The organism is Pseudonocardia cypriaca, from assembly GCF_006717045.1.
GTDB classification, from domain to species: Bacteria; Actinomycetota; Actinomycetes; order Mycobacteriales; family Pseudonocardiaceae; genus Pseudonocardia; species Pseudonocardia cypriaca.
In genome coordinates this window covers 738,430-796,100 of the sequence record NZ_VFPH01000001.1, presented here as the reverse complement: position 1 = coordinate 796,100, position 57,671 = coordinate 738,430, and the positions used below count along the sequence as shown (strand labels likewise).

Annotated in this window: 48 protein-coding genes and 2 pseudogenes (2 of these 50 only partly in view); 15 read left to right on the top strand and 35 right to left on the bottom strand. The window is 70.3% G+C overall.

The genetic code is table 11. The annotated features are described in order from the left end of the window. Positions 1 to 324, bottom strand: partial view of a serine hydrolase domain-containing protein gene (locus tag FB388_RS03760; protein ID WP_170225463.1) — the 5' end (the start) only. Its footprint begins 837 nt before the window's first position; 324 of the gene's 1,161 nt are visible here — the first part of the coding sequence; its start codon is at positions 322 to 324; its stop codon lies off the left edge, out of view. A gap of 129 nt (positions 325 to 453) precedes the next feature. On the opposite strand from FB388_RS03760, the gene FB388_RS03755 reads away from it, so the two are divergent. The 4 genes from FB388_RS03755 to FB388_RS03740 all read left to right on the top strand — a co-directional run bounded on the left by FB388_RS03755 (position 454) and on the right by FB388_RS03740 (position 3,265). Further along, positions 454 to 1,401, top strand: coding sequence for an aminoglycoside phosphotransferase family protein (locus FB388_RS03755; RefSeq protein ID WP_246121573.1), 948 nt, complete (start codon positions 454 to 456; stop codon positions 1,399 to 1,401). Between the two features lie 92 nt (positions 1,402 to 1,493). Next, entirely contained in the window at positions 1,494 to 1,856 is a 363-nt protein-coding gene (locus FB388_RS03750; protein WP_142096907.1) for a hypothetical protein, read from the top strand. A 211-nt stretch (positions 1,857 to 2,067) separates the two neighbouring features. After that, on the top strand, positions 2,068 to 2,778 hold the full coding sequence (locus FB388_RS03745; RefSeq protein ID WP_142096905.1) for an HD domain-containing protein: 711 nt from the start codon (positions 2,068 to 2,070) through the stop codon (positions 2,776 to 2,778). A gap of 43 nt (positions 2,779 to 2,821) precedes the next feature. Next, on the top strand, positions 2,822 to 3,265 hold the full coding sequence (locus FB388_RS03740) for a hypothetical protein (RefSeq protein WP_142096902.1): 444 nt from the start codon (positions 2,822 to 2,824) through the stop codon (positions 3,263 to 3,265). A gap of 261 nt (positions 3,266 to 3,526) precedes the next feature. On the opposite strand, the gene FB388_RS03735 is transcribed toward FB388_RS03740, so the two are convergent. From FB388_RS03735 to FB388_RS03705, 7 genes are all read right to left on the bottom strand, one after another. Beyond that, complete coding sequence (locus tag FB388_RS03735) at positions 3,527 to 4,333, bottom strand: DNA-formamidopyrimidine glycosylase family protein (RefSeq protein WP_142096901.1); 807 nt, start codon at positions 4,331 to 4,333, stop codon at positions 3,527 to 3,529. Positions 4,334 to 4,367: 34 nt separating this feature from the next. Then, entirely contained in the window at positions 4,368 to 4,877 is a 510-nt protein-coding gene (locus FB388_RS03730; protein ID WP_142102526.1) for a bifunctional nuclease family protein, read from the bottom strand. A gap of 72 nt (positions 4,878 to 4,949) precedes the next feature. Further along, a complete protein-coding gene (locus tag FB388_RS03725) occupies positions 4,950 to 5,900 on the bottom strand; it encodes a hypothetical protein (protein ID WP_142096898.1) in 951 nt (316 codons plus the stop codon). Positions 5,901 to 5,913: 13 nt separating this feature from the next. Beyond that, on the bottom strand, positions 5,914 to 9,288 hold the full coding sequence (locus tag FB388_RS03720) for an AAA family ATPase (protein ID WP_170225461.1): 3,375 nt from the start codon (positions 9,286 to 9,288) through the stop codon (positions 5,914 to 5,916). Next, positions 9,288 to 10,445, bottom strand: coding sequence for a metallophosphoesterase family protein (locus tag FB388_RS03715; RefSeq protein WP_142096895.1), 1,158 nt, complete (start codon positions 10,443 to 10,445; stop codon positions 9,288 to 9,290). Before FB388_RS03715 ends, FB388_RS03720 begins: the two co-directional genes overlap by 1 nt. Positions 10,446 to 10,534: 89 nt before the next feature. Then, complete coding sequence (locus FB388_RS03710) at positions 10,535 to 12,025, bottom strand: multicopper oxidase family protein (protein WP_246121571.1); 1,491 nt, start codon at positions 12,023 to 12,025, stop codon at positions 10,535 to 10,537. Positions 12,026 to 12,029: 4 nt separating this feature from the next. Beyond that, on the bottom strand, positions 12,030 to 12,500 hold the full coding sequence (locus FB388_RS03705) for a hypothetical protein (RefSeq protein WP_142096893.1): 471 nt from the start codon (positions 12,498 to 12,500) through the stop codon (positions 12,030 to 12,032). Positions 12,501 to 12,658: 158 nt separating this feature from the next. Between FB388_RS03705 and FB388_RS03700 the strand changes: the two genes are divergently transcribed. Then, positions 12,659 to 13,036 carry a VOC family protein gene (locus tag FB388_RS03700; protein ID WP_142096890.1) on the top strand — a complete coding sequence of 126 codons (378 nt, stop codon included), beginning with the start codon at positions 12,659 to 12,661 and terminating at the stop codon, positions 13,034 to 13,036. Positions 13,037 to 13,052: 16 nt separating this feature from the next. Here FB388_RS03700 and FB388_RS03695 read toward each other — a convergent pair whose 3' ends face one another. The 3 genes from FB388_RS03695 to FB388_RS03685 form a co-directional block, all read right to left on the bottom strand. Continuing rightward, entirely contained in the window at positions 13,053 to 14,765 is a 1,713-nt protein-coding gene (locus FB388_RS03695; protein WP_246121569.1) for an ATP-binding protein, read from the bottom strand. Positions 14,766 to 14,945: 180 nt separating this feature from the next. Next, positions 14,946 to 16,130 carry an MFS transporter gene (locus FB388_RS03690; protein ID WP_246121567.1) on the bottom strand — a complete coding sequence of 395 codons (1,185 nt, stop codon included), beginning with the start codon at positions 16,128 to 16,130 and terminating at the stop codon, positions 14,946 to 14,948. A 125-nt stretch (positions 16,131 to 16,255) separates the two neighbouring features. After that, a complete protein-coding gene (locus tag FB388_RS03685) occupies positions 16,256 to 16,594 on the bottom strand; it encodes a winged helix-turn-helix transcriptional regulator (RefSeq protein ID WP_246121565.1) in 339 nt (112 codons plus the stop codon). A gap of 135 nt (positions 16,595 to 16,729) precedes the next feature. Between FB388_RS03685 and FB388_RS03680 the strand changes: the two genes are divergently transcribed. After that, positions 16,730 to 17,347, top strand: coding sequence for a carboxymuconolactone decarboxylase family protein (locus FB388_RS03680; RefSeq protein ID WP_142096881.1), 618 nt, complete (start codon positions 16,730 to 16,732; stop codon positions 17,345 to 17,347). Positions 17,348 to 17,453: 106 nt separating this feature from the next. On the opposite strand, the pseudogene FB388_RS40175 reads toward FB388_RS03680, so the two are convergent. Beyond that, positions 17,454 to 17,672 (bottom strand): annotated as a pseudogene (locus FB388_RS40175) (transposase); the annotation flags it as partial. Positions 17,673 to 17,831: 159 nt separating this feature from the next. Then, a pseudogene (locus tag FB388_RS41030) lies at positions 17,832 to 18,392 on the bottom strand (TetR/AcrR family transcriptional regulator); the annotation flags it as partial. 138 nt (positions 18,393 to 18,530) lie between these two features. On the opposite strand from FB388_RS41030, the gene FB388_RS03670 reads away from it, so the two are divergent. Then, entirely contained in the window at positions 18,531 to 20,147 is a 1,617-nt protein-coding gene (locus FB388_RS03670; protein ID WP_142096876.1) for an MDR family MFS transporter, read from the top strand. A gap of 62 nt (positions 20,148 to 20,209) precedes the next feature. Here FB388_RS03670 and FB388_RS03665 read toward each other — a convergent pair whose 3' ends face one another. Next, entirely contained in the window at positions 20,210 to 21,478 is a 1,269-nt protein-coding gene (locus FB388_RS03665) for a YeeE/YedE family protein (RefSeq protein ID WP_142096873.1), read from the bottom strand. Positions 21,479 to 21,669: 191 nt separating this feature from the next. On the opposite strand from FB388_RS03665, the gene FB388_RS03660 reads away from it, so the two are divergent. Beyond that, positions 21,670 to 22,389 carry a YwaF family protein gene (locus FB388_RS03660; RefSeq protein WP_142096870.1) on the top strand — a complete coding sequence of 240 codons (720 nt, stop codon included), beginning with the start codon at positions 21,670 to 21,672 and terminating at the stop codon, positions 22,387 to 22,389. Here the strand turns inward: FB388_RS03660 and FB388_RS03655 are convergent. Further along, positions 22,373 to 22,972, bottom strand: a complete 600-nt coding sequence (locus FB388_RS03655) for a TetR/AcrR family transcriptional regulator (protein WP_142096869.1) — start codon at positions 22,970 to 22,972, stop codon at positions 22,373 to 22,375. The genes FB388_RS03660 and FB388_RS03655 overlap by 17 nt on opposite strands. A gap of 89 nt (positions 22,973 to 23,061) precedes the next feature. Between FB388_RS03655 and FB388_RS03650 the strand changes: the two genes are divergently transcribed. Beyond that, on the top strand, positions 23,062 to 23,832 hold the full coding sequence (locus tag FB388_RS03650) for an SDR family NAD(P)-dependent oxidoreductase (RefSeq protein ID WP_142096866.1): 771 nt from the start codon (positions 23,062 to 23,064) through the stop codon (positions 23,830 to 23,832). 156 nt (positions 23,833 to 23,988) lie between these two features. Here the strand turns inward: FB388_RS03650 and FB388_RS03645 are convergent, their stop codons facing one another. Further along, the gene (locus tag FB388_RS03645) at positions 23,989 to 24,324 is read right to left on the bottom strand and encodes a hypothetical protein (RefSeq protein ID WP_142096863.1); all 336 of its coding nucleotides are present in this window, start codon (positions 24,322 to 24,324) and stop codon (positions 23,989 to 23,991) included. 187 nt (positions 24,325 to 24,511) lie between these two features. On the opposite strand from FB388_RS03645, the gene FB388_RS03640 reads away from it, so the two are divergent. Next, entirely contained in the window at positions 24,512 to 25,528 is a 1,017-nt protein-coding gene (locus tag FB388_RS03640; RefSeq protein ID WP_142096860.1) for an ABC transporter substrate-binding protein, read from the top strand. Here FB388_RS03640 and FB388_RS03635 read toward each other — a convergent pair. Together FB388_RS03635 and FB388_RS03630 are read right to left on the bottom strand one after the other, a co-directional pair. Next, on the bottom strand, positions 25,521 to 28,370 hold the full coding sequence (locus FB388_RS03635; protein WP_142096857.1) for an AAA domain-containing protein: 2,850 nt from the start codon (positions 28,368 to 28,370) through the stop codon (positions 25,521 to 25,523). The two genes, FB388_RS03640 and FB388_RS03635, sit on opposite strands and share 8 nt — an antisense overlap. 187 nt (positions 28,371 to 28,557) lie before the next feature. Beyond that, entirely contained in the window at positions 28,558 to 28,875 is a 318-nt protein-coding gene (locus tag FB388_RS03630; RefSeq protein ID WP_142096855.1) for a DUF2695 domain-containing protein, read from the bottom strand. Positions 28,876 to 29,008: 133 nt separating this feature from the next. Here FB388_RS03630 and FB388_RS03625 point away from each other — a divergent pair, with 133 nt between their 5' ends. The 4 genes from FB388_RS03625 to FB388_RS03610 all read left to right on the top strand — a co-directional run bounded on the left by FB388_RS03625 (position 29,009) and on the right by FB388_RS03610 (position 33,943). Next, complete coding sequence (locus FB388_RS03625) at positions 29,009 to 30,751, top strand: hypothetical protein (RefSeq protein ID WP_142096853.1); 1,743 nt, start codon at positions 29,009 to 29,011, stop codon at positions 30,749 to 30,751. A 198-nt stretch (positions 30,752 to 30,949) separates the two neighbouring features. Continuing rightward, entirely contained in the window at positions 30,950 to 32,002 is a 1,053-nt protein-coding gene (locus FB388_RS03620; protein ID WP_170225460.1) for a DctP family TRAP transporter solute-binding subunit, read from the top strand. A gap of 19 nt (positions 32,003 to 32,021) precedes the next feature. Next, positions 32,022 to 32,657, top strand: a complete 636-nt coding sequence (locus tag FB388_RS03615) for a TRAP transporter small permease (RefSeq protein ID WP_142096846.1) — start codon at positions 32,022 to 32,024, stop codon at positions 32,655 to 32,657. Next, the gene (locus FB388_RS03610; protein ID WP_142096843.1) at positions 32,654 to 33,943 is read left to right on the top strand and encodes a TRAP transporter large permease; all 1,290 of its coding nucleotides are present in this window, start codon (positions 32,654 to 32,656) and stop codon (positions 33,941 to 33,943) included. Before FB388_RS03615 ends, FB388_RS03610 begins: the two co-directional genes overlap by 4 nt. Positions 33,944 to 33,975: 32 nt before the next feature. Here the strand turns inward: FB388_RS03610 and FB388_RS41125 are convergent, their stop codons facing one another. The 4 genes from FB388_RS41125 to FB388_RS03595 form a co-directional block, all read right to left on the bottom strand. Beyond that, positions 33,976 to 34,131: a DUF1905 domain-containing protein gene (locus FB388_RS41125; protein WP_425468550.1), complete on the bottom strand. Its 156-nt coding sequence runs from the start codon at positions 34,129 to 34,131 to the stop codon at positions 33,976 to 33,978. 145 nt (positions 34,132 to 34,276) lie between these two features. Next, entirely contained in the window at positions 34,277 to 34,696 is a 420-nt protein-coding gene (locus FB388_RS39790) for an HNH endonuclease (protein ID WP_211361748.1), read from the bottom strand. 73 nt (positions 34,697 to 34,769) lie between these two features. After that, positions 34,770 to 35,204, bottom strand: a complete 435-nt coding sequence (locus FB388_RS39785) for a hypothetical protein (RefSeq protein ID WP_211361747.1) — start codon at positions 35,202 to 35,204, stop codon at positions 34,770 to 34,772. Further along, positions 35,201 to 37,408 carry a DEAD/DEAH box helicase gene (locus FB388_RS03595; protein ID WP_246121560.1) on the bottom strand — a complete coding sequence of 736 codons (2,208 nt, stop codon included), beginning with the start codon at positions 37,406 to 37,408 and terminating at the stop codon, positions 35,201 to 35,203. Before FB388_RS03595 ends, FB388_RS39785 begins: the two co-directional genes overlap by 4 nt. Before the next feature lie 117 nt (positions 37,409 to 37,525). Here FB388_RS03595 and FB388_RS03590 point away from each other — a divergent pair, with 117 nt between their 5' ends. Beyond that, the gene (locus FB388_RS03590) at positions 37,526 to 38,311 is read left to right on the top strand and encodes a DUF4352 domain-containing protein (RefSeq protein WP_142096835.1); all 786 of its coding nucleotides are present in this window, start codon (positions 37,526 to 37,528) and stop codon (positions 38,309 to 38,311) included. Positions 38,312 to 38,574: 263 nt separating this feature from the next. Here the strand turns inward: FB388_RS03590 and FB388_RS03585 are convergent, their stop codons facing one another. The 13 genes from FB388_RS03585 to FB388_RS03525 all read right to left on the bottom strand — a co-directional run. Then, complete coding sequence (locus FB388_RS03585) at positions 38,575 to 39,057, bottom strand: flavoprotein (RefSeq protein ID WP_142096832.1); 483 nt, start codon at positions 39,055 to 39,057, stop codon at positions 38,575 to 38,577. After that, entirely contained in the window at positions 39,057 to 40,190 is a 1,134-nt protein-coding gene (locus tag FB388_RS03580) for a helix-turn-helix domain-containing protein (RefSeq protein WP_142096829.1), read from the bottom strand. The genes FB388_RS03585 and FB388_RS03580 overlap by 1 nt, the downstream gene beginning before the upstream one ends. A 557-nt stretch (positions 40,191 to 40,747) precedes the next feature. After that, entirely contained in the window at positions 40,748 to 43,225 is a 2,478-nt protein-coding gene (gene brxL / locus FB388_RS39200; protein WP_170225459.1) for a BREX system Lon protease-like protein BrxL, read from the bottom strand. Further along, positions 43,218 to 43,610 carry a HepT-like ribonuclease domain-containing protein gene (locus FB388_RS03570; RefSeq protein WP_142096826.1) on the bottom strand — a complete coding sequence of 131 codons (393 nt, stop codon included), beginning with the start codon at positions 43,608 to 43,610 and terminating at the stop codon, positions 43,218 to 43,220. Before FB388_RS03570 ends, brxL begins: the two co-directional genes overlap by 8 nt. Then, on the bottom strand, positions 43,600 to 43,968 hold the full coding sequence (locus FB388_RS03565; protein ID WP_246121558.1) for a nucleotidyltransferase family protein: 369 nt from the start codon (positions 43,966 to 43,968) through the stop codon (positions 43,600 to 43,602). The genes FB388_RS03570 and FB388_RS03565 overlap by 11 nt, the downstream gene beginning before the upstream one ends. Beyond that, a complete protein-coding gene (gene pglZ / locus FB388_RS03560) occupies positions 43,965 to 46,280 on the bottom strand; it encodes a BREX-1 system phosphatase PglZ type B (RefSeq protein WP_142096821.1) in 2,316 nt (771 codons plus the stop codon). Before pglZ ends, FB388_RS03565 begins: the two co-directional genes overlap by 4 nt. Further along, entirely contained in the window at positions 46,277 to 49,474 is a 3,198-nt protein-coding gene (locus FB388_RS39195; protein WP_170225458.1) for a DNA methyltransferase, read from the bottom strand. Before FB388_RS39195 ends, pglZ begins: the two co-directional genes overlap by 4 nt. Then, positions 49,474 to 52,941: a BREX system P-loop protein BrxC gene (brxC, locus tag FB388_RS03550; RefSeq protein WP_142096818.1), complete on the bottom strand. Its 3,468-nt coding sequence runs from the start codon at positions 52,939 to 52,941 to the stop codon at positions 49,474 to 49,476. Before brxC ends, FB388_RS39195 begins: the two co-directional genes overlap by 1 nt. After that, positions 52,938 to 53,498, bottom strand: coding sequence for a DUF1788 domain-containing protein (locus FB388_RS03545; protein ID WP_142096815.1), 561 nt, complete (start codon positions 53,496 to 53,498; stop codon positions 52,938 to 52,940). The genes brxC and FB388_RS03545 overlap by 4 nt, the downstream gene beginning before the upstream one ends. After that, a complete protein-coding gene (locus tag FB388_RS03540) occupies positions 53,495 to 54,298 on the bottom strand; it encodes a hypothetical protein (RefSeq protein WP_142096813.1) in 804 nt (267 codons plus the stop codon). The genes FB388_RS03545 and FB388_RS03540 overlap by 4 nt, the downstream gene beginning before the upstream one ends. A 1,255-nt stretch (positions 54,299 to 55,553) precedes the next feature. Next, complete coding sequence (locus FB388_RS39780; protein WP_211361745.1) at positions 55,554 to 55,775, bottom strand: DUF4365 domain-containing protein; 222 nt, start codon at positions 55,773 to 55,775, stop codon at positions 55,554 to 55,556. 698 nt (positions 55,776 to 56,473) lie between these two features. Continuing rightward, complete coding sequence (locus FB388_RS03530; protein ID WP_142096810.1) at positions 56,474 to 56,947, bottom strand: hypothetical protein; 474 nt, start codon at positions 56,945 to 56,947, stop codon at positions 56,474 to 56,476. Between the two features lie 174 nt (positions 56,948 to 57,121). Then, positions 57,122 to 57,671, bottom strand: partial view of a hypothetical protein gene (locus tag FB388_RS03525; protein ID WP_142096807.1) — the 3' portion only. 236 nt of this gene lie beyond the right edge of the window; only the last 550 of its 786 coding nucleotides appear in the window; the start codon falls outside the window, past its right edge — the gene reads right to left on this strand; it ends in the stop codon at positions 57,122 to 57,124.

Sequence of the window (57,671 nt, the reverse complement as noted above, 5' to 3'; positions counted from 1 at the left end):
GTCGTCCAAGGAGAGCGCGCCCTCGCCCACCAGCTGCAGCACCACGGTGGCCACGAAGGGTTTGGTGTCGCTGCCGATCCGGAAGTACCCATCGGGGTCCACCTCCTCGTTGCTCGTGGTGTCGGTGACGCCGCTGGTCACGACGATGTGCTCGCCGCCCTCGGTGACCAGGCGGGCGTGGACGCCGGTGACACCGAGGTCGCGGATGGCATCGGCGCCCCGTTGGAGTGCGGCCTGATCTGGGCCGTCGCCGGCCTCCACGCCCACGCCGCAGGCGGCCACGGTGACGACCATCGCAGCTGCCGTCCAGCGCAAGATCTGCATGGTCATCAGGTTGGGGCGGCGACGCCCGTCGGACGATACGGCGCGCCCCCGGGCCGCAGTGGGGCCTGCCCGACCTCGTGTTCTGCAATGCGCTGGCCGGGCCCCAGGAGATGCTCGGATGATGGCTCGGTGATCAGCAGGGATGGCGCACCCGGCGCGGCCGCGCGCCGATCGATGCACACCGACCAGCTGGCCGTCTCGCCCGAGACGGTCCGCGCGCTGGTCCACGAGCAGTTCCCCGAGTGGGCGCTGCTGCCGATCACGGCGGTGAACTCCGAGGGCACGGTCAACGCGATCTTCCGGATCGGTGACCGGCTCGTGGCGCGGTTCCCGCTCCGGCCCGGCGACGTCGACGAGACGCGGCGGACGCTCGTCGCCGAAGCGGACGCCGCGCGCGAGCTGGGCCGCCACACCCGGTTCCCGGTGCCCGCGCCGGTGGCGCTGGGCCGGCCGGGGCAGGGCTACCCGCTCCCGTGGTCGGTGCAGACCTGGCTGCCCGGGGCGACCGCCACCGCCGAGGACGGCGGCGCGTCGGCCGGGTTCGCCCACGATCTGGCCGAGCTCATCGCCGACGTCCGCGGCATCGACACCCGGGGCCGGACGTTCCCGGGGCACGGCCGGGGTGGCGACCTGCGCTCCCAGGACGCGTGGATGGAGACCTGTTTCCGGCACAGCGCGCACCTGCTCGACGTCCCCCGGCTGCGCCGGCTCTGGGGCCGCCTCCGCGAGCTGCCACGCGCCGCCCCGGACGTCATGAACCACGGGGACCTCGTCCCCGGGAACGTGCTGGTGTCCGGCGGGCGACTGGCCGGCGTGCTCGACGTCGGCGGCCTGACGCCTGCCGACCCGGCCCTCGACCTCGTCGGCGCCTGGCACCTGCTCGACGCGGGCGTCCGCCCGCTGCTCCGCACCCAACTCGGGTGCGACGACCTCGAGTGGGAGCGCGGCAAGGCGTGGGCGTTCGCGCAGGCGATGGGGCTCGTCTGGTACTACCTCGACAGCAACCCGAGCATGAGCGAACTGGGCCGGCGCACGCTCGACCGCCTCCTCGAGGACGAGGCGACCGTTCGCGGGTGAGGAGCGCAGCCGGTCCCGAGTATGAACCCGCTGTCGCTGTCCCCCGTGTCTCCGGTGTCACAACAGTTCCTCGGGGGAGGACAGCAATGATCATGAACAGGTTCCGGAGGCTCGCCGCGGTCTCGGTCGCCACGGGTGCGCTGATGATGGCGGGAGCCACCAGCGCCCAGGCCGTCGAGACGTGGGAGGGCTGCCCGGCAGGCGCCGTGTGCATCTACCCGGAGGGCGCCGGGTTCAACGAGGGCCGCCCGTCCCACGCCTTCTTCAGCTACGGCGCCCACAACCTGGAGAACCAGTTCGGGATCCACATCGTCTCGAACAACCAGGTGGACGGCGCGAAGGCGCGCACCTGCACCGGCTTCAACGGCACCGGTGACTGCCAGGGCTTCATGGGCCCGCAGACGTTCGTGAACAAGGACCTGACGCCGATCAACTCGATCGTCCTCGTTCCCTAGGAGGTCGGACGAGCGGTTCTGTCGCCCGACGTCGTAGCGGGCGTGATCTTCCAACGATGACACCTTCAGTGCCACTGAAGCTTGCCTGGTAGGGTTCAGTCGCGCTGAAGGTTGGAGAATCCTTCTCGTCCGGCGCGCGGTGGCAGGCCGCCATTCCGGGATTCGGCGCGCTGCTCCCACCACGGAAGATCGCAATTCGAAGGAAGCTGATGTGACCGACACATACCAGGAACTGCCGTTTCCCCGGACCGAGCTGACGGGCAACGCCATCCGCTTCGCTCGGGACATCGAGGAACCGGCGATCTTCAACCACAGCATGCGGACCTATCTCTACGGTCGCTTCCTCGGCGAGCAGCAGGGTCTGCGACCCGATCACGACTACGACGACGAGCTGCTGTTCCTGGGCAGCGTGTTGCACGATGCCGGGCTCAGTGGCCAGGGCAACGGCGATCAGTCCTTCGATCTCGACGGCGCCGACCTGGCTGCCGGCTTCCTCACCGACCAGGGGCTCTCACCCGACCGGGTCGAGATCGTCTGGGACGCGGTAGCGCTGCACCTCCACCACGACATCGCCGTGCGCAAGCGGCCCGAGATCGCTCTGGTCAGCGCCGGTGCCGGATACGACCTCAGCCCCGCCGGGTCCGCTCCCCTCCCGGCCGGCTACGCCAACCAGGTCCATGCAGCGCTGCCGCGCCTGCACACCACGGCGGTGCTCTACGACACGATCGTCGGTCAGGCACTCGACAAGCCGCACAAGGCTCCGCCGTACACCATGACGGGCGAGCTCGTCCGCCAGAGAACCCAGGCAACCTGGCCCACCTGGGAACAGCTGATGACCTCACCTCCCAGCTGGCACGACTACGACGGCTACCGACCGTCAACCGGACTTCCGTCGCACTCGACCACACGCGAAGAACACTGACGGCGGGCATCAGCCGACGTAGACGTCGACCGGGGAAGGCGCAGTGGACGCGCGCGAAATAGTGGTGCTGGGAACACTGGCAGTGGCGATGTTCAACGTCGGGGTCATCTGGCTGACGCAGCGCGTGGTCTATCCCGTGTGGGCACTGGTCGGCGAGCGCGAATGGCGCGCCTATCACGAAGCCCACAAGCGGCGACTTCTCGAGACGGCCTTCGTGCCACACGGCTTGGGTATCGTGGGCTCAGCGCTGCTCGTCGGATGGCCGCCCGACGGGGTAGCGGCATCGATGGTGTGGCTGGCCTTGGCCATTCCAGTCACCATGGCGGCCGCGACCGCGGCGTACTGGGCGCCGCTGCAGTTCCGCCTGTCCGTCCGGTCGGACCGTCTGCTGCTGCAGCGACTGCTCGTCACGCACTGGATCCGGGTCGCACTGATCAGTGCGCACGGCGCAGTGATGTGGTGGATAGCCGCGGTCGCCTTCGCATGACACGCGACTCTCCTACATCGCATGGCCCCCGCTCTGCGCCCCTCGCGAGCCGTTGGGTGGTCACGGCACGGTGATGTCCAGCAGCACGCCCACGCTGATCTGCCGGTCGGCGTCCTGCCCGCTCAGAGGTACGTCGCGGTCGAAGTCGAAGAACAGCGACCGATCGGCCTCGGGCACATCGCTGAGGGTGAGGGTTCCCGGGACCGGCTCCAGCCTGCGCGGCTCGACCAGGCGATAGGTGCAGGTCGCGAACCGACGGCCTCACACCTGTTCCGCGGAACACCACCACGTCGTCCGGCCGCCGACCTGCCCCCGCTCCATCGGCGCGCCGCAGCGCGGGCAGCCGGCGCCGGCCTTGCGGAACGGGATCACCTGCCCGGTGTGAGCGCCACCGTTCGCGATCGCCGCCTCGACGGTGCGGCGCATCGTCGCGTGCAGCCGGTCGAGGACGTCGTCGCCCAACTGGCCGACCGGCGTGCGCGGCGGGATACGGGCCTGCCACAGCACCTCGTCGGCGAGCAGGTTGCCCACACCGGCCAGCACGCCCTGGTCCTGTAGGCGTGCCTTCACCGGCGACTTGCCACGCCCGACGCGCTCCCGGAACTCGGCCTGCGAGATCGTCAGGGCGTCCGGGCCGAGGGCGTCGACGTCGGGTTCGAGGCGCACCCGGCCGAGCCTGCGCTTGTCGAGCAGCCGCAGCCGCCCGCCGTCGGCGAAGGTGATCGAGAACCGCTCCCACTCGGGCCGGATCGCGTCCGGTTCGGGGCGGAAGGGCTCGCCGCCGACGCGCTCGCCGTCGTCGCTCTCGACGACGATCCAGCCGCCCATCCCGAGGTGGACGCCGAGCCGGGGCCCGGGCTCGCCGTCCGCCCCGGTCGTGTCGCACCACATCGTCTTGCCCCGCCGGTGTGCGGCGACGAGCCGTCCCCCGGCGAGGGCACCTGCGATGTCCCCCGGCCGGTGCGGCCGGCACACCCACTCGTCGCCGTCGTCGACGGCGCTGATCTTCCGGTCGAGCGCGGCCTCGATCGCCTGGCGTGCGCGTTCCACTTCGGGTAGCTCGGGCACGCTCCCCAGTTTGAACGTCCAGGGGCGGCGGGCGTCAGCCGGAGCCGCCGAAGTCCTCGGGCGATGCGTCGTCCAGGAACCGCCGGAAGCGTTCCAGCTCCTCGTGCTCCGACGGCGTCTCGCCGGACGCCTCCTCGTCGTCGCCGGGGCCCACCATGCCGACCTCCGCCACCGCGGCCTCGTCGAGCACGGCGTCCTCGGCCTCGATCCGGGCGCCGACGTGCAGCGCCATCGCCACCGCGTCGCTCACCCGGGCCGACACGCGGGTCTCCCCGTCGAACACGAGCTCGGCGTGGAAGACGCTGTCGCGCAGCATCGTGATGCGCACCAGCTGCAGCCGCCTGCTGAACGCGCGCACGACGTCGAGGATCAGCTGGTGGGTCTGGGGGCGTGGCAGCTCGACGTGCCTGCGGGCGAGCTCGATGGCCGTGGCCTCCGGCACGCCCACCCACACCGGCAGCACCCGCCGCCTGCCACCGGTCTCCTGCAGCAGCAGTACCGGTTGCACCGCCATCGGGTCCCTGCCGAGCGCGACCACCCGCATCTCCTGCACAGCGACCCCCTTCCGGGCTCCGGACTCCACGGTTCCCCGCCCGGCACGCCGCGTCAACCGGAGTCAGGCGGCCGCGGCCCTCCGGAGTGCACGGTAGAGGAGGTTCGGTTCGCCCAACCTGCGGCGCAGCTCCCGTTCCAACCCGGCGATCGGATACAGGTTCTGCGGCGCGCGGGAGTCCTTGTACTCGGTGGAGGCGAACCTCGGCAGGGTCACCTGGCTCCGCGCCGCGTGCGCCACGGCCTCGGCAGCGGAGAGGTCCGCGCTGCACTCCACGCGCACGACTCCCGCCCACGGCGCCCCCGGCCGGCAGGGCAGCCGCAGGTACCAGGTGTGGCGCTCCCACGAGCTGCCGAGCCGGAACACCGGGGTGCGCTGCCCCGTCCGGAGCGCGGCTACCACCCCACCCAGCTGCGGCGGCAGGTAGTCGCTGCGGTGGGTCTTGACGAAACCGATCACCCGCGGCAGGTGCTGCCGCCCGCGCAGCGGACCGTCGACGACGAGCAGGTCGTCGGCCACCCCGTGACCACTGCGGGCGGCGGCGGCCGCGGCGAGCTCCGTGTCGGCCAGCTCCCGCTGCACGGCGAGGCTGAGCAGCTGCGCGGGCGCGACGTCCGGATGGGGCGCGGTGCGGGTGGCCTTGTAGGTCCCGGCCACGGTGCGCACGTCGTCGGCGGACTCGGCGGTGGTGAACAGGCCGCGCCGGACCTCGGAGGTGAGCAGGTGCGCGCCACCGTCCCGGCAGCAGCAGACCACGCCTGCCGCGTACGAGGCGCACAGCGCGGGGGACGCGTCATGGCCTCCGTCCTCCACCCATAGCTGCGCGTCGACGCGGCGCACACCGTCCACGAACAACACGGCGTCCGGCGGGACGGCCGATGGGTCCGGGTCGATCGGCTGCCACTCCGCGCACGGCAGCTCGACGTCGAGCGCGACCTGCGCGGCCGACTCGCCGAGCTCGGTGTCCAGGCTGGTGCCGTAGGAGGGGTCCCAGGGGTCGACGGCGAACCTCACAGCACCTCCGAAGTCACAGCGACTCCCTGACGACGCTCGACGTGCGCTGGTCACGGCTCACCACGAACCGCACCGGCACGCGTTCGGCCAGCGCGGGTACGTGGGTGACCACGCCGACCATCCGGTCGCCGCGGGTGGCGAGGTTCTCCAGGGTGCTCGCGACGACGTCGAGGTTGGCCTCGTCCAGCGTGCCGAAGCCCTCGTCCAGGAAGATCGACTCCAGGCGGGCGGCGCCCTGCGCGGCCAGCCCCGTCATCTGCGCCGACAACGCCAGCGCGAGCGCGAGGCTCGCCTGGAACGTCTCGCCGCCGGACAGGGTCTTGACGGGGCGGCGCGCGTCGGCGTCGGCGTGGTCGATGACGAGGAACTCGCCGCCCTCGTGGGTGAGCGCGAACTGGCCGCCCGACAGCTCCAAGAGGCTCTCCGACGCGTCGGCCACCAGCGCGTCCAGCGCGGAGGCGACGAGCCAGCGCGGGAAGCCGTCGGAGCGCAGGAGGTTGCCGAGGAGCTTGGCGACCTGCTGGGCCGACTCGGCCTCGTCGCGGTCGGCGCGGATCCGCTCCGCCGTGGCCCGCCGCTCCGCCACCCGTTCCTGGGCCGAACGTGCCCGGGCGAGCGCCGCGGCGACGGCGGCCGGTGCCGTACCGCCGAGCGGGGCGGCGGCGGACACCTGGTGGGCGGCCAGGTCGTCGGCGATCCGGCGCTCGACGCGGTCGCGGGCCTCCCGGGCGTCATGTGCGGCCGTCGCCGCCTCGGCCAGGCGCCCGGCGCGCGCCTCGGCCTCCCGGTGCGCCCAGCCGGTGAGCTCCTGCCAGGCGGCGAGCAGCTCGTCGCCGCCCACGGCCGGCGCGCCGAGCGGGACGAGGGGGTCGCGCGCCGCGCGGAGCGCGTTCCACGCGGCCGTGACCTCGCGGGCGACGTCGGTGGAGGTGTGTTCCGCGGAACGCAGGGCGGCGCGGGCCGCGCGCAGCCGCGCGTCGGCCTCGCGGACGGCGGCCTCGAGCGCGTCGAGCCGTTCCAGGACCGCGGCCGCGTCCTGGTCGGACGGCGCGTCGCGCAGCGCGGCCTGCAGCTGGGCGGTCCGCCGTTCCGCGATGTCGAGGGCGCTGCGGGCCTCCTGCTCGGCCCGCGCGGCGGCGGTCTCGTCGCGGTGCCGCTCGGCGGCGGCCCGCTCGGCGGCCCGCCAGGCCCGCTCGGTGGTGTCCCGCTGCTGCTCGGCGTCGGCGACGGCCGCGCGGGCAGCGGGCAGGGCGCTCTCGCGGGCGGCGCTCTCGGCGCGAGCCCAGTCGACGAGCGCGGTCCAGCCGGCGAGCACGTCGGTGTCTGCCGGGGCGGGCGCGCCGAACGGCACGAGCGGGTCGCGGGCGGCCCGCAGTCCGGCTGCGGCCGCCTGGACCTCGGCCCGCAGGTCCTCGACGGCCGCCGCGGCGGCGTCCCGGGCCCGCCGCGCGCTCCGGACGTCCTCGGCCGCCTCCTCTGCCTCGCGGCCGAGCCGGTCGAGGTCGGCCAGCACCGCATGCAGATCGCCGACACCGGGAATCGATGCACCGGCTTCGACCGGGAACAGCCCGCCGTCGTCCGACGCCGGAGCGCCACCGGGCAGCACGTCTGCGAGCGTCGACCGCAACCGCGCCACCTCGGCGTCGAGCCGCTCCACCTCGCCCCGGACGCGCTCCCGCACGGAGACCGTCGCGGCCTCGTCCCGCCGCGCCTCGTCGAGGGCGTGGGAGGCCGCGGCCACCGCTTGCTCGGCGGCGGCGAGATCGTCGCTCGGTGCGGCGGGCGGCGGCAGGGTGGCCACGGCCTGCGCGCACACCGGGCACGAGTCGCCGACGGTGAGCGCGGGTCGCAGCGTGGCCGCGAGGTCGGCGCGCAGGGCGAGCCGGTGCCGCTCCTGGGCGTGGTCGAGCCGGTGCCGGGCCTCTGCGAGGGCGACGACCGCCGCCTGCGCGGCCTGCTCCGCCGCGTGGGCCTGCATCGCCGCGGTGGCGCGGTCGGCCTCGATGCGGTCGAGCTCGCGCCGGTCGCGCAGCGCCTGCTCCAGGGGCCCCCTGGCCGGGGCGGCGGCGAGCGCGGCGCGCGCCGCGGCGTCGGTGGTCTCCGCGAGCTGCAGCGCCGAGGTGGCATCGACGAGAGCAGCGTCGGCGGCGGCGCGGCGCTGCTGCAGGGCGTCCAGCCCGGTGGGCACGGCGAGCGCGCGCAGGGCGTCGCGCTCCGCGATGAGCCTGCGCACCGCGTCCTGCCGCTCGACCAGCAGCGCGGCCGCGGCATCGCGGGCCGTCCGGGCCTCCTCCATGCCCGCGCGGGCGTCGGCGGCGTCGTTCGCGGCGGTGGTGTAGGCCGCTGCGGCCTTCTCGTGCCGCTCGCGCGCCCCGGGCAGCTCGGCGGTGAGCGTGGCCAGCTCGGCGTGGTCCCGGCGCGCCTGTTCGAGGGGCCCGCGGGCGGGCGCTGCGGCGAGCCGCTCGCGGGCCGCGGTGTCGGTGGCCTCGGCCTCGCCGGCCCGCTCGGCGGCCAGCGCTCGCTGCTCGGCGGCGGTTCGGTGCCGGGCGTCCAGGTCGGCCAGGCCGTCGGGCACGGCGAGCGCGGCCAGCCGCTCCCGCTCGGCGCGCAGCTGACCGGCCCCTGCCTCGGTGACGTCGAGCGCCGCCGACGCCGCGGCGAGCTCCGGCACGGCCGCGTCGACCCGCTCGGCCAGGTCTGCGAGCTCGGCCACCCGCCCGGCGGCTGCCTGCTCGGCCTCCTCGGTGGCGTCGGCGTAGCCGGAGAGCTCTCCCGCGAGCACCTCGGCGCGCTGGCGCTGGGCCGCCGCCTCGCTGTTGGCCTCGCGCGCGATCACGTCGTAGACGCCGAGCCCGAGGATGCGCACCAGCTTCTCCTGGCGCTTGCGCGGCTCGGTGTGCAGGAACTCGGCGAACTCGCCCTGCGGCAGCACCACGCACGTGCAGAAGTCGCCGAACGGCAGCCCGAGCAGCTCCTCGACGGCCTTCGTGACCGGACCTGCGCCGTCGGCGAGCGGCTCGCTCTCCTCGTCTGGGCCACCGGTGCCGGACGGGTCGCGCAGCTTCTCCAGCCGCGCGCCGCGCACCGAGACGCCACCGCTCGCCGCCCGCCGCAGCTCGCGCGCCGCCACGTAGCGGGCGCCGCCCACGTCGAACACGAGGCGGACGGTGCCGCGGTTGACCGTCGGCGCGAGGGCGAGCGCCACCGTGCGGCTGTTGTCCCAGCGCGGCACCGACCCGTACAGCGCGAACGTGATCGCGTCGATCACCGTGGACTTGCCGGCACCCGTGGGGCCGACGAAGGCGAAGTAGTCGGCGCCGGTGAAGTCGACGGTGGTGGGCTCGCGGAACGAGCCGAAGCCCGCCATCTCCAGCAGGACCGGACGCATCAGCTCGCTCCCGTCACCCGGTCGTGCAGCCGCGCGAACAGCTGCTCGACGCGGGGGTCGGCCACGTTGCGGGTTCCGAGGTACTCCCGGAACAGCTCCGACGGCGAGCGCTCCGGACCGGAGGACGGCCGGGACGCGGCGACGGGCGCGGTGAACTCCGGGTCGATCCGCACCTCCAGGGCGTTCGGCAGCAACGCCACCACCTCCTCGCGCAGCCCGGCGCGGGCGGGCTCGCGCACCCAGACGCGGAGGAAGTCGTCGCCCGCCTTCTCCGCGAGCGCCGCCAGCTCGGCGACGGTGCCGCGAACCGTGCGCAGCCTGCGTCCCGATGTGATCGGGATGTCGGTGACCTGGGCGGGAGTACCGGGCGAGGCTTCGACCAGGCAGACGACGGACGTGTTGTCCTGCTCGCCGAAGTCGATGGCCAGCGGCGCGCCGCAGTAGTGCACGGGGCACGGGGCGTCGATGCGCTGGCGGCGGTGCAGGTGCCCGAGCGCGACGTAGTGCGACTCGATCGGGAAGATCGTGGCCGGCACGGCGTACTCGAAGATCGACTGCGCGGCCCGCTCGCCGCCGCCGAACACGCCGTTCAGCACGGTGAGGTGGGCCATCACGAGGTTGACCGAGTCGTCGCGGAAGCCGGCGGTGAGCGTGCCGAGGATGTCGCGCAGCTGCTGGTCGTATGCCCCGGTGTTCTCCGCGGGCGTGTTGGCCACGAGCTCGGCGGCGCGCACGGCGTAGCGCTGCGACAGGAACGGCAGCACCGCGACGGTGGCCCGCTCCCCCGTGGACTTGGCGGTGAACTCCACGACGCCGCCCCGCGTGGCCGTGCGCGGCGTGCCGACCAGCGTGATGCCGGCGGCACCGGCGAGAGGCCGGTAGGCGTCGATGGCGGCGGGGTGGTCGTGGTTGCCGGCGATCGCGATGACCTCGGTGCGGTCGCGGGCGAGCCCCATCAGCGTGCGGACCACCAGGTGCTGGGCCTGCGCCGACGGCGCCGCGGTGTCGTAGAGGTCGCCAGCCACGAGAACAGCGTCGACCTCGTGCTCCCGGGCGATGCCGACGATCTCGCGGAGCACCTGCTCCTGCTCGTCGAGCCGGGAGCGGCCCTTGAGCGTCTTGCCGACGTGCCAGTCGGACGTGTGCAGCAGTCGCATCGGGCGGATCGTAAGGGTGATGCCCGGCGCGTCCGGGGACGCGCGCCGGTGCGTCGGCCGAACACACGTTCGCGTGCGCCGAGAGGCCCTCACTCCGGCGTGTTGGGACCGCCGATCCGGTACGGCGTCGTCACGCCCTCGTACATCAGGTGCGCAACCAGCCCCTCGACCGCGTGGGGGAGGTTGTGGCAGTGGTCGGTCCACACGCCGGGGTTGTCGGCCACGAAGGCGATCTCGTAGGTCTCGCCGTCGCCGACCTCGAGGGAGTCGACCCACCACGGGCTGCCGGTGGCCGGCACGCCGTCGCGCGACAGCACCACGGCGTGGTGGCCGTGCAGGTGCATGGGATGGCCCTCACCGCTGCGGTTCTCCAGCCGCATCCGCACGACGTCGCCCTCGGCCACCATGTACATCGGGACGTCGGGGTACATGTGGCCGTTGATCGTCCACCACATGCCGGGGTAGCCGTCGAGGAAGCCGGGGCTGCGGCCGATCACGTAGTCGAACGACCGGGTGGCCGCGGCCGGGTCGAAGCCCAGCGGGGCGGGCGCGCCGTAGGTGAGCAGGTCCAGCGCGGACGCCGGGCGCGGCGCTGCCGGCGGCGCCTGCTCGCCGACCACCACGGACGCGCCACCCAAGTCGATCCGGGCCGGCGCCACGACCTCAAGGTCGACCCGGGCGCCGCCGGTCACCACGACGGCCTCGTCGCGCACCTCGCCCGGCTCGTGCACATCGGTGCCGTCCACCGCGAGCACCCGGAACGGCTTGCCCGGCACCCACGCCGACATCGGCCCGTTGTCGGTGTTCACGACGCGCACGCGCACCCGCTCGCCCGGCGCGGCGGTCACGCGGGTCTCCCCGCTGCGCCCGTTCACGGTGCGCGTGCCGCCGTACAGGTGGACGAGGGCGAGCGCGTCGGTGGCGCCGACCCCACCGGGCGGGGTCACCACGAGCGCACCCAGGAGCCCCCGCAGCACCTGGACGTGCGAGACCTGGTGGGAGTGGTACCAGAAGGTGCCCGCCTGGTCCGCCCGGAACCGGTAGGTGAACGAACCGCCGACCGGCACGGCGTCCTGCGTGACGCCCGCTACGCCGTCGGCGGCGTTCGGCACGTCGAGGCCGTGCCAGTGCAGGGTCACGCCGGCCGGCACCGACTCGTTGACCAGCCGGACCTCCACGAGCTGGCCGAGCTCGGCGCGGATCTCCGGGCCGGGCGACGTGCCGTTCAGCGTGTAGCCCTCCACCTCCTCGCCGGACGCGAGCCGGAACGGCTCCTCGCGCGCGACCAGCTCCACCCGCACGTCGGCGGGCTCGGGAGACGGCTCGGTCAGCGAGTCGACGCTCCGGCCCCCGGTCGCCGCAGGCCCGGCGTGCCCCTCGTGCCCGCCGCCCCGCCCGTCGTCGCCGATCCCCATCTCGGTCACCGAGTAGGTACCGGGCAGCAGGCTGGCCTGCCACAGGTAGGCAAGCGGCGCGAGCACGACGAGAGCGGCGACGCAGGCCGTGACCAGGCGGCGCCGCTCCCGCCGCGACGGCGTCACGACGAGGCCGGACGCGGGGGTCTCGGGTGGGGCGAGCAACGGGTTACGCGACGCCGGCGGTACCGCGCGCGGGGGTGCGCTCCAGCCCGCCGAGCGACGCCTCGGACTTGCGGGCGGCGATCACGGCGAACGAGAACAGCACGAGCGCGACGGCCCCGTGCAGCAACCCGAGCACGGGCGCGCCGTGTCCGAAGATCCCCAGCAGCACCTGGACCACGACCGTCAGCAGCACGAGCCCGGCCCACATCACGCCGCCCGGGATCCTCGCGAAGAACGAGGAGACCAGCAGGAGCAGCGCGATCAGCGGCACGATCATCTGGCCGTTGATGCCGTGGATCATGAACCCGGCGATCCCGGTGAACTCGGTCGTCTCGCTCTCCATCGCGGCGGCGTCGAGCACACCGCCTTCCATGACCCATTTGCCGAGGCCCGCGACGGCGAACGCGATCGCCGCCGCCTGGATCACGACCTCGAGCGCGATCAGGTAGGCGAGGACGCGGTACACAGACTTCATTGGCCGTCCCTTCGGCCGCAGGGATGTTGCAGGCAACTCGCGGATGGTCCAGGCCGCGTTAGCGGCTCTGAGCAGCGGTGATCCGATCGTGTCGGGGAAGCGGGCGACCGGGTGAGCGGGACTGGTCAAGCCCGCGCGGCAGGAGTAGAAGCGACGCCATGCGCAGCGTCGTGCACTTCGAGATCCCCGCCGATGACGTAGCACGGGCGAAGGAGTTCTACAGCTCGATCTTCGACTGGCAGCTGCAGGACATGCCGGAGATGGACTACACGATCGTCCGGACCACCGACGTCGACGAGGCCACCCAGATGCCCACGTCGCCGGGGGCGATCAACGGCGGCCTCATGCGCCGGTCCGGCGAGACCCCGACGCCGGTGATCACCATCGACGTCGAGTCGATCGACCGGTCGCTCGAGCAGGTCGAGGCGGCGGGCGGGAAGGTCGTGCGCCCGCGCACCGAGATCCCCGGGATGGGCGCGTTCGCCTACTTCACCGACCCCGAGGGCAACACGCTCGGCCTGTGGGAGAACGCCTGACACCGGTGCCGGGGCACTAGAAGGGCGCGTCGTCGTCCTCGTCCGCCGGGGCCGCGGGGAGCCGGGCGAACGGGTCACGCGGTGCCGCGCCGTTGGTGTGGCCGTTCGTGCTGGGTGGCGGCCCGGCCGACTCCGAAAGCCGGGTCGCCCACGCGGGGAACGGGAACTCGACCGCGAGCGGCACCGGGATCTCCGGCTGCGAGACGAACATCGTGCCGGGCTTGGCGAGCGTGGCCCGCTGCCGCTGCGACGGGGGCAGGAAGCCGTACTCCGGCCGCCCCGCCTCCGCGGGGTCGAGCCGCCCGACGACCTTCACCGACGAGTTGGACACGATCCGCCGCTCGACCTCGCTCGCCGTCTGCTGCGCGCCGATGAGGATGATGCCCAGCGAGCGGCCGCGTTCGGCGATGTCGAGCAGCACCTCCTTGATCGGGCTGGAGCCCTCGCGCGGTGCGTACTTGTTCAGCTCGTCGATCATGGTGAAGAGCAGCCCGCCCGGCCCGGCCGCCTCCTTCTTGCGGGTCTCCGCCGCGAGCACCACACCCACGACGAACCGCTGTGCGCGCTCGGGGAGGTTGTGCAGGTCGACGACCGTGACCTGGTGGGCGTCGGTGCTGACCCGGCGCCCCGGTGAGTCGGTGAGGTCGCCGCGCACGATCGAGCGCAGCGGGCGCAGGCTCGAGCGCAGCCGCCGCAGGAACGCGTTGATCGTGCCGGTGCCGGTGACCGGACCGGCCCAGTCGCGGCGCTCGTCCTCGTCGGTGAGCCGGTCGGAGACGAACTCGACCAGGTCGTCGTAGGTGCGCAGCACCTGCCCGCCGAGCACGATCGCGCCGTCCGCGACCGGGGTGGCCTCGCGCCGCAGCTTGGCCGCGACCTGGTGGATCACCATCGTGTACTGGTTGCGCTCGTCCTCGGCGTCGGCGAAGACGTAGGGCAGCAGCTCCTCGGCGCAGAACTCGGCGAGCGTCCACCAGAACGCGCTCACCCCGCTGGTGCGACCCGACACGAACGGGCGCCCGGACAGGTCGTCCGGGATGGGCGGCGCGAAGAAGCCGGCCGACGAGAACGGCCCGGCGGGCAGCCCGACCGTCGCGTACGCGGACATCAGGTCCTCGTCCAGCCTGGTGTTGGCGTGGTCGAGGAAGAGCAGGTCCTCGCCCTTCACGCTGAACACCAGCGCCTTCGCGTTCACCGACCGGCGCCCGAGCACCCCGCTGCGGAAGATCGAGTAGAGCAGGAAGAGCGCGAAGCTGGTCTTCGTCGCGACGCCGGAGATGCCGCTGATCGAGACGTGGCCCCCGCGGGTCCCGTCGAGGAACTCCAGGTTGACGTAGATCGGGTCGCCGTCACGGCCGAGCCCGACCGGCACCTTGAGGTCCATCTGGTCGAAGTACAGCGCCCGCGCCCGTTCCTCCCCGGTCGCCCGGCTCGCGATCGAGCCGGGGGTCGGCGGCACGTAGCACTCCGGCTCCACCCGCGTGGTGGTGACCTCGGCGATCTCCTGCACCTGCGCGGGCAGCACCCCGTCCGCGATGAGGAAGACGTCCGAGCCGAACGTCGCGCCCTCGTGCCGCGCCCGCACCTCGGTGACGACGCCCGCCGTCATCACCGGCCCGATGCCCGGCACCTGGCGCACGGTGACGACGACGTCGTCCAGCTGCAGGTACTGCTCGGGCGCGAGCGCCACGCTGAACTGCAGCGGCGTGGAGTCCTCCGTGCCGACCACGCGGCCGACGGCGGGAGCAGGTGGTTGGGACAGGGCTCCTCCAAGGCTCGGGGTCGACGATAGCGACCGGCGGGACGGGGGAGGCCGCGCCCCGCCGGGCGCGGCGCCCCCCTTCCGACGAACGGCGCGTTGGTCGGTACCTATCCGACGAACGCGCCGCTCGTCGGAACTCGCAGGGGATCAGGGGCGCGCCCGGGCCGGCGCCCGCCGCACCGTCACCATGACGAGCAGCACCAGCACCGCCCCGAGCCACAGCACGCTCGGCACGCCGAGCGCGTCCACCACCAGGCCGCTCGCCGCCGCCCCCACGGCGATGGCCAGGTTGAACACGAAGCAGTAGACGGCGGTGGCCGCCTCCGCACTGTTCGGCGCCGCCGTCATCACCCAGGTCTGCAGCGTCACCGGCGCCCCGCCGTAGGCGAGGCCCCACACCAGGAGCAGGGCGGCGCCGCCCCACGGGCTCGCGCCGAGCACCGGGAAGAGCGCGAGGGTCGCTCCCAGGACGACGGCGATCACGGCGGCGGTGCGGCCCGGCGAGCGCGCCGCCCGCGGCCCGGCGAGCACGTTCGCCACCATCCCGAGGACGCCGTAGCCCAGCAGCAGCACGCCGATGATCCCGGCGGGGACGCCGGAGACGTCGAGCAGCGCGGGGCTGACGAACGTGTAGGCGCCGTAGTGGCCGGCCACCAGCAACCCGGTGGCGACGATGCCCGCGACCAGCCCCGGGTTGCGCAGCTGCGCCAGCAGTGCGCGCGGGCGCACCGGCTCGGCGGCCGGCAGGCGGGGCAGGAAGACGAGGACGACGACGAGGACGACGGCGGAGAGCCCGCCGAGGGCGCCGAACGCCGCCCGCCAGCCCAGCCACTCCCCGAGGATCGTCCCGGCCGGCACGCCGAGCACGGCCGCGACGCTCACCCCACCGAAGATCAGCACCATCGCCCGCGGCACGTACGGCCCGGGAACGAGCCGCATCGCGAGGCTGCCCGCGATCGCCCAGAAGCCGCCGATGGTGATCCCGACGAGCATCCGCGACCCGATCAGCACGCCGTAGTTCGGGGCGAGCGCCGAGACCGCACTCGCAGCGGCCATCACCGCGAGCAGGACGGCCAGCAGCACCCGCCGGTCCAGCCGGCCGACGAGGAGCGGGATCCCGATCGACGCGAAGGCCGCGATCAGGCCCGGCGCGGTGACGGTCTGGCCCGCGGTGCCCGTCGAGACGGCCAGCTCGCCCGCGATGGCCGGGATCAGACCGACGGGCAGTTGCTCGACCGTGATCATCGAGAAGATGCCGACCGAGACGGTGAGCACGCCGAGCCACATCCGGGGCGTCGGGCGGTCGGTCTCCCCACGTTGGGGAGTGGTCATGGACATGACGGACCTCCGTTTCCGGGCAGGACGGATCGACCCGCGCCGGATGGCCGGGTTCGAGGGACAGGTGTGTTCAGCCGGCGGGGCGCGACGCCCCGCCGGCGGATGTCATCGGAGTGGGATCAGGTGGACGCCGTGGCTTCCAGCGGGATCCAGCGGTCGGCCCACCGGCTCAGGGCGTACACGGCGTCGTGCAGCTCGCGCCCCTTCTCGGTGAGCCGGTACTCGATCCGCACCGGGGTCTCCGGGTGGACGATCCGCTCGACGATGCCCTCCTCCTGCAGCTCCTTGAGCCGCTCGGTGAGCATGCGGTCGGAGAGCCCCGGTACGACCTCGCGCAGGTCGGCGAACCGGGTGACGTCCAGCAGCATCGCCCGCAGGATCGCCCCGGTCCAGCGCTTGCCGATGAGCTCGACGGCCTTGTGGTAGCGCGGACAGAAGGCGGTGTCGGTGACGTCCACGCCGGGGACACTAACGAAAGATAAGTCACCCCACAAACCGTAAGCCCCTAATCCGGGAAAAGGACCATGGACCTCGGTCTACCTCCGACTGGTGCCGTTAGGTAACCTACTGATCACCCGTCGTGAGGAGCTCGCATGTCGCGCGCAGAGCTCGAGGGTCTCGTCACCCGGCTGCTCGAGTCCATGTGCCGGATGATGTGGGGCTTCGCGCCGCGGATGATCCCCCACGTCGTCCGCAACCTGGGGCCGGGCCGCTCCGTGACCTGGTTCGCGGCCAACATGCCCCGCCTGCTGTGGACCATGCAGGTACTGGGCCCGCTGCGCACCCACCTCGCCGCAGTGGCCATCTCCCTGCACAACGGCTGCACGTACTGCGCCTACGGCCACGCCTTCGCCCTCGAGCTGATCTACCTGCGCGACCGCGGGCGGCTCTTCCCCGTCGACGCCCGCACGCTCGCCGGCTGGCACGACGTGCCGGTCCGCGAGCTGGGGCAACGCCTGCGCCGGGTCCTGCAGGAGGCCGGGCTGCACGCCGAGACGCTCTGGGTCGACCGCACGCTCGCGCTCGCCGCCGACCTCACCCGGCCCGTCGACGTCGACGAGGCCCGGATCGCCCACCTGGTCCGCATGCTCGGCCGGATGAACCAGATCGCCGTCGAGGCGGGCGTCGAGCCGGACGAGGCCCAGAACCCGATCAACAAGGACCGCGCCCTCAAGGAGCGGTACGCGGAGCTGCGCGCCGTCACCGGTTAGGGACGGTGCGGAACGCGCGCCCTGGCCCTCGTCGGGGCCGACCCCGTCGCGCTGACCGCCGCCGACGTGGCCGAACAGATGCCTAGCTCTGCACCAGCCGCTCCAGGATCCGCTGGTATACGCCGTCGGTCGACCAGCGCCGATGCCGCTTCCACAACGTCTGCCACGGGCCGAACTCGGGGGGCAGGTCCCGCCACGGGCATCCCGTGCGGTAGCGCCAGAGGATGGCCTCGAGGGTCTGGCGGTGGTCCCGCCACGGCCGCCCCCGGCGACCCTCGCTCGACGGGAGCTCGGGCTCGATGAGCTCCCACAGCTCGTCGCTGATCGCGGGAGCCCGATCACGGCCGGAGTGCGGGAGTCGCTGCTCGGCCGTGAGGACCCGTTCGACGGGACGACGGTGCTGCGGGCGCTCACCGATCGCGATGAGCTGCTCGAGCGTGATGGCGACGGGCGGCAGGGCGGCGCCCTCGCGGGGCCGGAGCCCGTCGAGGGCGATGGCGAGGTGGCGCCGCCACGCGTCGGGAGCCACCTGAGCGGTGGCGGCGACCACCTGCTGCAGCGAGTAGGTGACCATCATCAGGTCGGTCAGCTCGACGTCGGCGCGGATCACGCCCTGGCGCTGCGCGTTGCGGAACAGGGTGTCGGAGAACCCGATCGCGGACATGCACAGCTCGTTGAGCGCGGGCGACAGCGGCATGCCCCTGGTCACCAGGTCGGCGAACGCCTGGTCGGTGGCGAACGCGGTGCACGTCTCCTCGAGCCAGGCCGCCAGGGCATCCCACGCGTCGGGGATCCGCAGCACGCGCTCGCGGATCTGCTCCAGCTCGCTGCCATACTCCGCGAAGACCGCCTCGCACAGCGCCTCTCGGGTCGGGAAGTGCCGGTACAGAGTGGCGTTGCCCACACCCGCCCGGCGTGCGATCTCCCCCAGCGAGGCGTCGAGACCCTGTTCGCGCATGACCTCCCGAGCGGATTCGAGCAGGCGGCGGCGGTTGCGCCGCGCGTCGCTGCGCAGTCCGGGCCGGGTGTCAGGAGGAGCAGGCATCGCCCGTGATTGTATCTACAAAACGTGGCGGGTCCTCCGATTCCGTCGGTACAGTGTCCGCAGTTCAAGGGGGGAAGGACCCCGCATCTGTCGGGCAGCGTCGCGCGGCACCACCTCCGGGTCTCGAGGGGCACGTTCATGACCAAGTCGCTGGACGACGAGCTCGTGCGCGGGGACGTCGCCGCGAACGAGCGACGCGCGGGCGGCCGCCCGGTTCCGCCGGCCAGCAAGCCGCCGGCCCCTCCGCCGCCGCCCACTCCCCCGGCGACGGGGTGGGGCCTCCCGCTCGCCGTGCTGATCACCGGCATGTTCATGTCGGTGCTCGACCTCAGCATCGTGAACGTCGCGATCCCCTCGATCCGCAAGGACCTCGGCGCCAGCATCGAGAGCGTCCAGTGGATCAGCACCGCCTACAGCCTCACCGAGGGCGTCATGGTCCCGGCGAGCGCGTGGCTCGGCGCGCGGTTCGGCCTCAAGCGCCTCTACGTCGCGCTGATCGTGCTCTTCACGCTGGCGTCCCTCCTGTGCGCCGTGTCCACCGGGCTCAGCGGGTTGATCGCGTTCCGGATCCTGCAGGCGATCCCCGGTGGCGTCCTCCCGGTCACCTGCATGACCATCCTCTTCCGCATCGTGCCCCCGCAGAAGCTCGGTGCGGCGATGGGCATGTACGGGCTGGGCATCGTCGTCGCACCAGGCATCGGGCCCACGCTGGGCGGCTACCTCGTGGAGCACACGAACTGGCGCGTGATCTTCCTGATCAACGTGCCGGTCGGCATCCTCGGCGCGATCGCGGCCGCCATCTGGCTGACGAAGTTCCCGGCCGAGAAGAGCAAGCCGTTCGACTTCGTCGGGTTCGGGTTCATCGCCGCCAGCCTGTTCTCCCTGCTCCTCGCGCTCGAGGAGGGCGACAACTGGGGCTGGACCGACTACCGCACCGTGATGCTGTTCCTCGGCGCAGCCGTGTTCATGGCGCTCTTCATCGTGGTCGAGCTGCACGTCGAGCACCCCGTGCTCGACATCCGGGTGTTCAAGTACTGGCCGTACGTCAACTCGCTGCTCCTGATCAGCGCGATGTCGATCGGCCTGTTCGCGGTGCTGTTCTACGTCCCGTCGTTCTTGCAGGACGCGCAGGGCTGGACACCGTTGAACACCGGCTTGACCCTGCTGCCGCAGGCCCTCGCGATGATGCTGCTCATGCCCTTCGCCGGCCTGCTCTACGACAAGATCGGCGCCCGGTGGCCCGCCGTCGTCGGGCTGGCGCTGGTCGGGACCGGGATCCTGCTGCTGTCCCGGATCAACGTCGACATCACCCGCGGCGAGCTCATCCTCGGGATGGTCGTCATGGCCACCGGGATGGCACTGGGGATGATGCCGATCATGACCGGCGGCCTGTCCGTCCTCCCGCCCGAGGTCTCCGACAGCGGCAGCGCGTTCAACACCCTCACGCAGCGCGTGAGCTCGGCGCTCGGTCTGGCCATGATGACCGCGATGGTCCAGGACAACAGCGCGCAGTACATCGCCGACCGGGCCACCCTGCTGGAAACCGGCTCGAACACCCAGCTCACCGAGCTGCAGCAGCAAGGCGCCACCGGCCTGCTCCCGCTGTACCAGGAGGTGTCGGGGCAGGTCCAGGCGGCGGCCTACAGCAGCGGCTTCTTCCTCGCCGGCTCGGCCACGTTGGTCGGTGTGTTCCTGGCGCTGTTCCTGCGGTCCGGGAAGCCGGGCGGGGGCGGCGACCGCCCCGTCGCCCACTAGAAGTCCGACGAACGGCGCGTTCGTCGGATAGGTTCCGACGAACGCGCCGCTCGTCGGAACGGTCAGCAGGCCGAGTCGGACGGCTTCGGGTTGGCCAGGCCGAACAGACCGCGGGCACGCAGGCCCACCCAGGTGCCGGCCAGCGCGGCCAGGCCCCAGACCCAGCCGGAGAGGCTGCCCGACGCGATACCCGCGAGGTACGCGCCGATGTTGCAGCCGCTCGCCAGCCGGGCACCGATCCCCATGACGATCCCGCCGATCACCGCGGCCAGCGCCGTGCGCCACGGGATCGAGCGGTGCAGCACCCAGGCGCCGCCCGCGGTGGCCGCGAACGCGGCGCCGATCATGATCCCGATGTCGGTGAGCGAGGTCTTGTCGGCGAGCACGGGGCCGGCAAGGGACTTGGCCTGCGCGGGCTGCTGCCAGTAGGCCCACGTCTCCGGGTGCAGGCCGATCGCCTGCAGCGCCTTGGCACCCCACAGCGCGAACGCGCTCGTGATGCCCCACGCGCCGCCCGAGACCACGAGCACGCCGGCACCGAGCACGGCGAGGGTCACCCCGCCGACCCACATCGGCCACGACCCGCGCAGGATCCGGGCCACACCGCGCGCCGTGGGCGGCACGCCGGTGGGCGGCGGGTTGCGCCGCGCCTGCACGGCCCGGCTGATCCCGACGACGGCCAGGAGCGCGACGATCGTGACCGCCCACGACCCGAACCACCCGATGTGCTCGGACAGCACCACGGCCGGCAGCGCCGGCAGGTCCGCGACCAGCGGGTACGCCCAGGTGTAGAGCACCGATCCGGCGATGAAGCCGAAGAGGGTGAGCACGACCGTGCCCTGCCCAGAGCCGACCGCGAACAGCGTGCCGGAGGCGCACGCCCCACCGAGCTGCATCCCGATCCCGAACAGGAAGGCGCCGAGCACCAGCCCGACGCCGAGCGGCCCGGCCGACGGCGCGGGCTCCGACCCGAACAACCCGGTGCCGGTCCCGATGACCAGGGCGAACAGCGTGGCCGTCGTGCCGAGCAGCACCGCGTGGGCGCGCAGACCCGCCCCGTTGCCCACGGCCACGAGCTGCCGCCAGGCCGACGTGAACCCGAAGCGGGAGTGGAAGAGCGCGACACCGAGCCCGACGCCCAGCGCGAGCAGCACGGCCTGCCGGGCGCCGTGCGTCAGCCCGACGTACGTGACGAGCGCGGCGCCGAGCACGCCGAGCGCGGCGAGCGGGCGCCACTGCGCGGGCGCAGCGGGATCGGGGACGGGCGGAGCGGCGCAGGTGGGCGCGGGCGCGAGGAAGGAACGGGCAGGAGCGGTGGTCGTCACGACAATCCTCTTCGGGCGCAGGGAGATGGCGGCGGGTCGTCAGGGACGACAGGCCGCCGCGCGCTGCGTGCAGTGGTCGACGTGACGCCGACGCGTGAGGATCACTTGCCTAGGCTAACTTCTGACCCGCTCCTCGGACGAGCCGTGCGGGGGCGAAGTGGCGAGCGCCTCGGAAGCCATCGCCCTAACCTGGGTCAGTGAGGCCGCTGCCGGCACAACCATCGTTCGCCGCCTACGGCGCCTCGCACTGGATCGTGCTGATCGTCCTGGCCGTGGGCGTGCTGGTTCTCGCCTGGTTCGGCAGCCGGCACCGGAGCGATACGCGCACCGTGTGGACGGTCGGTCGCGCGTTCGCGGCCGTCCTGGTGGCCTTCCACGTTCCGATACTCGTCTACGACCTGTCACCGGGCCGGTTCGACATCCAGCACTCGCTCCCCTTCCAGATCTCGGACTTCGCGTGGATGGCGGCCGCCTACGCCCTGTGGTCCCACCGGCAGTGGGCCTACTCGCTCACCTACTACTGGGGCCTCACACTGGTCCCGCAGGCGCTGATCACACCGGCCCTGGACGGTCCGGACGTCCCGAGCGTCGACTTCTTCAGCTTCTGGGGCCAGCACCTGCTGGTGATCTGGGCGGCCGTGTACCTGACGTGGTGGGCCGGCATGCGCCCGACGTGGCGCGGCTTCGCGGTCGCCGCCGCGGTCACGGTCTCGTGGGGCGTCGCGATGCTCGCGTTCAACGAGGCCGCCGGCACCAACTACCTGTTCGTCAGCAGGAGGCCGGACAACCCCTCGCTCCTCGACCTCATGGGGGAATGGCCCTGGTACCTGGGCGTCGAGCTCGTCGTCGGGTTGGCCGCGTGGGCGTTGCTGACCTGGCCGTGGACCCGGTCGCGGGCCCTCAGCCGGCCGGACTGACCGGCGACCGCAGCCCGTCGAGCGCCTCGGACAGCGCGGACTCCATGTAGTCGATGCGCCCCGTCGCCATGAGCAGGGTGGCGCCGCCTGCGACGGCGGTGAGCAGCGCGGTGGCCGCCCGGTCGACGTCGATGTCCGGGGCCGCCTCGCCGGCGTCCAGCAACGCCTGCACGCCCGCCCGCAGCTGGGCGTGCCAGCGGTCGTACAGGTCGGTGACCACGGCGACCGTGGCCGGATCCCCCGTCCCGAGCTGCGCGGTCAGCGCCGACAGCGGGCAGGCCCGCTCCTGGGCGGCGTACCTCGCGACCACGCGCTGCCGCCAGGCCTCCCAGTCGGCCCACGTGGCGAGCCGGTCGAGCTCGGGCTGCTGGTCGGCCAGCACCTGGTCGGCCTCGTGGCGCGCGACGGCGAGCAGGAGGTCGGCCTTCCCGTCGGGGAAGTAGTGGAACAGCTGGCTCTTGCTCGTCGACGTCGCGGCGCGGACGTCGTCGAGACCGACGCCCGCCGGCCCGCGCTCCCGCATCAACCGGGCGGCGCCCTCGATGATCCGCTGCCGGGTGGCGGCGCCCTTCGAGGTCAGCATGCGGCCAGGATAGGCGCTCTGGACCGAACGGTCCATTCTCTTGCCAGTCTGGACCGGTCAGTCCAATCCAAGCCCTGGAGGGCAGCACCATGAGCGGACGCCTGGAGAACAGGACGGCGCTGGTCACCGGAGCCACGAGCAACATCGGCCGGGCGATCGCCACCGCGTTCGGGGCGGAAGGCGCGCACGTCGCAGTGTCGGGTCGCAACGCCGAACGAGGCCAGGAGGTCGTCGACGCGATCCGCGCGGCGGGCGGGCGCGCCGACTTCGTCCACGCCGACCACGACGGCAGCGCCGCCCGCAGCCGGGCACTCGCCGAGGAGGCCATGCGCGTGCTCGGCGGGCGCATCGACGTCCTCGTGAACAACGCGGGCACCTACCCGCCCACCACCACCCCGGCCACGGACGAGCCCACCTTCGACGAGGTCTACGGCGTCAACGTCAAGGCGCCGTACTTCCTGACCGCCGCGATCGCCCCCGCGATGGCAACGGCCGGCCGCGGCGTGATCATCGACCTCGGATCGTGGATCGCACGGCTCGGCATCCCGATCTCCGCGCTCTACAGCTCCACGAAGGGCGCGGTCGAGACGCTGACCCGGGCGTGGGCAGCCGAGTTCGGACCGTCCGGGGTGCGCGTCAACGCGATCTCACCGGGCGTCATCCGCCCGGCGAGCACGCCGGAGGGCAGCGCGGCGCCGGGCGAGAGCATGATGCGCGGCACCCCGGCGAACGCCCCCGGCGCCCCCGACGCGATCGCGAAGGCGGCCGTCTACCTCGCCAGCGACGACGCGATCTTCGTGCACGGCACCGTCATCGACGTCGACGGCGGCCGCACCGGCGTGGCGGTCGTCGCGGCCTGAATCGGCCGCCTGCCCCGTTCACGACGGCCGCAGCCCATCGCCGCAAGTTCTCCCGAACCGCCACGGGAACGAGGGCGGGAATGAGAAGCTCACGAGGCTCGAAACGCTCGCACGCCGACGCGCTTCGTCCGACGTGCACCGGGACGGTGTGAGCATTCACCATTCACCGGGGGCCTCCATGGGATCGACCTGTTCGCATCGTTCGATACGGATCCTGTTCGTGGTCGTGCTGTCGGCGATCTTCTCGATCGCCGGCGGCACGGCGAGTGCAGCGACGGCGTCGGATGCAGACGCGCAGTTCGAATGTGGTGTTGCCACCTGCAGTTTCGTATTCAGCAGGGCGGCGACGAACGACATCGCGACCGGGGGCGCGGCGAGCGCCGCCTGTGCAGCGGTTCCGACTCCCGGGAACATCGCGTGCGGCATCGGCTTCGCGGCGTTGGCCGTGACTGCCAACTCGGCAAAGAACCGGGACGCGTGCGCGAAGATCACCTGGACCACGGTTCCCGCGCCCCCGCTCGGGACCTGGTGGCCGTCCGTCGACGGCAGTTCCCGGTGCACGTGACCGGAACCAGCCGCACCCGGGGCGCGCTGCCTCCGCTCCAGGCCGACCCGTTCTTCCCGTGATCGTTCCGACAACTTAGGGTAGCAAACCAGCGCTCACCCTCGGAGGTCCCACGTGGTCACCACGCTCGCCGCCGGCATCAGCCGACGCCGCCTCCTCGCTGGTTCCGCCGCTCTCGGCGGGCTGCTGGGCCTTCCCGCCTGCGGTTCCGGCGAGGAGGCGGCCCCGGCCGCTCCCGAGCCGGGCTGGAGCTTCACCGATTCCCGCGGAGTGCGGGTGCAGCTCCCCCGCCGCCCCGAGCGCGTCGTCGCGTACTCGGGCGTGGCGGCCGTCCTCTGGCACTACGGCGTCCGCCCCGTCGGGATCTTCGGGCCACAGCGCCGGGAGGACGGCTCCCCGGACAGCACGGTCGGCGACGTCGACCTGGCCTCGGTCCGCTCCGCGGGCGAGGGCTACGACGCACTCGACTACGAGGCCCTCGCCGTCCTGCACCCCGACCTGGTCGTCACCGGCATGAGCGGCAACAAGGCGATGTGGGTGATCGCCGACGACGCCGTCGACCGCGTCACGAGCATCGCGCCGCTCGTCGCGCTCGATGGCTACGGCGTGCCGGCCGAGCAGATCATCGCCGGCTACGAACGGTTCGCCCGGCTGCTGGGCGCCGACACCGACACCCCCGAGCTGATCAACGCCCGGGTGCGGCTCAACCAGGCGGGCACCGCCGCGCGGACCGCCATCGCGGCCAAGCCGAACCTGCGTGTCCTCGTGACGTACGCGGAGCCCGAAGGCCTGTCGATCGCCCGGCCGAGCCAGTTCCCCGACCTGCTCAGCTTCCGCGCTCTCGGGCTGGACCTGGTGGAGCCGGAAGGGGGCGAGCAGTACTACGAGTCGCTGAGCTGGGAGCAGGCCGGCCGGTACCCGGCCGACCTCGTCCTCCACGACACCCGCGCGTTCAGCCTGCAGCCCGACCAGCTCGCCGCCTACCCCACCTGGGCGGCGCTACCTGCGGTGCAGGCCGGGCAGGTCGGGCGGTGGAGCGCGGAGGCGCGGCTCAGCGCGCAGGGCTTCGCCGCAGTGCTCGAGGACCTCGCCGCCACCGTGAGCGCCGCCCGCGACGACTTGGTCAGCTGACCGCCGGGGCCGCGACCGGCTCCTGCCGCTGCTCGGGGATGCCGACCTGGGGCTCCCCGCTCGAGTCGGCCTGCAGCTCCGCCAGCAGCCGCCCCGCCAACGCCGGTCCGGATATCGCGACCATGCTCTGGCCGGCTTCCAGGAGCACGACCTGCTCGTCGACGACGACGATCCCGCCGTCCTGGTGGCCGGACTCGGCCGCGGCGACGTCACCGGAGCCGGGGCTCACGTGCACGCGCACGCCGCGACCGGCGGCCTCCTGCAGCGCTCCGTCGGCGTCCCCCCACGGCGCACACACCCACACCGACCGCTGCGCCGCCGCGAGGTGCCGCGCCAGCTCCTGCCCGTCGTGGACATCGGCCCGCAGCAGCTCGCTCACCTCGGTGAACGCCGGGTCGTCAGCGGGCGGCTCGGCAACCCCCAGCAACGCTGCCGCGCTCCACACCCGGACGTCGCCGCGCTCGACGGCGGCGCGCAGCGGACCGTCCGCCACACCGTCGGCAACGAGGTAGACCCGGTCTCGGGCCAAGGTGATGCCGGCGCCGAGCGTCCGCGGCCCGTCATCCCCCGCGGCGAGATCGAGCACGACGGTCGCGAACTCGCGGCCCTGCAACGCGGCCACCGGACCGACCGCGACCCCGCTGACCAGGCCGCGGTCCCGCAGCGCTGCCAGGGTGAGGTCCGCCTGCACGACGTCCGCGGTGACGACGCCGACCGACCCGTCGCGCAGATGCCGTTCGGCCAGCGCGCGGGCCAGCACGGCACCGGCGGCCGACCAGCTCCCGACGACGGCACCGGGGCGGGCCGCGGCGAGGTCCGGAACCGTGGACACGTCGATCAGCACGACGTCGGTGCGCGGCTCCCCGACGTCGCGCAGCCGCTCGTAGAGCGTCTCGTCGGCCAGCCGGCGCACGCCGGCACCGAAGCGCGACTGGTTGGTGAGCGCCAGGCAGCCCTCGTGCGCCTCGACGTCGGCCGGCGTCGCGATCCCCAGGTGTGAGAAGCAGGTGCCGCGGACCCACCGCTGGAAGTCCGGGCTCTGGTCGTCCGGCACCGCGCAGCCGGCCTGCAGGAAGTCGCCGAACACCACGGCAGTGGTGGAGGCCCGGCACAGCGCGAGCAGGACCTCGGCCACCGGCGTGCCACCGGCCTCGTCGACGAGAACGGCGTCGAACGCGGCGTCGGCGAGGGCGGGGTGCAGACGTGACCGGGTGAGCGTCGTCGCGACCACCCTGGCCTCGTGGACGAGCCGCGCCTCGGCATCCGCCCGCAGCTCCCGGGCCCGGCCGGCCAGCTCGCGGTACCTGGCGCCGAGCGCCGCCCCACCGTTCAGCCGGAACAGCAGCTCGCGCAGGCGCGCATGGCGGTCGGGCAGCCCGCGCGCCTCGCTCTCGGCGACGAGGCGCCGATCGTCCTCGGTCGGCTCGCCCCGCGCCTCGGCGGCGTCGACCTCTCCGCGGAGCCTGATCAGCAGCTCACGCGCATGCCGATAGCCCTCGTCGGCGGCCGCCACGAGGTTCTCGGCGTTCGCGACGCGCTGGTCGGCGTCGTCGATCTCGGCCTGGGTGTGCTCGCCGATCACCGCACGCGTCTGCAGCTGCACGTCCAGCCACCGCCGCCGGCCCGCCGCCGCCGCGCTGGTGAACCGCCGCAGCTCCGCGTCGGCGGCCTCCACGAGGCGGCGGTGCTGCCGCCGCGCCCGCAGCCCGGGCGGCTCCTGCGCGGCGAGCGCGTCGCGCTCCTCCTCCAGGGTCCGCTGCCGCTGGGCCAGCACGGCGAGGCCCTCGACCGCGAGCCGCTGGTGCTCGAACGCGTCCCGCACCGGGCCGAGTGCGGCCTGCGCGTTCAGGGCCTCCCGCAGCTCGTTGGCAGCGCCGACGACACCCCGCCGCGCGGCGTCGGCCGACGCCTCGGCGTCCCGCAGACGCGGGCGGAGCTCCGCGAGGGTACGTCCGGCCACGAGGCGGGCGCAGGCGACGCGGTAGCCCCGCTCGTCGAAGCCGCCCAGCTCGGCGCGCAGGCGCTCGGCCTCGGGAATCAGCTCCTCGATCGCCCGCAGCTCCGCGGCGACCGCGGCGCATTCCTCCTCCACCTCCCGGGCCGCCTCGGCGCCGAGCACCTCCCGCCCGATCCGGACGGCCACGCCCGGCTCCGCAGACATCTGCTCGGTGACCGCGTCCAGCGCCTCCTCCACCGTCGAGACGAGCAGCACCCGTTTGCCCTCGTCGACCAGCGCCTCGATCGCCCGTGCCAGCACCTCGGTCCTGCCGGTCCCCGGCGGCGCCCAGACCAGGCGGAGGCCGGGGCTCAGGCACGCGCGGAACGCCTCGACCTGCTCCTCGTCGAGCCCCTCCGCCGTCGCGTCCGACGTCGGGCTCCCGGCCGGCCGCTTCTCGGCGAGCGCCTCTGCCAGCGGCGCCTCCTCCACCGCGCGCAGGCCGTCCAGCAGCGATCCGACGATGGGAGCCGCCCGCACCCACAGCCGCCGCCCCTCCTCCGGCGTGCCCGCCGCCGGACGGACGACGAGCACCCCGGCCTCGTCGCGCAGTTCCTCGACCGGGTGGGTCCGCTCGTGCTCCGGCCCGCGCTCACCCGCGAGGCAGGCGTCGAGGAAGGCGACCCGCCGGTCGCGCGCGTCGACGAGGAGCCGGCCGTCGGCGTGCGGATCCGCGGGGCCGAGGTCGACCCACGACCCCGCGCGGCTCGACCCTGCCTCCACGGCGGCCCATCGCTCGACGGCCGCGACGACGTCCGCCTTCCAGTGCCCGCCCATCCGTCCCCCGTTCACGACCCCCGGACGATTGAACCACCGCGGGACGGTCACGGAGAGCGATTCGCTCACGGCGCGCACGCGACAAGTGACTACTCCCCGTGCGCCACGTCCTCACCTCCTTCGTGGGTACCGATGAATGCGGACCGTTGCAGCCCACACGTGATGCCGCTCGGCGTGATCAACATCGGACCGCCGCCGAGGCCCACGCGGCCCAGGGCCGGCCGGCGAGCGCGCGGGTGGCGGACGCCGTGCCCCGTCAGTCCGGGTCGGCGTCGTGGAGGCCGAAGACCCGGTCGAAATCGCCACCGAACACGTTGAGCACCGCCTCGCAGTCGCAGTAGCCGCCGTTCTCCTCCAGCTCGCGCCGCAGCGGCGGCCAGTCGACCCCGGCCCGCCGCGCCCATTCCTGCGCGGCGCGCAGCGTGCCGTCGCACGAACGCCGCGCCTGCTCTACCGCTGCGGCCAGTGCCGCCTGCTGTTCCAGCGAGAGGCTCAGTTCTGGGGTGTCGTGCTCCGGGTCGCCGTCCGGGTCGTCGTAGTCGTGCCAGGGCAGGTCGTCGAAGAAGTTCGTCATGGCGCCGACGGTGCCCGGGCGCACCGACGATGCCGGGTGGGCGGACCGGAGTTATCCACAATCGGCCCCAGGACCGGATCGGCGATCCGACCGCGACCTGCCTGCCCCGGTGGTTCTGCGGAACACTGCCCCGATGCGGATGAGGTTCGGCGCGCAGGACGAGGACGCCTACTACCGGAGGCGTGACGAGCTCGGCGAAGCCTTCGCGCAGTGGCTGAACGAGCACGGCGTGCCCGGCGACCCGAACGACGCCGGCCTGCTGATGGACTGGAAGTGGGGCTACGCCGACGGCCACCTCGACCGCTGGTCCGTCGGCGAGATCGACACGTTCCTGCTCGACTGGTGCCCGCGGAAGGTCGCCGCACCGCCCGAGGTCTGCGGGGAGATCCCGCTCTCCGTGGCCGCGTTCGTCGAGTTTCTCGCCGACACCGACTTGCTCGCGCCCGGGGGCGCCGCGCCGTCCGCCATCCGGGAGCACTGCGAGCGCAGCGTCGACGCGTTCGTCCACGCGATGGGCGATTCTCCGGAGTTCGGCATGGCGCTCGACGCCGGCCTTCCGGAGATCCCCCCGGTGCGGATGCCTCCCGAGGACGAGCGGCTCGCCGCGGTGCGCGCGATCCCGGTGATGCGCCGGCTGCGCGCCCTCGCGGAGTACTGCGCGCCGCCGGGCCGGAAGCTCACCCCGAAGGGCAACCTGCAGCTGGCCGACGCCCGGCACCTCGTCGACGCGCTCGAGACCGGCGACGACCTGACGGTGGGCGGCTTCCGGTCGAGCGAGGACCTGCCCGGGCTGCGCCGGCTCTTCCACACCGCACTCGAGGCCGGAGTGGTGCGCCGGCAGAAGGGCCGGCTGGTCGCCGTGGCGCGCTTCGCCACCCTCGACGAGTGCGCGGCCTACGAGAAGGTGGCGCTCGCCGGGGTCGCCGCCGCCGGGGCGAGGAACTCGTTCCTCGGCGCCTTCGCGGAGCTCGACTCCGTCGCCCACGCGTTCACGACCGCCCTGCTCGCCGAGATGCTCCGCCACCCCGGCACCGGCGTCGAAGCGGGACTCGTCGACGAGCTGACCGGCAGCTTCGTGGAGACGGTCGCGCCGGGCATGTCCGAGTTCATGTCCAACGCCGTCGCCGAACTGGCCTACGCGCAGCTCGACGAGCTGCTGGACCTGGGCGTGCTCGCGTACGTCGACGGCGAGCCCGTTCCGTGCGAGGACTGCGGCGAGATCCACCCGGGTGGGCGCACCGCGCTCACCCCGGCCGGGGTTCCGGTCGCGGTGGAGCTGGTGCGGCAGGCCGGTTTCGACGTGCCGATCCGCCCGGAACCCGCCGACGCGGACGCCGCGGCGATCGTCGACCTGTTCGCGCACCTCGGCGACGAGGAGCTGCGGGGCGAGGTCGGCGAGTGGCTGGCGGCACAGCCCGACCGGCGCGCCGCCGCGATGGAGCTGGCCGCCGAGAGCCTTGCCGAGCACCGCGACGCCGTCACCGCGATGACGGGTATCGCTCTGCTCGGCGATCTCGCCGCCGACCACGTCGTCGACGCGCTCCGCCCCCACCTGGAGGGCCCGCACGGCGGGCTGGTCCTGCAATGGTTGGTCGACAAGGACGTGCTCGACCCCCGGTCGGTGGAACCCACGCAGCTCGCGGCCGGACTGGTCGACTTCCTGGCCGTCGCCCTGGACATCGCAGGACCCGAGGAGGTCGTCGCCGTCCTCAGCAACGGGGCGCCGGACGGCGGTGCCGCCATCCTCGACGGGATCTGGCGGCTCGATCATCCCCGGCTGGACGACGTGCTCGAGGCGATCGGTTCGCACCACCCCGACAAGGCGGTCGCGAAGGCCGCGCGCAAGTCGTTGATGAAGCACAAGAGCCGGGCCTGATCTGGCGCTCGGCCCACTGGACACCGACTCGGTGGCGGGCGGGTCGACCGGAGTTGTCCACAAGTCGAGCGGTGACCGAGAGGCCACACACGGTCATGGAAGTGAACCTGGGATCGGACCGTTAACGACCGAACCTTCCCAAGTCGGGGCTCCTCCGCGAGTATCCGCGCCAACGGTCCGCTGTGGAAGGACGAGATGATGGGACGACAAAGGCGTCGTGCACTGCTCGCCGTGCTCGCACTCGCCGGGGTGCTCACCCTGGCCGCGTGCGGCGCGCGGGGAGCAGGCGCCGGCGGCAACGCGGCAGGCGGCGAGACCTTCACGATCAAGTTCTCGCACGTCGTGACCCCGGCCACGCCGAAGGGCCAGGCCGCGGACAAGTTCAAGGAGGTCGTCGAACAGCGCTCCGGCGGCCGCATCACCGTCGAGGTCTACCCGAACTCCGAGCTCTACGGCGACAAGGACGAGCTGCAGGCCCTGCAGTCGAACAGCGTTCAGATGCTGGCGCCCGCCAGCGCCAAGTTCACGACGATCGCGCCCGCCCTGCAGGTGCTCGACCTGCCGTTCCTGTTCGACAGCGTCGACGACATCCCTGCCGTCGTGTCGCCGGACTCCCCGGCGGGCCGGGCGATCTACGAGAACGAGGCGCTCGCGACCAACAACATCAAGGTGATCGGCCTCTGGGACAACGGTCTCAAGCAGCTCTCGTCCAACACCGAGATGCGCACGCCCGACTCGCTGGCCGGGCTGAGCTTCCGCATCCAGCCCTCCGACGTGCTGCGCAGCCAGTTCGAGAAATGGGGCGCCAGCTCGACGCCGATGGCGTTCTCGGAGGTGTACAACGCGCTCCAGCAGGGCGTGGTCAACGGCCAGGAGAACCCGTACTCGAACATCGAGTCGCAGAACATGCACACGGTGCAGAGCCACATCACCGAGTCGAACCACGGCTACATCGGGTACGTCCTCGTGATCAACAACCAGTTCCTCGAGAGCCTCCCCGCCGACCTGCAGACGATCGTTCGGGAGTCCGCCGGCGAGGCGAGCACCCACAACCGTGAGGTCGCCGCGAAGCTGAACGAGGAGGCCAAGGCCACCATCCAGCAGGCGGGCACGACGCAGATCCTCGAACTGACCCCCGAGGAGCGCAAGGCGTTCAGGGACCGCGTGGTGCCGTCGGTGTGGCAGCAGTACGCCGACGTCATCGGGCCGGACCTCGTCAACGACCTGCTCGCCCAGCAGAACGCCCAGTAGCACCCGCCACGGGAAGGGGATGGCCGAGAAGGCCATCCCCGTCCCCCGCATGGAGGTCAGCTTGCAGCGCTTCGACCGGGTGCTGACCCTGATCGAGAACGTGCTGGCCGCGTCGGCCCTCGGCCTGGCGGCGGTCATCGCCATCGTCGCGGTCGTGCTCCGCTACGTCTTCGGGATCTTCCTCTTCTGGTCCGAGGAGGCGATCATCTACTTGGTCATCTACTCGACGTTCCTCGGCGCCGTCATCACGCTGCGCCACAACGAGCACGTCAACGTCGACATCTTCGGGGCGTTCCTGAAGGCGCGCGGCAGGCGTGCGCTCGCCGTCCTCGCCGCCTCCCTCACCGTCGTGTACCTCGTGTGCATCGGCTACTTCGCATGGCTGCTGCTGTTCGAGCCGTTCTCCACCTCGACGATCACCCCGTCGCTCAAGCTTCCGCTGTGGGTCGTCGAGGCTGCGGTCCCCATCGGTTTGACGCTGATGCTCCTGCGCGCGCTGGAGATGCTCGTGCGGAACGCCCGCGGCGAGGACGCCTTCGCCGAGGCGCAGCGCTCGATCCTCGAGGTCGAAGCGGAAGCCACGGGCCTCGAGGTGCGTGACGTCGAGCGAACCCGCCGCGAGCTCGGCGACGACCCCGAGGAGAACGACCGGTGACCGAAGCCTCGATCGCGCTGGTCGTCATCCTCTTCGCGCTGCTGTTCTCCTCCACCCCGATCGCGGTGGCGCTGGGCCTGACCTCGTTCGCCTACTTCTTCTACTACACGACGATCCCGCTCACCCAGGTGCCGGAACGCCTGTTCAACTCCCTGAACACGTTCCCGCTGATGGCGATCCCGTTCTTCGTGCTCGCGGCGAGCATCATGAGCCGCGGCGGGATCAGCAGACGCCTCATCGCCGCGTGCAACGCCGTGGTCGGCCAGTTCCGCGGTGGCTTGGCGATGACCGGTGTGCTCGCGTGCATGTTCTTCGCCGCGATCTCCGGGTCCAGCCCGGCCACCGTCGTCGCCGTCGGCACCCTCATCATCCCGGCGATGGTCGCGAGCGGCTACCCCAAGCGCTTCTCCACCGGCCTGATCGCGACGTCCGGCTCGCTCGGCATTCTCATCCCCCCGTCGATCCCGATGATCGTCTACGGGATCGCGACGGAGGAGTCGATCGGCGACCTGTTCGTCGCCGGCGTCCTCCCCGGCCTCCTCGCCGGCTTCATGCTGCTCGGCCTGGTGTTCCTGGTCTCCCACCGCCGCGGCTACGGCACCGGCGACCACGCGATCGAGATGACGACGGCCGAGAAGTTCCGCGCCCTCCGGGACGCGGTGCTGAGCCTCGCCCTCCCCGCGCTCGTACTCGGCGGCATCTACGGCGGTGTGTTCACGCCGACCGAGGCGGCCGCCATGGCCGTGTTATACGCGGTGATCGTGTCCGTCTTCATCTACAAGGAGCTGGACCTCAAGGACCTCGGCGGGATCCTGCTCTCGTCCTCCCGCACCTCCGCGATGATCATGTTCATCATCGCGAACGGGATCCTGTTCTCGTTCGTGCTCACCTCGGAACGGATCCCCGGTGAGATCACCGAGCTGCTCCTGAGCTATGAGCTGAACACGTTCACGTTCCTGCTGCTCGTCAACGTCATCCTGCTGGTGGCCGGCTGCTTCATGGAGACCTCCAGCGCGATCCTCATCCTCGCGCCGATCCTGCTGCCGATCGCGCTCGAGCTCGGCGTCAACCCGATCCACCTCGGGATCATCATGGTGATGAACCTGGAGATCGGCATGGTCACCCCGCCGCTCGGCCTGAACCTGTTCGTGGCGAGCGGCATGTCGGGGATGAGCGTGTTGCAGGTCGCGCGGGCGGCGATACCCACGGCATTGGTGCTGCTGGCCGCGCTGTTCCTGGTGACCTACGTCCCGGCGATCTCGCTCGTACTGCTCGGGGGCGGGTAGCGCGATGGCTCCGGGCTGACAGCCGACAGTCGTCAGCTCGCCACGTCGAGCCGGACCGTCACCCGATCGCCGTCGTCGATCCCTTCCCTGTCACGCACGGACTTCTTGACCGGCAACGAGTAGCTGGATGGTGCGGTTGAGGACGTCCAGCGCGCCGACCCGCCTGCATCGTCGAACCCGTCGGGCATCCATGGCATGAGTCCGGCTACGGATCAGTGGGCGTCTTCAGGATCACAGCCGATGAACGTCCGCCTGTACACCTGCTGCGGGCCGGATCTTGCGGACGGTGCAGGTGCCCTCCTCGTTCCGCGAAGATCGATCGGTGGGCTGATCTCAGCCCGCAGCCCGGAAGGCGGCGTACCGCTCATCGAGCAGGTCACGATCCGGTCGCTCCGCACGGACCTTGGGGACCGCCATCAGGGGCTGCTCGTGCCGACCCTTGAGCCCGTGCTCGAGCATGGGCCCGTCGATCTCCTCGAGCAGGTCCGCGCGGATCTCGACGACGAGATCCGGCCGGATGCCGAGTACGAGGCAGTCGTACGCGGCGTGATGGATCTTGCACAGAGCCAACCCGTTGCGGACGGCGGCAATCCCCGCCTCCTCCCGGTCGGGCACGATGTGCGCAGCATCCAGCAGTTGCTCGTGTCGCAGCGCGCACACCGCGCACCGCGTCTCGTAGGCACGCAGCACTGTCGCCCGGAACACCGGCTGGTGGAGCCGTTGCCTCGTCTCGCGAACGATGTATCGCCGCATCTGCTCCTCGACGTGCCCTCCCTGCGAAACGAGTCCACGTGCGACGTCCGGATCGATGACGAACTGCTGCTCCTCAGGCTCCTCCCACAGCACGTAGACCGGGTAGATCGGCTTGTAAACACCTTGCAATGCCGAAAAACCAGATCAGAGGTGCGCCTTCGCGCATTGCGTCGCGTAGCGCTCGATTTTCGGCGTGGAGTGGATCGTCGCCGCGCCACTTGTACCGGAGCAGGCCGTCGGTGCCAACCTCATCCGCGTAGGGCCGGCTGTTGGCATCGACCCGGTAGACGGTGCGGATCGACAACGCCGACGACAGCGCGGCTGGCTTCCGGATGCCGCGCTGCGCGTCCATGAGGCGGAACGGAAGGCCGTCGACCTCGAAGTCGAGCAACTCAGCTGACGAGATCGGCCGCTGCCCGTCGTTCGTACGGATGGTGAGCCACTTCTGGGCTTCCCGCCGGACTACGGCGTCGAAATCATCTCGTCGCGGAGGAACGACGCTTGTCATCGTTCGAGACCCAGCCGGTATCGCTCAGCGAGTAGCACCCGTCGCTCCAAGGGCACCGACTCGTCGTCCAACACGTCCGGCCGGTGGTCGGCCGTGTCCACCGCCCTGCGATCGGCGTCCTTCACCTCGCTCTTGCGCGCGAACTCGTCGAACAACAGCCGCTTGCCCTCCTGGATCTCCCGGATCCGCTCATCGATGCAGTCCTTGGCCAGCAGCCGGTGGACCTGCACCGTCCGCACCTGCCCCATCCGGTGCGCCCGCGCGATCGCCTGTTCCTCGGTGCTCGGCTTCCACTGCGGCTCGGTCAGGATCACGACGGACGCCGCCTGCATGTTGATCCCGACGCCACCGGCCTCGATCTGGCTGAGCAGGACAGCGTGCCCGGGCCGCTTCGCGAAGTCATCAACGAGCTGTTGCCGCAGCGCCGGCGGCACCGCGCCCGTGATCGACCCGACCACCGCGTCCCCGAGCGCCTCGTGGATCAGCTTGAGGGTGTCGAGGAAGTAGGAGAAGACCAGCACCTTCATGCCGTCCTGCGCGGCCTCCTCGACGAGGTCGCGCAGCCGTTCGAGCTTCGCCGAACTCGGCGTGCTGAACGGCGCTTGGCGCATCGCCATCAGGTTCGGCTTCGACACGGCCGCCTCGTACCGCGCCTCGTCGGTGTCGCTGAGCTGCACCCAGGACTCGACCTCGATCTTGTCGGGCAGCTCCGTCAGAACGTCCTCCTGGTTGCGCCGCAGGTACACGGGCGCGACGGCCCGGCGGAACGCCTTCGCGCCGGCGACCGCGTCAGTGGCGTTGATGCTTCGCGCCACGTTCGGCTGCAGGTACCCGACGAGAGTGCGGAACTCCTCGACCCGATTCTCCATCGGCGTGCCGGTGAGGAAGAACGTCCGCTGCGACCGCTTCACCGCCGCCTGCACGGTCTGGGAGCGGGCGGCGTTCGGGTTCTTGACGTAGTGCGCCTCGTCGACGACCAGCATCGCGACGTCGGCATTGCGGACGTCGTCGGGCAGCCGCGCGAGCGTCCCGAACGTCGTGACGGCGACACCGCCCTCTCGCAGCCAGCGGCGGCCGGTCGCATCGCGGTCGGGGCCGTGCAGGCTGTGCGCAGCGAGCAGGGTGTGCTTCCCCGTCTCGTTCAGCCAGTTGATCTGCACGCTCGCCGGGCACACAACGAGGAAGCGCCGCTGTCCCTTCGCGGCGAGGTGGGCGAACACGGCGAGGGCCTGGATCGTCTTGCCCAGGCCCATCTCGTCGCCGAGGATCGAGCGCTCCTGGTGGATGGCGTACTGCGCGCCGAAGACCTGGTAACCGCGCAGGGTCGAGGTCAGCTTCGAGGTGTCGAGCGGGATCGCGCTGATCCGCTGCCGCAGCTCCTCCGGGACGAACCCGCGCGCCGCCTCCTCGTCCTCCACCCCGCCCATGCCCGCGACGGTCGACAGCACCGCGTTCACCGACGCCGCGTCGGACAGGTAGTCGCGCCAGAGCTGCTCCGGGTCGTAGCTGCGCGGGTCGACGGCCTGCTCGCGGAGGTGCACCGTCTGCTGGAGGGCACGGACGCGCGGGTCGGCGAGGATCGCGTCGAGCTGGGCGAGCGCGTCGAGCGCGGCGTCCTTCTTGGACCGCCAGGAGAAGGCCATCTTCAGACGGCTGCTCGCCCGCTCCGCCTCCACGACCAGCGGGGCGACCTGCGTGCGGAACGCCTGTAAGGGCTCGTGCAACGCCGTTGCCGCTCCGTCCGCGGCTCGTACGGCGGCGAGGGTAGCGAGCAGCTGGGTCTGCGCGGGGTCACGGCGGTCCGGATCGAAGCGGAAGCGGACGTCCTGGTGCACCCGGACAGCGACCGTCCGCGCAGCCCGCCGAACCTCCTGCACTGTCGCTTGCCCAACACCGGGCACCTGCTGGAGCCGGTAGTCGGGCGCGTTCAGGACATCGGCGACCGTGCGATAGCCGGCCTGCTCCAGCGCCCGCAACCGCACTCCCCGACCGGCCACGTCCTTGAGCGCGTCGATCGGCATTTCGCGCAGCCGCGCGGCGACGTGGTCACCGTTCACGATCTCGATCTGGTGCCGGGCGCTGTCACGGAGCACCTGCGGCGCCGTAAGCAGCGCAGATGCCCGTTCAGCGAAACTACGAACGGCAGCGATCGTCTCCCTAGCCGCGGAGCCGACATTGCCCCGAGCGGCGGTTCGTTGATCCATCGCTCCCATCCTGTGTGATCGGATCATTGATCGGGCGCCGCGAGGAGATCGTTAACGAACGCAGGGCTGGATCCGAGGTGGGTGCGCGAGCAGTTCAGACAACGCGGAAGGCACCCCGTGACCCAGTACATGCCCCAATACCCGCCCTCGGGGTACTACCCGCCGCCCCCGCCGCCGCAGAACGGGTTCGGTGTGGCGGCCTTCGTGCTCGGGCTGCTAGGGCTGCTGTTCTCGTTCATCCCGATCATCGGCCTGATCGCCTGGCCGCTGGTGCTGCTCGCGCTGGTGTTCGCGGGACTCGGCCTGGCCCGGGCTCGGGACGGCCGTGCGACCAACAAGGGCATGGCAATCTCCGGCCTCGTCTGCGCGCTGATTGGCCTCGCGATCTGCATCCTGTACGCCGCGATCTTCAGCGCGGCGGTCTCGAGCTCCCCGTCCTCCGCCTCGAGACCGGCGACGGCCTACGCCGCGCCCGCCCCGAACAACTCCGCACCCGCGGCCTCCGCCGGCATCGGCACCGAGGTGCAGGACGGGTCGCTCGCGTTCACCGTGACCGACGTGAAGACCGGAGTTCGAGTCCTCGGCGACTCCTTCCTGCGCACCGAGGCGCAGGGCATGTATGTGCTGGTCCACGTGAACGTGCGGAACATCGGCTCCGAGTCGCAGACGTTCATGGGCGCCAACCAGACCCTGCTTGACACCCAGGGCCGCGAGTTCACCACCGATTCGTCGGCCGCGCTGATGAATGTGCCGGACAGCGAGTCGTTCTTCACGCCGATCAACCCTGGGAACAGCGTCAAGGGCGTGCTCGTGTTCGACGTACCAGAGGGCCTCTCACCGGCGTCCATCGAGCTGCACGAGTCGATGTTCTCCAGCGGAGCGCTCGTCTCGCTTGCCGGCTGATCGCTCGATCCGGACCAGCTCCGCAGCAGACGCCGCCTCCTCGTACAGACGACACGGCCACAGCGGTCGGCCCTGGCTCGCTCCGAGCGAGCACAGGGTGCACCGCCCGTCCACACGCGGCACATGCTCGCCCAGCAGTCGTTGCCACACGAGTGGGTCTCCATCGGCGAGGACACGAGCGAAAGGACTCATCACCGAGCCAGCACACCGGCGATTCGGCTACTCGTCCCACAGGACGATGCGACCCGCACAATTGTGCGGGTTCAGCCGACGGCGGCGACGACCCATTCCGGGTCGAATGCGGCAACGACCTCCTGCCCCGTCCCCGACTGGACAGGTGCGGGATCGCCGACGTGCCCCGACTGCGGGTCGACGAAGCGAACGCCGGCATCGACCAACGTCTGCAGGGTCGACGCCCACGCCGGATGGCCCCAGAGCCGGTTGTTGACCATCGGTACCGCCACGATCGGCACGCCGGCCCCGAGCGCGTCGCAGAGCGCACCAGCCGCGCTGGTGTCCATGATCCCGGCCGCGACCTTGTTGGCCGTGTTGAACGTGAGCGGGCAAGCGACGACGAGACCGGGCCGAGGCCGGTCGTGCTCAGACGGCTCGCGGAACCACTGGCCCGCTGCGTCGGTAACGACGATCGACACGCTCCAGCCCTCGCGGAGGGCGTCGGCCACCTCTCCCGCACGGGCGGCGAGGGGCGCCCCGCACACGACGAACGTCAGTGGCCGCTCCCCCATTAGACGGCGACCCCAGCCCGGTGCGCCAGGCCACGTACTGCCGCCCCGCTCGTCCCCCGCGCGCGGGCAAGCAGCTGGCGGATGGTGTCGCGCGCGACGGCGTTGCGCCGGGTCACCTGCGGCGCCGCCCGCTCGATCTCAAGGAGCGCGACGAGTGCCTCGGCGTCCCGCCGCCGCTGGGCCTGCGCCCAGGCGATGTCCAGCTGGACCTGTACCCGGCGGCTACGCAGCCCCTCCGGAAGCCGGTCGAGGTCAACGGCCTCCGCAGCGGCCAGCGCGGCCGGCGCGTCGCCGAGCTCGACGGCGACCGAGACCCGATGAATGGCGACGTTCGTCGGACCGAATGCCGTCCAGCGGTGGTTGGCGTCCTCACCGAGCCGGTCGGCAAGCTGATGCGCGCGGTCGAGCCGCTCCTCGGCGGCCGCTGCATCGATCCGGCGAGCCGCCGCGACTGCGGCGATGAGCCAGAGCGCGCCGGTGACGCTCCACATCGCCGGACTGTCGCCGTCCAGCTCCGTCGCGGTCGTGACCGCGAGCTCCTCGGCGAGCGGAGCCCGCGCGGTCGGGAGGAGCGCGCACGCGACCTGGTAGACGGCCATGCCGACGTCTGCAAGCTCCCCGCCTCGCTGTGCCGCAGTACGGGCCCGGTCTGCTGCGACCAGCGCTAGGTCGTGCTGACCGATCTTCGTGAGGGTCTTTGCCACAACCGTGTAGCCGGCGGCGACCAGCTGCGGCTCCTGCCCGTCGAGGGCTTCGACCAGGCCTGGCAGCGCGGCCAGGACCTCGTCGTAGTGGGCGGCCTGATAGGCACCGTGCAGCGCCGGAACGGCCGACCCGACGTCCGCGATCGGCGCGTTCGCGAAACTGCTCAGGAGGGCCCGTTCGATGGCAACCAGATCGCTGTGGCACACCGACCGTTCGGGCTCGCTGCCACTCCCGGTCAGCGTGCCGATGTCGACCCGGAGAACGCGGGCAAGGTCGCGGAGCACGGAGTAGCTGTCGACGGTGCGCAGACCCCGCTCCACCTGCGACAACCACGATTCCGATCGACCGACCAGGCCTGCCACGGCAGCCTGGCTGAGGCCCCGGCGGCGCCGGTGGAAGGCGATGCGGCGGCCGATCGGTTCGGTCACGGGTCGATGGTGGCACAGCGCGGCCGCAGCGAGGGTCTGCCGCCGTGTTGTGATCGGATCGCAGCAACACCTCGCTCCGCCCGCGCTGTCTCCTCGGCGGCGCGGTCAGAAATGCCCGACCTTGGCGACTGGCTGCACGTCGCGTACCAGCGTTGGCACGTCATACAGAAGCGACCGGGTCATCCTCCGATCCCAGAGGCGATCTCCAGGCGGCGCCCAGGTCGAAGCGCGTGCCACCACAGGCGCCGCTGCGCATCGCCCGACCGACCGACCTGACCCAGCCTGTGCTCGGTCCAGCTAGTGGCAGCGCCTGGGCTCGAGCAGGTTGCTTGTCTGGGTGTAGCTGCTGGGCGTAGCGAGGCTCTTTGATCTTGACCAGATGACCTGAGGTCAGACCCGTGCCGCACGCCTGATCGTGGGCGGCTGGGACTGTGGCGCCGAGATGGCCGCGCACGCAACCGTCACCAAGGGCTCGATGCCTGTCTCCTTCGCCCACCCCGACTCCCCGCGGGAACTCGCGACAGATGCTTCGGTCGCCTGAATTCCCGTTTACGAGATCAACCTGACGTCTTGCCGTTGCGCACGCCGTGCAGGGCGGCCCGCATCTCCTGAGCTGTCGAGAACCGCTCGCTTCGATACGGCGCACATGCTCTGACAAGCAGATCGGCGAGCTCGGGCCGGAGGTCTGGACGGAACGTCCGCGGGTCGATCACCGACTCGCCAGCCAACGGCAACGATCCGGGGTACGGATGCTCGCCATTGCACAGCAACTCGTACAGCATCACGCCGACCGCGAAGAGGTCTGTGGAGACGTCCCATCGGGTGAGGTTCGCGTCGGGCGCCTGGTAGGGGGGCGTCCCGGACTGGGTCCGCACCGGATCGCCGACGCGCGAGGCGATGTTGAAGTCGAGCAGCTTCGCGCCGGTGCGGGTCAGCATGACGTTGAGTGGCTTGATGTCCCGATGCACGAGCCCTTTGTCCTGGAGCTCCATCCATTCCTCGAACTCGGCGCCAGACAAGCCGTCGGCACCGTGCTTCTTTCGGTCCAGCTCCTCGATGCGCGCGGAGTCGGGGTGGATGGCGATCAACGCGTCGAGTATGTCCAGGGCAACATCGACGGCTTCGCGATCACGCAGGTGGCGACGCCCTGTAGCGTACTCGTCGAGCGATTCGCCGTCGATGTACTCTGTGATGAGGTACCACTCGCCTGCGCCCGTCTTGCCAGCCCAGAACACCTCGACGATGTTTGGATGCCTCACCTTGCGCAGAGCCGCGATTTCGCGCCGCACGGCGTTGTAGCCCGCAGCGCTGTCGAATAGCTTGAGCGCGCGCTCTTCTTCCTCGACATCGTCGCGGACTCGGTACACCTTCGAGAAGCCCCCTTGGCCAAGGATGCTAAGGACTTCGAAGCGGCCATCGATGACGTCACCGGCAGCATAGGAAGTGGCCTTTGCGCCAGTCGAATATCGAACCTCCGCCGGATCAGGCTCGGGCAGGACCTCGCTGTCCCGTGTCCTCCTGCTGGCGGCAGAGTCCGGCTCGCCCGTATCACGCCGTCTGTGCTGTACCGATTCGTCGCAGTAGACGATCTTCTCGGGTCGGTCACCGATGCGGTAGCCGAGATCGACCTTGCCGAACTCGGCGGCGCCGATGAGCGCCTGCTGCTCCTTCACCCGCCGGCGCAGCTCTAGCGCGAGCTCGGCGGCCCACGCCAGCGCGTCATCAGGAACATCAGTTGCTGGATCCGGCCACAGTAGCTTTATCAGCCCGTTCACGGTGTTGTTCACCGCCTTACGGTCGCGACCGGATAGCTGGTCGCTCCACTCGAGACGGTCCTGGATCACGCCCATGCGGGACGTACGCCGGAGCTGGCTCCAGCACTCGGCCAGGAAGTCGCTGACGAACCCGTAGTGAGCGGTGAAGTACGACGGGTCGAGCTTGGGCACGTCCCAACCGGGCAGGTAGCCATGGATTCGATCATGGAACGCGGTGTCGTCGCGCATCTCCTTCGGCATCGGCCCGAACAGGTGGCCGCGGCGCAGCTCGTCGGCCACGTCGACGTCGAAGTTGCCCACCATCACGATGCCCCCGTCGGCGCGGATACTCTCCTTGCCACGACTGAACTCCCCGGACTCCATAAATCCTTTGAGGATGTTCACTCCATCCTTGGAGTCGAACGAGACACCAGAAACCTCGTCAAAGCAGACGACGTCGTACTGAGCAACGAGTCCGCGACGTCCCGTCGCGTTGTTGACGAACATGTTGGCGATGGTCGCCTTGCCGCCGGAGACCAGATGCGCATACGGCGAAACTTGCTGGAACAGGTGCGACTTCCCGGTGCCGCGCGGACCGAGTTCGACTGCGTTGTAGTTCGGCACCACAAACGGGACCATGCGCGCGAACAGGACGTCCTGCTCGCGGCGACTGAACCGTGCCGGCTCGAAGCCGACGCTGCGCAGCAACAGCTCGCGCCACTGGTCCAGGGTGAACTGGCTCCGGCCCCGCACGAACGTGTCGAGGGCGTCGCGGGTGGACATCTGGATAGGTCGGACCGCGTCCACCCGGAACGGCGCGCCACCGGTGTCACGAGCCAACGCGGCGATGTACTCGAGGGAGACTTCGGCGTAGAACCCGCCAGTGAGCATCCGATCGTGGGCGTTGACGAGGTCCGCGGAGATATGGATGTCGCCCAGTTGCAGGCTCGGGAGCTCGGCCTTGTAGGAGTCGGCCTTGGCATCGAGCCGCGCCCGCAGTAGGTCGACGATCTTGACCGTGCCTTGCTCGCGGGCCCGGGACTTGAACAACTCCTCCTCGCCGGCACGCACCGTGCGTTCCTTCATGACTCGCTCGACGATGGCGAGGCCCTCCGCGAGCTCGTCGGGATCTGTAGTCGCGCAGTAGCGTCCGAGCAGGAACTCCCCAACATAGGTGGGCACCGGGTACTGCCCCCGGAACTGCTGGGCCAGGTCCTTGCGGACCAGGTAGCCCTCGAACACCTCCGCCGCGAGCCGATCGAGCGCGTCGAGGTCACTCATCGGTTCCGCTCGCCTCCGAACCGGATACCGGTGGCTGTTCGTCTTCGACTTCCAGCACGGCCGCCGCGTCCCGAAGCTGACGGACGAACTCACCGAGCTGCTCCGAGGCCGTGGTATGCAGGACACTTACGTCCACTGACCAGTAGCCGTGGACGACGCGGTTGCGCAGCCGGGCCGGGTTCCGCCAAGGGATCGTCGGGAACCGGACCTTCGTCGCATCCGACACGAGCGTTGCCGCCTCGCCGAGCACCGTAAAGTTCCACATGAGTGCGTCGCGGCGCAGGCGGTCGCCGTCGACTTCGGAGGCGGTGCGCCCTTCAACAAGGCTCTGGGCCTGCTCGGCCGCGTTGATCATCTCGCGCAGGAGGATAAGGTCACGCTTCATAGACGACTCTCGCCTCCTCCAGGACCGTGGCCCTGAGCAACGGGTGCAGGGCCGCCCGAGAAACCAGATCGACGGGCCGACCGAAGATCTCTGCCAGCGAGTCGGAGAGATCCTCGATCTCCCAGCCCAGGTGCGCTCCCAGCTCAAGGTCATAGAGCAGATCGACGTCGCTGGTCGATGCCGCCTCGCCGCGGGCAACGGAGCCGAAGACGTACAGTGCCGAGATACGGTACTGCCGGCACACGGCATCCAGCCGATCGGCATCTACACCGCCCCACGCCTCGGTGCGCACGCTGCCCGCACTCCACTCGTTCGGCCCACGTTCGCCCGTCCAACGATCCGGCCTGGGGTCACTCACCGGTTCCTCCCCACGATCACATCGCGATCGGCGAGAATCTCGCCATCGGGTCCGACCAGCACAAGGTGGGCACGCTGGCCTTCGAGATCCTCGTCAGGCACGGCGAGCGAGACCCTTCCCGGCGCGGAGGTCTCCTTGGCCTTGGCCGCGATACTCGTGTTCGGATCAGCGGCGAGGCCGCGCAGGTCAGCGACCACGCCGTGCCCGGCGCCGGACAGCTCGATCCGGCACAGCAATCCCAGCCAGGTCACCTTCCTGATCTCCGGGCCACCGGTCGCAGTCATTGCTGCGGAAGCCGTGACCGTCAACCTCGGCACTATGCACTCCTGCGGGCTGACGCCGCCGTGTTCGTACTCCTTGCCTGCCTCAAAACACGTCAGACCCGGTGCGACAGCGATGCGCACATCCCGGTCCCAGAACCACGGCACAGTTGGAACCTCGACGACTGCGCCGTCCTTCACCCGCGCGCAACGGCCCTTCTTGACCTCCGTGGTGGCCGCCGGAAGCTCGACCTTCTCCAAGCCGCCGGGCATCAGCAGCCAGCCGTGATCGGTCAGGACGTCCACACGCAACCAGCCGGCGTCGAGGAGCTCGCGGACACGACCGACGATCCTGTCGACCTCCTCATCGAGGTAGTCGACCAGGCGACTGCCTACGTCATGGCCACGACGGTCCAGCTCGCCCGCCTCGGCCCATGCCGAGCCGGTCGGGTCGCCGACCTCGGTCGACCCCAATACCTGCACTCCGTTGTCGCCCATGAGGGAACGAAGAACCGCGATCGACGCCGCTGTCCCGGTGGCGGTGTTCCTCGACTGCAGGCCCGGGCCGGCCGTCAACGCATCCCTCCCCACGGGAGCCAATGCCGCCTTTGCCGTAGCCGTCACGGTCGGAAGAGCGGCGAGCCCTGTCGCGCACTCCACGGCCAGCCCGGCGGTGACAAGGCGATCCTGGACCCGGTGGGCGATGTCAAGGCGGAAGCCATCGACGAAAACTGACACCACACCGGGTGCCGTGGACGCCGGTCCCGTCGCCTCGTAGTTGTACGCATTCGCCATCGGACCGATGATCGTCTGCATTGCCCGGGCCGCTGAGTCCGCCCACGCGCGGTACAAGACGGTGCCCGCCGCCGCGACCGCCGCTCGATCTGCTCGTGCGGGCGCTGCTCCAAGCGCACGCAGGAAAGTGTCATCTACTCGCCAACCGCGATCGGTGTAGTCGCTCGCAAGTGAAATGAGGTCGTTCGCGGCGAGCGGTTGTGCGGTAAGTTCGGCCAGTGCGACGAGCTGCTCGAGGGCGAAAGCGAGGGGTGCCTGACCCAGGCCGGCCCAGACGGTAGTGCGGCGGCGCGCGTGCTCATCGTTGAGCCTAGCGATCTCTTTACGAGCACCCTCCGGATTCAAGATGGCGCAGTCCGCGAGCCTGCTCCGGAGGTGGTCCTCATCGTTCTCGTTGTCCTGCGGCCACGCCGGCGGGTTGTCGACGTGGAACTCCAGCGGGCGAGCCTTGCGGAGCTGCTCGGGGACCCCTCGGTAACCCTGCGGCATCTCCGCGAAGCGCTTCCAGACCAGATCCCAATTCCCGTCCCGCGCAGCAAGTCGGCGCGCAGCGGCGATCTCGCCGTCCAACTCAGGATCGAAGCCGTAATCGGCCTTGCACTGCTGCACGAATGCCACCCACTGCGCCCTTGGTAGCCGGCTGCGATAGCCGGCGGGGTCGTCGAGCCATCCGAGCAGCAAGCTGGGCGGATCGGGGTTGACCAACTGATTGCAGTAGTCGGCGTCGAGCACCTGATTCTTCAGGCGGTTGATCGGGACGTCGAGAAGCTTATCGAGTGCCAGAAGCAAGGCCGCATTTGTCTGGGCGTTGTCGGCCACCATCAGTCCCAGGCCGTGCTCGGCATCGGCAAGCAGTGCCCGCACGGTCCAGTCCCGCCCCTTGGGGTTGGCGAACCATCTGCTGCGGTACTGCAGCTCGGCGATCGGCGCGAGCTCCGGGGCGCAGGTTTCGACAGCGCGGACCGCGCCCTGCGGCACCCCCGGCAGGTAGATGACGGGCCGCCCATCGGCGAGTCCCGCGTCGATCGTCCCGGCCACCACACACCGGACCCAATACGCCGGCCCACGCTGCTGCGCCGGCTCGAAGGCACCGAGAGAAACCAGCGGTACCCGGCCGGCGATCCGACCGATCACCGACTGCCACCGCGCCTCCTCGTCGGGCCACAGCAGCGCGACGGGCGCCTCCTGCACGTTGGGGTCGAACGCCGACGCCTTGGCCAGGCACTCAACTAGGCGGTCGAGAACGGTGTCGCTCACGGTAGACCGGCCCGCTTTCGCGCTTCTTGCTTCTCGGCCACGGACATGTGGATGTCATTGAGCCGCTCTGAGCCGTCCGGATCCTTGCCGCGGTCTTTCTTCCAGTGGATGTTGAACGGAGTCCGCAGCACCCCTGCTGTCACGAACGGTCGGATGTTCAGGCGGACCCCGTCGTTGAGGTCGGGCTCCCAGCCCATAGGCTGCTCGTGCGGCGCCTTCCATCGCACGTAGATATCGTAGGGCTGCTCGCCGTCGAGGATCAGCTCGAGCTTGCGCTTCAATTCCAGCGCCGCCGCAAGCCGCGCCTCGGCCCCGGCAACCTCGTCGCGGATCTCGGCCCGCAGACGTTCGACCCAGTCCTGGCCGAGGTAAGAATAGGTGAGCTTAGCCAGGGTCTTGCGGTCGAGCCGGTGGTAGTTCACGAGCGCCGAGAAGCCATCCTTCAGTCCATCCCAGATGTGCCAGATGAACGGCCGGTTCCCGAACAGAGCGCAGTGCTGCTTGAAGAATTCGTCCCGCAACCACTCGGCAAGGTTCGGCTTTTTGCTCCCAGCCTGCTCCAATATACCCTTGAGCGTTGCCGGGGACCAGGAATCGTATGCCGTGGCGAGCAGTTGCTGCACCCGGTCTGAGGCCCGCGCCTCCCCTGCGACCGCCGGAATACACGCGATTCCATCGTTATCGACGAAAGAGTCGAGCTCGTCGGATTCCGCCTGATCAGGCCAGCGATAGCCGAGAAGCCGCCCGACAGCCACCTGCAAGGATGCTGTGGATTGGTCCGGCCGACCGGCGAATAACCATTGTGTCGGATCATCCGACCAAGGCGCCGGGAGCGGACCCACCTCATTCGCTACCTTGCGCCATCGAGCCTCATCAAAGGGCACCTTGAGGAGTGTCTTGTTTGTAACTTTGAGTGCCGAGTCGATGTTTCGAACGTTTAGTCGATACTCTGGCGACGAGCAGTAGGCCCACAATGCCGGCAGGAGCTCTTCGTCGAATGGCACAATCACCGCCGCATTGTTGTCCAAAAGGTCACCCGTATAAAGGGTGACCTTGAGGTCGCCCGATTGCGATACGACGACACCGCGCCTTTCAAGGAATTCGATCCCTCGAATCCAGGAGCCCTCCCGACCAGCTCCAAGCCGGAGCCGAACGTGCTCCTGAAGCTCGCCGTTTCCGCCCTGCCATAGCAGGACCCATTCACGCCCTCCATAGGCCTTGGGCGTCGAAACAGTGCTCTGCTGGCGGGCCCAGCCGTTGTTGATTCTATCTAGTTCCCAAAAATTGCGCCCAAATCGCGCATAATCGCCGGTGCAAATTCCTTGTGCGGAATCGGCCCTCTCTGCGAGGAGCGGCGTCGCGTCTGCCGCGGGACGGGCGATTCGGGCATCGGGGTTATTGAGCATGTCACCCTGGAGAAGCTCAGATACCTGCTCGGACTTAAGACTTCCGTCTTTGACATCTGCCGCTCCGAATTCCTGAACGTCCACATATCCGAGTAGATGCGAATCGGATGGCCTGACGTTGTCAACAACTATGAGTGCAACATTCACGACCTCGCCACTAATTTGCTTGAACGCGCCTGCGCCAAGGCGGGCCAGCAGTCTCCAGCTTGCCTTCTGAAGTAGTCGCTGTCGAAATCGCTTATACCAAGGCTGATAGAGCCAGTTCTGTGGCGAAACAATGGCGACCGTGTAGCCGAGAGCCATGCTGCGGTCGAGGAAGGTCGTGGCCAGATCGCCTGCCGCATCTGCATGAGACGAGTCGATGTATCCAAGGATCTGCGGGGTGAGCGATACACGGCTCGAGTACGGAACATTGGTCGCGATCAGCGTAAAGCTGCGAGACAGGTATTCCGCTGCTGCGGCGATTCCTAGCGCACTGGTTCCGAGGACGCTTGCTTCGTTTTCACCCCCTTCCAAGGTCATTGCCGCCGAGAGTAACGGCGCCAGCTGAGACCAGTCGATCTCCAGTAGCGACTGCTGTGATCCGCGTTGGGCGCCAATGCTCGTCATGCGCAACGGATCGATCAAACTACCAAGGCTGTCCGCATCACGAAAAAGGACGTGCAAGCGACTGAGAGCACCCTCAATTCTACCGTCTCCGCCGGCAAGTTCGTTCCACTCGTTAATCGATGCCTTCACTGGAAGTCCGGAGCATGCAATATTCGGCGTATTAAGTCGACGCCATCCGCCGCCTGTCTTCCATGCTTGGAGCACCACCGCAAACATGGCGATCTGCACACATCGGGGGTCAATATCGAGACCGTACAGATTATCACACAGAACTGCGTCTTGCGAATCGGCGACCGACAGCCCCTCTTCCTCCGCCCGCATCTGCGAGAGCATTGAGAATGCTTCGACGAGGAAGTGTCCCGACCCGCAACACGGGTCCATCACCGTCACCTCGGCGACCCGCTCCGGCCAGCCCTCGAACGATCCTGCTGCCGGCTGGCCATCATCTGCGAAGCGCAGATAGTCGAATCCCTTAACCAGGGGGCTGTCTGGGTATCGTGCCGCCCACCACGCGCCGAGCGAATTTTCCAGCAGGAACCGGACCATGTAGTTCTCGGTGAATAGCTGGGTCACCGGCCCAAGGTCGGCACCACCGATCTTTCGCTCCGAGGCGTTCACCTCATCCTTCTTGTTTTTCTGCCAGAACTGGTAAACCCACCCCAGCGCATCGTCTGCTGCGAACATCTCCGCAGGGAGGCCGTCGAGGATCTCTTCGAGCGCGTGGCGGCCCTCGGGGGCAAGGCGCAGCCTCACGCACGGGTCAGCTAGCCGGAAGATGCCAGGAAGGATCTCCGACGCGAACCGCGCCGCCACCGCCCAGGCGTCGGGCTCCCTCAGGTCGGCGGCCAGCTCCTCACAGTCGGAGAGCGTGACGGGAGCCTCGTACTGCGGGTGCAGGAGAAGGTTGTTTTCGGCGAGGAACCGCGCGAACAGCAGCCGGTGCCATTGCTCGTAGGCGCACTCGGCGACGAGCAGCTCACGGTCGAGGCCGAGCTGGCGCCACCTCGCCCGAAGCCCGTTGCGCAGCGCGGCTTGCTCGCTGCCGAGATGGTCGGGGCGCTTGTCGGCGAACACGCCGAGCATGTCGATCGCGGCACGACATGCACTCTCGGACACCCGCCTGGCGGCCAGCACGGCCGACTCCAGGCGCTTTCGGTCCTTCGCGGGAAGTGCGCGCATCAGAGAATCACGGTCCTGCCTGCGCCAAGGTGCGGCTCCACGCGGCCTCGCAGCTCATCGAGGTACGCCTGCAGGTCGTCGGCGTTCTTCAGGATGGCTGCGGGCGGGGACACCGTGATGCTCTCCGGTTCGAGCCGCTCCGCGGCACGGTGACGTGCGTGGTCACGCCTACCAGGAACGAGCGTGATCTGGTCCTGCCACGTCTTCAAGGGAGTCGCGTCGAGCACCTCGAGCAGGGCTGTGTCGTTTGGCACGTGGGGCTGCTCGACCGCCTGGAGCTGGGCCTCGGCGAGGATCGACTGGCGATCCTCTGGGTCGAGAGCCGACCACCGGTCCCACCCCTCAAGCTCGGCAACGGCGTCTCGTTTCGCGGCTGCAAGCCGCTGGGCACGATTCTTCAACTCGTCGCGCAGCGCGGCCGTGAGCGCGGCGAGCACCGGGGTCATTGGGTTCGGGTCGTCGAGGAGCTGGCGACCGTCCCGAATGGCGTCGTACGCGGGAGCGACCTCGGTGGCGACCGAGAGGTTCTGAGCGTGGCGGAGGAGCCGCTGGAGGTCCTGCCACTCGGATTCCCGCTTCGCGCGCTGCTGCTCAGCGGCGCGCCAGCGGTTCAGGTCATTGCGCAGCCGATCGTTGCTGTCGGCGACAGCGCGGAATCGCTGATTCCCGCCGAGCGCGAGGAGTGCGTCGACGTGGTCAGTGGTCGGCGGCTCGGGAAGCGGCGGGGGACCACCGGCCTGGGCTGCCAGGTCCTTGAGCCTTTGCAGGAGCGCGGCGAGCTGGGCGCCCTCCTGCCCGGACTCGAATTTGATTCCGGCGGCAGTGAGCAGGCCACGGACGGCGAGGCGGTGACCGACGGTGGGGGGTTCGTCCTCCTTGTAGAAGGTGGTCCGGCCGATCTGGTTGGGAGGAAGTTCCTTCGGCCCGGCGAGGCTCTTGCCGTCCTGGGCCGCGCGGACGTTGCCTGCGGCGAGCAGAGTCATTACGGCACCGTTGACGGCGTCGCGCGGCCAGCCGTATGGCGGCGCGGCGAAGAGCTTGTGCAGCTCGACGCCCTTGATACCGCCCGAGCTGATCGCCGCCAGGACCTCCTTGCACACGGCGTTCGTTGCGGGCTCGCCATGGTGGCCGACTGCAAGGAGAGCGTCGGGGGCGCCGTCGCGTGCCTTGGCGACGACCTTGTCCCAATTTGCGTTGTCCCCCGCCCCGAACCTCGGAAAAAGGCGGATGAGGGACGCCTCCGCCGCCGCCTCAACGGCGTCGCGCAGCGTGGTCTTGGTAGGTTCGGTGCCGCCACCCTGGAATACGCGCGCCCGGGCCACCACGTCGGCGAACAGCGTCACGAGCCGCTCGTCATCCAGCGCGAGCCGCGTCTTCATCGCCCGCTCGGCCGCCTTACCTTCATCGGTCTGCGGGGTGGGCCGCCGCAGCGTGTCCTCCGCGGCCGCGTGGCTCGCCAGGGTGTGCTTGATCTGCTCGGCCTCGTGCTTGGGCAGTAGGACGAACACGATCGGACTGTCGACGCCGGCTTCGGTGGCCGACTTCCGCACAGCCGGGGCGGTGACTGACCACTCGTCGCGGATCCATACGGGCACGTCGCCGGTCCCGGCTGTCGGCTCATCCTGCCCCCAGTGGACGCCGAGGGTGCGTGGGGTCTTGCTCGCCCCTGCTGGGAGCTTGAGCCCGCCGAGAGCCGCGTTGACGGCTGCGACCAGACGCTCGGTGCGGAGCAAGGTCAGGCGAGCTGCATCATCGCGCACGACGGCCAGGCGGCTCCGATAGTCCTTCTCCCACTCGGCCCCTTCCTCGGTCTGGAGCCTGTACTCGTCGTCGATGCGCTGCAGCCTGGCCTCAGTGACGAGCACGTCGAGTAGTTCGGGGACTCTCTTGCGCAACCGGGCGCCGTCGTTGGCGAGGTCCTCGACAAGGAGGTCGGCGAGGAACGGCGCGGTGGCCCGCAGGCCGGTCTCGCCGCCGATCGACCCTCGCGGAATTTGGTTGATGAGGAAGACCAGCGCGCAGATCCGGGACTTCAGTACGCCGTCGGGCCCGTCGGTGCGCAGACCGCGGATGAGCTCGTCGATCTCCTTGAGCAGCACTCCGCTCTGCTGCATGAGGGGTGACTGCTCGTCATAGAGGAAATCCGCGCCGATGACGTGGCCGACCGATTCGTCGGCGACGAGGCGGGTGGCCTCGTGGACGATACGAAGCTGCGATCGGAGAACACCGGCCTTGCCGCCGCTGTCGATCGCGCGCAGTGCCCGCTCCCAAAACCGGCGCCTGGTCGGTAGCAGCGGGTAGTCGGGCACAAGGTCAGGCTGGTCGGCCGCCTTCGCGGCGAGCTGAGTGCCGCCGAGGTGCTTGTCGATCTCGAACCTCGCGCCGTCGAGAGTCGTTCGCAGTTCGGGGACGCGCTCGGGCCTCTTTCGGAGCACAACCTCACGAACGACGGTCTCGACGTCGGTATCGGACAGTGCCACCTGCACGGTAAAGCGGTCGGTCAGCTTCTGCAGGGTCGGGGTGGAGGTCAGCGCGTTCTGTCCAGTGGCGACGAAGAGCACTTGGCTCTCGAAGCGAGCCGAGCACCCCTGGACGATGTTCTGCACGGCCAACGCCATGGTGTTGTCGTCGCCGAGATACTGCTGCATCTCGTCGAGCACGATCAGGGTGAGCGGCCGCTTGCCATCGGCTGTGGACTGGAGACGCAGTACGTCGTCCATCGCGTTGAACATCTCGTCGTCGGTGATGTCGCGCGTGGTTGCCGGGAACTGTGCCTTGAGCAGGTCACGGACGTCCTTCACGGAGCTGCCGAGGCTCGGGTCCGCGTCCAGCAGGGCTTGCGCGATGATCGGCGAGACGTAGAGGTGGTGGATCTCTTTGTCGAACGTCTCGCCCGCGGCCGCGAGCGCGGTGTGAATGGCGTCGAGGTAGCCCTTCTTTGCAGCCCACATCGTGAACCGGGCGCGCGAGTAGTCGGCCGGCAGGCCGGCGCTCTCGAACAGGATCGCCAAGAAGGCGAGGCGGACTGCGTCGCGGCGCCCGGCTGCGAGGGTGCCCGCCGCCGACCACAGGCCGCCCAAACGCTTGCTGGCCGTCGCCAGCTCGGTGAGGTGATCGCGGATGTCGTCCGTAACCTTGACCAGGTCACGAGCTCGGCCGCCACCAGGAATCTCGACGTTGCGCCAAAGATGTTCCAGGACCCGAGCCAGGTGCGACTTGCCGCTGCCGTAGAAGCCGCTCACCCACACAGCCGGCTGCTGATCCTGGCTTAGGTGGGTGAGGAAGCTGTCAAGTATGCGCTCGAGACCACGTTCGTATTGGCCGTCACAGACGAAGCTCCCGAGCTCCCACCGGAGCACGTCCCACTGCTGATCGGTCTCCGGACGCCCGACCTGCGCAACTCCGTCGTTCGGGATCGTCGACGTCGTCGGGTCGCGATGGAACAGGTCTCGATTGGTGATCGTCATCGACTACTTCCGTCGGGGGTGATCGCTGTCGCCTGATAGTTCCATCCGTCACGAGCATCCAACAGACGGTAACTGTGACCGCTGTGCTCGCCCGGGAAGAAGACCAGCAGCCGGCCGGCGACGGCATCGTGGACCGCGTTCACGAGGGCGGACACCTTGACGGCAGCACCGAGGCCGAACAGGGTGCCGGCTCCAAGGAGTCCGACCACGCCATGGGGGTCGGAGTGTGCGGTCAAGCGAGCGCGAACGTCGTCAACGAGATGGTCGAAGTACGCCGGCAGAGCCGTCTCGAGCAGCTCGGGGTCTTCGAAGTACGAGTCGCGGTAGCTCAGGGCAGCCATCCACGCTTCGAACGTTCTGCTGATGTCGACGAGGGCCCAGGAATGGCCGTGCCGGTTCGTGGCGGTGCCGAACTCGGGAACGTAGAGTCGGAGCCGCCGCTCGTGCTCGGGCGGGTAGACCGCCATCCATACGCGCTGCGGAGGTGCGAGATTGCGCTGCCATGGGAGCGCGACGAACTTCGAGTACGCGTGCAGAAGGCCGTCGACGTAGCTCATAGGTGCAATTGCCCATCGTCGTCGAACGGGCGGAGGAGCTCGTGAAAGCTCACGTCGATCAACCCCCCGGCATGGCGGAACTCCAGCATCCCACGCTGCGATGCGGCGACACCGAGGTCGACGAGGCGCGACCTAGGCTGGTCGAGTACCTGCGCCCACGGCGTCTCGAGGAGAGCGGCGCCACGCACGCCCTGCAAATGCCCGAGCAGCAATGCGTAGGCCAAGGTCGATGGCGAGCTCGTTGCGCGGGCGCGGATCTTGCGCGACGGGGTCTGGGCATCGAGGTGGCCCGACTGCTGCCAGGACGACGCCAGCTTCTGGGCCGTCCCCCGTCGTGTGCTGGCGCGATAGGCCCCGGGAAAGGTCTCATCGATCATCTTCTCGAAGTCGTCCGGCCCGATAACGGTGCCGATGTCGGAGGCCAGAACCATCGGCGCGCTGGCCCGCAGGACGGGATCCCGGGCCATCGCACAGAGCATCGCGAGCAGCGGTCGATCTGGTTCGGGGTCAGGCCAGAGATCGCGCAGTGCGCGGAAGAGCAGCGACGCCGGGTCGAGGACGTAGAAGCGGCGTAGCTGGCGGAATGCCCATTCGCGAGCACCGGCTGTCCTCTTTCCGAGGACGTTCTCGTCGATGACCGCAATGCGGTAGGAGTTGGCTGGCGCCTCCGGAGGAAGCAGCTGCAGGAGGGTGCTCAGACTCGACACCATGATCGTCTGGCTGGTGCTGGGGCCGCCGGACCGATCGCCCGGAACAATCTCGGTGGCATGCTCGCGGAGACGATCGTCCATCACGGTCACCGGAAGGACCTCGAACCGTCGTGACCGCTGGGGCGCCACGCGCCTCGTTCGAGCCCTTGACAGGCCGCGTCAGGTCGCTCGCCGGCCCTTCGATGGTCCGACCTTGGGCTTCTTGCTACCTGCTCATCCATCGTGGCCTCCTCCCCACGTCCCGAAACACTCGTCCTGACCATCGTGGCGAACGTGGTGGCCGAGACTACAAGGGTCGTCTCCTCGAAGGTGGTGCATGAGTTCCCCACCGGTGAGCGGTGGGGCGTCGTGATCTGAGACGGCCACCGCGTGATCTTCATGAGCTACCGACCATGGAACTCATCGAGAGGATCCGTCGCGATCGCCCGACGGCACGACGCTGTTGATCGAGACCGCCCACCGCAGCGGCCTGGCCCTGCAGCTGTCGGGGCTGCCGCCACCGGCCGCCCACAGCTTCTGGGAGATCGCGGCGCTACTCCGACCCCGCTCTCGCCCGCCGGAGCACCTCCTCCTCCGTGAGCGCGCCGGACGCGTGGTGGCGGCGCCTCCTCTATCGTCAGCGACGTAGAACAGCCCGGGGGTCGCGGTGGGAGGGGTGCGGTTGCGCGCCAGCGTCCGGGTGGGCAAACCGGTGCGCACGCCGTGCGCTCACCGGAAGTCGAGCTCGAAGGAGTCCTGGCCGAGATCGCCCACGGCAGCGCAAAGCCGGCGGAGACACCGGCGGCGGCCACGCCGTCGAGCGCCGCGTCGTCGGGCTGCTCGATCGACTCCTGGACCGCGCTCGTCGCGTCGAAAAGCTGGATCGCCACATCTCGACCGATGTCCGAAGCGACGTCGAGCGACAACGACACGCTGAAGCCGGGGATGTGCCCAGTGGCGAGACCGGTCGATCCGAGCAGCCCGGACACCTTTGCGGGTGGCCGCCCGACGAACGAACGCCGTGGGCCTTCGACGACGATGCGGGCCGCGGTGAGGACCATCCTGTGGAGTCCGGCCACGACGTCGGCTCCCTCCGCCAGGGGAAGCGGGCCCGTCCGGAAGGTGGTCGTGTCGGCGAACGGGGAGCCGATGTCCCTTGCGATATCGGCGGGGTCACGCGCCTCAACAGTGGCGAGCCCGGCGAGCAGTTCGCGGATGCGCAAGTCCGCGTCCCCCAGGTCGTCGGTCGGCGGGACCAGGACCTCGGTCTGCCCAGCTGACCAGATCACGGCGCCACGCCATGTCTCGGGAGTGCGGTGCCAACCGGTGGCATCCAGGTAGCTCGAGATATCGGCGACGCGGAGGGTCATCGGGCCGCCTCGACGAGGTCCCGCAGCCGCGGCACGGTGAGGACGTTGGCCGTCGGCACCTTGACTCGGACGCTCGCCAGGCCTTCCGGCACCGTCTGGTGCGCGTGCAGCGAGGTCCAATAATCGATGTGCCTGAGCAGCAACCCGTGGTGATTGAGGTCGGCGTACCGCGCTGCCTCTCGCGGCACTGTCAGGAGGAACAAGTAGCGCGGCACCATGAAGCCGCCCGGCGAGCTTGTTGAACTGCCAGCCGTTGAGGCCGTCGTAGCGGAATACGCCGTCCACCGGCCAGAGCCGCGATGGCGTCTTGACCTGAACCTCGATGCGAGGGGAGCGCACCGAACCGACGTCGTCCGGCAAGGTAATCTGCAGGTCGACCCCGTCGACGTCGAGGTCGCATTTCGAGACGGTGAGTCCGGCCGCGGTGGCAAGCACGCGGACGTAGTCCTCTCCAACCGGCCCTGATGCGCGCGCCAAGGGATACCGGTCATGCTCGCAGGCACGTCAGAGCACTCGTGCCGCCCCGGCGATCCATCTGGTCGATGACGTGCTCGACTGCGCCATCCGCCTGTCCCCCCGGCTGCCCACCCGTTGTCCCGTGCCGAACCGTCCGCTCGGGCCGGACGGTCGGCAGCGAGCTGGATACCGTTCGTCCTCTCTGTAGCGTTACGAGTTGGCCTGCGCCAACACGCGATCGGCCCTAATGGCTCCAGCCGGATGCCTCCCGGTGGTCGCGCTCAGTGATCAGCTCTCATCCCGACGGCAAGTGATTCCGAATCCTGTCGGGCCTCCCCTCCAACCTCGCCGCCGAGGCCCGGGCGATGAGGTTCCTCAACGGGCTCCTCGCTGATCTACCTGCCCCCTGCCCCCTGCCCCCTGCCCTCGGTCACGGAGGTCGCAGCCGGCGTCGTCGAGATCATCCGGCGCTCACCCACGACGGGCACCTCTCCGACTCCCCGCCTCCCACATCCCGGCAGAATGCCGTGATCACCCCGAACGGCCGGGTGTCCGGCGCCTGCCTCGACGGCGCGCGGTCGACCACCACCCAGACCTCGACGGCCTCCGAGCCCATCCGGATCTCCTCGACGTAGTGCAACCTCCGCTGCTGCCCATCGAGCGGCTGGACGGTGCTCACCACCCGTGCGATCACGTCGTCGCTGACGCCGCGGTCGATCGCGGCGTGCTGGCGCCCGAACGGGCCGGGGCCGGCGACAGCGGCTCGTCCCTCGCGGAGGATGACGACCAGGCCGTTCGGGTCGGCAACCGCCGAGTGGCAGCGGAAGGGGGCGTTCGGGCCGTCGTACCGCGCGGGATCGTCCGTCGGGACGGGACACGGCAGATACTGGGCGACAGCGCCGGGCACCGTGGCGGCGGCTGTGGTTGGTGTCATCGCGACGAGCGCAAGACCGACGAAGACCAGCAAGCGTCGAATCCGCACGATGGAACGGCGTGCACGGGCAGCCAGGCACTGGTAGGTCGAACGGTGAGAGTTGTCCATGGCCGGCATGGACGACGGCCGACCCGCTTCGGTTCCACCGCTCGTCGCACGTCTGGCGCCACGGGCCTAGAGCCTTCTACCCACGATCCCGCGCTCGGCCTGGTCGACGACATCGGGCACGAAGCGCTCACTGAATCCCGCGATGAACGCAATGGCCGGGTAGAAGCCCACTGCTGGGCCTGCAGGCACCTCGATCGGCAACAACTCCGACAGCAGGAGGAGGTAGACGAACATGCCGAATATGGTTCCGATGATCGGCCGGAAGAGGCCCGTCAAGAAGAGAACCGCACGTGGGGACTTGCGCTGGCGATCGAACTCCCGCACCCGGGTCAACAGGCTGACGACACTCCCGGCCGCCCCGGCCAGCGTCACCAGTACGACGACATCCGCCGGCAGGCCGAGGAGGAAGCCTTGATGCGGGATCAGGAAGAAGTTCACCACCAAGAATGCGGGCGCGAGGAACGCGGCGACGCAGGTCAGCCCCCAGACCATGTACAGGGCCGGTGAGGTGAGACCCAGCCGCACCCTGACGAGGGGATGGAGCTTCCTCGCCAGGGAGGCGGAAGCAGCGTCCCCTGAACGACCGATGATCGATTCGATGGCGACGGCGGCCGGG

Bases quoted from the DNA above. Each gene is read 5' to 3' on its own strand.
- FB388_RS03750 (WP_142096907.1), top strand. From the start codon at position 1,494: ATGAACAGGTTCCGGAGGCTCGCCGCGGTCTCGGTCGCCACGGGTGCG.
- FB388_RS03730 (WP_142102526.1), bottom strand. From the start codon at position 4,877: ATGCGGGTGGTCGCGCTCGGCAGGGACCCGATGGCGGTGCAACCGGTA.
- FB388_RS03720 (WP_170225461.1), bottom strand. From the start codon at position 9,288: ATGCGTCCGGTCCTGCTGGAGATGGCGGGCTTCGGCTCGTTCCGCGAG.
- FB388_RS03715 (WP_142096895.1), bottom strand. From the start codon at position 10,445: ATGCGACTGCTGCACACGTCCGACTGGCACGTCGGCAAGACGCTCAAG.
- FB388_RS03705 (WP_142096893.1), bottom strand. From the start codon at position 12,500: ATGAAGTCTGTGTACCGCGTCCTCGCCTACCTGATCGCGCTCGAGGTC.
- FB388_RS03700 (WP_142096890.1), top strand. From the start codon at position 12,659: ATGCGCAGCGTCGTGCACTTCGAGATCCCCGCCGATGACGTAGCACGG.
- FB388_RS03690 (WP_246121567.1), bottom strand. From the start codon at position 16,130: ATGACCACTCCCCAACGTGGGGAGACCGACCGCCCGACGCCCCGGATG.
- FB388_RS03680 (WP_142096881.1), top strand. From the start codon at position 16,730: ATGTCGCGCGCAGAGCTCGAGGGTCTCGTCACCCGGCTGCTCGAGTCC.
- FB388_RS03670 (WP_142096876.1), top strand. From the start codon at position 18,531: ATGACCAAGTCGCTGGACGACGAGCTCGTGCGCGGGGACGTCGCCGCG.
- FB388_RS03655 (WP_142096869.1), bottom strand. From the start codon at position 22,972: ATGCTGACCTCGAAGGGCGCCGCCACCCGGCAGCGGATCATCGAGGGC.
- FB388_RS03650 (WP_142096866.1), top strand. From the start codon at position 23,062: ATGAGCGGACGCCTGGAGAACAGGACGGCGCTGGTCACCGGAGCCACG.
- FB388_RS03630 (WP_142096855.1), bottom strand. From the start codon at position 28,875: ATGACGAACTTCTTCGACGACCTGCCCTGGCACGACTACGACGACCCG.
- FB388_RS03625 (WP_142096853.1), top strand. From the start codon at position 29,009: ATGCGGATGAGGTTCGGCGCGCAGGACGAGGACGCCTACTACCGGAGG.
- FB388_RS03620 (WP_170225460.1), top strand. From the start codon at position 30,950: ATGGGACGACAAAGGCGTCGTGCACTGCTCGCCGTGCTCGCACTCGCC.
- FB388_RS03615 (WP_142096846.1), top strand. From the start codon at position 32,022: ATGGCCGAGAAGGCCATCCCCGTCCCCCGCATGGAGGTCAGCTTGCAG.
- FB388_RS41125 (WP_425468550.1), bottom strand. From the start codon at position 34,131: ATGCCCGACGGGTTCGACGATGCAGGCGGGTCGGCGCGCTGGACGTCC.
- FB388_RS39790 (WP_211361748.1), bottom strand. From the start codon at position 34,696: ATGCGGCGATACATCGTTCGCGAGACGAGGCAACGGCTCCACCAGCCG.
- FB388_RS39785 (WP_211361747.1), bottom strand. From the start codon at position 35,204: ATGACAAGCGTCGTTCCTCCGCGACGAGATGATTTCGACGCCGTAGTC.
- FB388_RS03595 (WP_246121560.1), bottom strand. From the start codon at position 37,408: ATGGATCAACGAACCGCCGCTCGGGGCAATGTCGGCTCCGCGGCTAGG.
- FB388_RS03585 (WP_142096832.1), bottom strand. From the start codon at position 39,057: ATGGGGGAGCGGCCACTGACGTTCGTCGTGTGCGGGGCGCCCCTCGCC.
- brxL (WP_170225459.1), bottom strand. From the start codon at position 43,225: ATGAGTGACCTCGACGCGCTCGATCGGCTCGCGGCGGAGGTGTTCGAG.
- FB388_RS03570 (WP_142096826.1), bottom strand. From the start codon at position 43,610: ATGAAGCGTGACCTTATCCTCCTGCGCGAGATGATCAACGCGGCCGAG.
- FB388_RS39195 (WP_170225458.1), bottom strand. From the start codon at position 49,474: ATGCGCGCACTTCCCGCGAAGGACCGAAAGCGCCTGGAGTCGGCCGTG.
- brxC (WP_142096818.1), bottom strand. From the start codon at position 52,941: ATGACGATCACCAATCGAGACCTGTTCCATCGCGACCCGACGACGTCG.
- FB388_RS03545 (WP_142096815.1), bottom strand. From the start codon at position 53,498: ATGAGCTACGTCGACGGCCTTCTGCACGCGTACTCGAAGTTCGTCGCG.
- FB388_RS39780 (WP_211361745.1), bottom strand. From the start codon at position 55,775: ATGGTGCCGCGCTACTTGTTCCTCCTGACAGTGCCGCGAGAGGCAGCG.
- FB388_RS03530 (WP_142096810.1), bottom strand. From the start codon at position 56,947: ATGACACCAACCACAGCCGCCGCCACGGTGCCCGGCGCTGTCGCCCAG.